The organism is Oceanisphaera ostreae (assembly GCF_042676125.1).
Classification (GTDB): Bacteria; Pseudomonadota; Gammaproteobacteria; order Enterobacterales; family Aeromonadaceae; genus Oceanimonas; species Oceanimonas ostreae.
Genome location: NZ_JBHTJS010000007.1, coordinates 1 through 57,671, shown reverse-complemented (window position 1 = coordinate 57,671; position 57,671 = coordinate 1). Strand labels below are relative to the sequence as shown.

The following is a 57,671-nucleotide window of genomic DNA, read 5'->3' as shown; positions in this document are numbered from 1 at the left end:
GTTGATGCCGCCGACTTACCAGTGCGCAGGCGGAATATACGATCTTCAATCCCCCCCCTGTCTGCATAATACATCAGGGACATTTCCCGCTTGGGATCGCTGGTATGCTTATGCTCCGTTTCCCATTGAGGGATATGAAACTCGGCATCGGGAGCAAACTGCTCTAGATAGTTGTCCCAGTCCTGGTCATCGCACAGCGCCGAAAGCTGATAAAAAAACTGTTCGAGTGAGTGTTGGTATTCCATGATTTACACCTCTTCAGACTGCTGTGATTTTTTTTCAAGTCCTTGCAGAATCATTTCCTGCCAGGCTCCGTGTTGATTCACGTAAAGCCCTTCCTGAGTAAACTCGACTCCGGTGATCACCGGTTTGATGCCCAGCACCTTGCTGTTGGGGGTTTCACCGTATTGCCATGTTTCATGCCCACGGGAGATATCGCTCCAGGGCGAAACTCGGGCTTCAAAACCACGCTGGGATTCTTTGAACTCAACCAGATCATCAGGGGTTCCCATGCCGGAGACGTTGAAAAAGTCCTCGAATTGACGGATTCGGTTTTCCCTATCCGCAGCCGACTCGCCTTTTACTCCAAGACACAGACTGATCACTTCTGTTTTATTCCAGGCTACCGGACGAATGATGCGCAGCTGGGAGCTGATCTGATCCATAAAAAACAAGCTAGGATAGATATTCAGATTACGCAGACGGTGCATAGTCCACTTTGCCCGCTCTTCTTCATGAGATTCCAGCAGGCGAGGCATGACGCTCTCATAACCCGGCCGGACCTTTGGGTTTGGCATGTCACTGAACAGCAAGCTGTGGCCATGATAGAAAGAAAACCAGCCATCATCCGTATTCTTGTCTCCGGCACCGAGCTTGCTGTAATCCAGAGTCTCTCCGCTGGCACCGTTTTTACTGGCCTCCAGCTCTCGACGGTGCTGTACCGTGCTCACATAGTTGTAGTGCACAGTACTAACATGATAACCATCCAGGCCATTTTCGTTCTGCAGCTTCCAGTTCCCGTTAAAGGTGTAGTTAGACTGCCCAGGCAACACTTCTAGTTCTCCATCGACCGATTGCTCAACCATCATGTCGAAAAACAACCGAGTATCCCCGAGGAAGTCTTCCAAACTCAGATCGGATTCGTGATCCAGGCTGATAAATACAAATCCTTTATAGCTGGCAATACGCGCCTTCCGCAGGCCGCGACTGGACTTGTCAAAGTCGGCTGGATATTCGCTCGGCGCCTTGACTTTTACCAACCGGCCGTCCGACTTGTAGCACCATGCGTGGAACGGGCAGGTAAAGGTAGACTGGTTGCCCTTGCATACTCGAGTCAGGGTAGCGCCTCTGTGCTGGCAAGTATTGGCCATGGCATGCAACTCACCCTTGCCGTCGCGGGTTATGATCATCGGCTGACGGCCGGCCTGCATGGTAATAAAATCGTTAGGATTAGCTATCTGGCTTTCATGACAGGCAAAAATCCACTGTTTCTCGAATATCATTTCCATTTCAAGATCAAACAGCGCTTGATCAGTAAACATCTCTCGTGCGATTCGATAAACGCCCTGCTCTGGCTTGAAGTCAAGACAGCCCTGAACGAAATCCTGCCATTGGGCAATGCTTCTGTGGGTAGTCATGGGGTTCTCTCCTTTATGAACCTGATTGGTATAACTTCAATACTAACGACCGGACAGAAGAGGCGATATGCAGTTCAGGTGTTAACAATGTACACTTTGTGGCAATAAACCATTTACCAATACTTACTTTAGGTTAACATCCAGGTTCGAATTGATCTGATCAAGCGCTGGCTCATCCATCATGGAGATTGACATACCACCTTGAACCACACATGATTTTACGTAATATAAATTTACATAAAATCCTGAAAACCTACTCAGTCACTGTCAATACCGGATACGACCTAGGTTATGGGTATTGTCAAGAGGAAGCATATGAACCAGCACCATAGCAAGGTACAGAGGCAGTTTTTGGCTGTTGAGCTAAGTAGTATTGACTCTGCCCGTGACTGGATGGGCAGGATCTGCGGCCCCCATAATCTCGAAATCATCAGGCCACAGGAGCTGCTTTTTCGCCATCAAGGGGCATCTCTGGGACAAATATCCTTCGGCGTAATAGAATACTCCACCTCAGCTCAAGTCCAAACTCAGGATTTATTACACAGCTACAGCATCAGCCTGCCTTTTACAGGTACCCAATATATTGAACATAAAAAAGATAGAATCGAATCTAACAGCCAGTCGGGCTTGATCGTCTCTCCTGGCAACCCGTTTAGCCTGACGCTGAGCGCTGACTGCCGGAAACAGCTGGTACGGATCTCCAGGACGGCGGTGGAACAAAAACTGGCCACTCTGTTGCATAGGGAGATCTCTTCCCCGATCATCTTTGAGCCTGGGATACGGTTGCATAACGGCATGGATGACTGGTGGAATACGGTGGCAACCTTGCAGGGAATGCTGAAGAATCAAAGCAGCTTGTTCGATTTTCCTGATGTTTGGTCCTCTTTTCAGGATACCTTAATCAGCGGCCTGCTTTACGCCCAACCTCACAACTACTCCCAGGAATTGCAGAATCGCCAGTTCAACCGCCCTGTTTATCTATCCGAACTAGAGTCGATGATGAAGGCTCATCTTGACCAGACCCTGTCGATCAGTGACTTCGAGAAAGCCGCTGGGATTAGCCGAGAGAAACTCTATCGGGATTTCCGTACCTTCTACAACTGCTCACCCATGGCCTATTTCCGCAACCTGCGTTATCAACGGGTAAGAGAGCGTTTGCAACAGCCTGCAGCCAATGAAAGCGTCTCCAGCATAGCCATGGACTGCGGATTCATTCAACTGGGACGCTTTGCCAAGGAATATCAGCAGCGCTTCGGAGAACTACCTTCCGAAAGTTTCAAGGGAAAACGTTGATGATAAACAATAGCTCGAACTCAACCCGAGGTTCGATAATTATTCTTTAGTGTAGTAGAAGGGTTACAACCAAATTGCTGTTTATAATATGCCGAAAACCGCCCCATATGCAGGAACCCATGCGCGAGCGCTATTTCGGTGACAGTTATAGCACTTCCACTTTTTCTATTTAATATCAAAGATTTATGTACAGCATCCAAACGTACTTGACGTGCATAAGCCAAGGGCGGTAGTTCACCATTACGCTTGAAGACCAGCTCTAACGTCCGCCTACACACGCAGACATGGCTGGCAATTTCAGTCGCAGTCAAGGGCCTGTCGATATTATCCTGAATATAGTCTTTGGCAACCTGCAAACAGCGTAGATTTCCGCTCCGACCTTTAACCTCTGACACCGGCTCGCACAACATAGTGGTAAATGCCGAAAGCAGAAACTCTTCCATCGCCCCCAAAGCCACTGGATATTGCAGCCATTGGTTACCGTATCGGTCAAGATTATGCGTCAAGTTGAGTATAGCCATCGACCAAGCCGCTATCTGCGGACTTTCACGAGAGCGTACCAAGGCAAAATCGGCTTTATCCCTCCCTCCCCACATTCTGCTATAACGCTTAACCAACGCGCTTGGCACCTGCAGCAAAATCATGCTGCAATCACGGCTCCACTGCATTTTGCTGGGAGTTAGGGGCTGCAGTATGCTCATCTCCCCCGGATGTACATCAACTTCTTCAGGTCCAATCACCAGACGGGCACTACCACTGATAGGTAATTGCACCATATAAAAATCTCCCCTCGTACTCGGCTCTATCAGAACTTCTGCTCCATACTGCAATACGTTTAAAGAGACATTTGGAAAACAAAATTGATTATGGCGCACATCCAAATCGGCTCCTTCATCTATAAGTGCCAGCTGGTGAGGAGAAAAGACCTTGCCGATACGCTCACGGGCATCCTCGAGACTTCGTGAGCGGAATAGGGGAAAGCTATCCAGCAATGTGGTTGAAGGATTCATCAAACCTCTTGGTCGCACATATCATGAGATTTACTTTAAGCATAAAGTAATAAAATCCATATCAATGTAACAAAAATATAAAAAAACTAACAACCAATTCACATCTATTCGGTAAACGGATACTGAGCTGCGCATTATGGATAGCTAACCTAAAGCCCCCGCCCTAGAATACAAATTAATATATGACCGTATTTGATGGTCAGTAAAAAGCAGTTCCTCATAAAATGGAGCCGCCCAAGACATCCTCAACGATGTTGACAACACCACTAACCCAATCCCACCATGACACCGTAAAGGAGATACACATGGCATCGACTCTCGAACAACTGGCAGCGGGTATCACGAGCAATGACATACAAATAATAGATTTAACACATACTCTTTCCTCCGAATTTCCCTCACTGATCTTGCCGCCAGAATTTGCTCAAGTTTGGTCTTTCAAGCAAGAACGCATCTCAAAGTACGATGATGCCGGTCCAGGTTGGTACTGGAACAATTTTTCATGCGGTGAACATACTGGGACACATTTCGACGCTCCTGCACATTGGCTAAGCGGCAGAGACTGCCCGGATAACACGGTTGATACTATTGATAGCAAGCAGTTTATTGGCCCAGCCTGTGTTGTTGATGCAAGCCAGGAAGTAGCCAATAATGATGACTGGCTGCTTACTGTGGACTTCCTACTGACTTGGGAAGACAAATACGGCCGAATCCCTGCAGGCTCCTGGTTATTGCTGCGTACCGATTGGAGCAAACGAATCAATAACCCGGCCGCCTTTGTAAATATGCGGGAAGACGGAGCCCATACGCCTGGTCCTAGCCAAGAAGCCGTTGAGTGGCTTATAAAAGAACGGGATATCCGTGGTTTTGGTGTAGAGAGCATTAACACCGATGCAGGGCAATCCTATTCCTGGCCGGTGGCATACCCCTGCCACACGCTTATGCATGGAGCAAACAAATACGGCTTGCAATGCCTGAAAAACCTGGACAAATTGCCTCCTCAGGGGGCCATTGTTGTAGCTACCCCCCTAAAAATAAAAGAAGGATCCGGCAGTCCTTTGAGAGTGTTGGCACTGGTGGAATAAAATCCTGATTTCCCCCTTAACGACTCGTGGCTAAGTGACAGGCAGGAAGCGAGAGTAAAATATCAAACTCCAGATAAGATCCTGATATATGTCAGGATGGCAGCTGAAAGCGCAAAGCCAAGCTCAGAAAGAAAAATACCGAGCCACAGGCTCGGTATTTATTATTTAGCTGTCAGTTTCCAGCTGACGATTTCTGGCTGTGTTTATTCCAGCATATGTCGGCTCACATAATGCAGGATACCGCCGTGCTGGTAATAGGTTAGCTCATTACCGGTATCGATACGACAGAGTACTTTCACTTCTTGCTTGCTAGCGCCTGCCTCTTCAATCACTACCAGCAACCTTACCAATCCTCTCATATGAGCTAGAGCTGGCGCGGCCTCGCGGGTAGACTACCCGCCTTTGAACCAAACTCGACAACACGGCAGCCCATGAGCATCCGCGATACTATATATGAACACCTCCATGACACCTTTGGCCAGGATATGCATGCCAAGCGGGTACTTTCATTGGCCAATGCCACTCAGGGCGTTATTAAATCCAGCTCGCTGGCTATTCATGCCATTGGTAATAGCCTCCCCTAGGCAAATGGCTTGGAGCGAAAGTACGCCATCAAACAAGTGGATCGTTTGCTGAGTAACATCAAGCTGAATGTCTGGTCATTGTTCGATTATTGGGTGCCTTACGTGGTGGCTGAACGCAAGGAAGCCGTGGTCTCCATGGACTGGACCGAGTTCGATGCCGATGACCATAGCAGCATCGTCCTGAGCATGCAGACCAGCCATGGACGCAACACTCCACTACTGTGGAAAACCCACAAGAAATCGCAGTTAAAGAACCTGCATAATGCTAATGAAGATGAGCTGTTATGGAAGTTGAAAACCAGCTTGCCAGACGATGTGACAGTGACGGTGGTAGCCGACCGTGGCTTCGGCGACACGGCCTTGTTCGCCTTGCTGGAGGATGCGCTGGAGTTTAACTATCTCATTCGTTTTAAAGACAACATTCTGCTCTGCCCGGTCGGCGGAGACCTCAAGAAAGCCAAACAATGGCTGACGCCCAGTGGTCGTATCCGAACTCTGAAAGACGTTGAGCTGACGGCGCAGCGACTGCCCGTCGTGCGGATTTTCTGCTGCAAAAAAGCCGATATGAAAGAAGCTTGGCTTCTGGCCAGCAACCGGCGGGATTTGGGTGCCGCCGATGTCCTCAAACTGTATGGTAAGCGCTGGGGAATCAAGAGCAGCTTTCGTGACATCAAGGACTACAAGTTCGGCATGGGCATGGCGGACACTCATATCAGTTCAACCGAGCGTCGCGACCGTTTGTTCCTGTTCAGCGCCCTGGCAATAGCCTGCTGTGACGGCCAGATGTCTTTCAGATACACCGGTTTTTCCTCTTTGTCGGTACCCAGCGCATAGGCGACCACCCGTGGAAGAGACGCCAACCAGTTGGATTTCACCAGGGGTGAATACGCCCTTCAAAGTTGCGGTTACCCGACAATACGGCTGCTACCGTCATGTCGTTCTTGTTAATGGCTTCTTCAATGGGCTCGGGCAAGGGCCCCGAGTTACCAATACAGGTCGTACTGCCATAACCCACCAGATAAGGCATTAATACGGCATTAATCCGACTTTAATCAGGTAATCGGTAACCACCTTGGAGCTTAGGGCCAGTGAGCTTTTAACCCAGGCCGCTCGGGTCAATCCTTTTTCGACGGCGGCCTTGGCCAGCAAGCCGGCCGCCATTAACACACTCCGGTTAGATGTGTTGGTACAGGAGGTAATGGCCACAATGACCACGCACCGTCTTCTAATGTACAGTTCTTGCCATCGAGTGAGAACTCGGTCCCTTCCAGCGACTAATTGAGTCCACCCCAGTTTGACCACCTTCGTTTTCCAGGGCCGCTGCTCTTGTTTTTTCGACCTCCAGCTCGCGGCATAAACTAAAGTCCTGCGGCATATTAGACAGCGTGACCCTGTTTTGCGGGTATTTGGGCCCTGCCAGACTAGCTTCTACTTTGCTCATTTCCAAGCCCAGTGTATCGGGAAACACCGGCTCGTCGCCCTCATTACGCCCCCCCTGCGCCTTGCTATAGGCTTCGACCAGTTCAACCTGCTCTGCACTGCTTCCTGTCAGGGTGAGGTAACGCAGGGTTTCTTCATCTACCGGAAAAAATCCACTGGTAGCATCATATTCTGGTGCCATGTTGGCAATGGTGGCTCTGTCTGCCAGCGGCAGCGTAGCCAGGCCATCACCGTAAATTTCAACAAACTTGCCGACTACGCCTTTGTTACGCAGCATTTGCACTGCGGTTGACACCAGATCCATTGCGGTAATGTCTTCACGCAGCTTGAAGCCAATGACTTCATGGATCAGCATGGAGACCGGCAGGCCCAGCATGGCCGCCTCTACTTCTATGCTCCACAGCCAAGAATACCCAGGGCATTAATCATGGTGGTATGAGAGTCGGTGCCGACCAAGGTATCCGGAGAAATTTCGGTGTCATTACCCTTCTCTTGCTGCCACACGGTTTGCCCCAGGTATTCCAGGTTTACCTAATGGCAGATACCGGTCCCTGGCGGGACGACACGAAAGTTGTCGAAGGTTTTCTGACCCCTGCACAAGAAGGCATAGCGTTCGCCGTTGCGGGCCACTTCCATATCGACGTTGGTGGCAAAAGCCTGCTCACTGGCAAAGGCATCCACCATGAACGAGTGGTCGATGACCAGATCGACCGCCGAGAAAGGGTTAACCTGTTCGGCTTTGCCGCCGAGACGCTGTACCGCATCGCGCATGGCCGCCAAATCGACCACTGCTGGCACTCCGGTAAAGTCCTGCATGAGCACACTTACCGGGCGAAAGGCAATTTACCGGCTAGACTCGCCCTGCTGTAACCAGGCTGCCATGACCGCAATATCCTCTTCGCTGACAGTATCGCCATCGAGGTTGCGCAGCAGGTTTTCGATAAGTACTTTCAAGGATTTAGGTAGACGAGAAAGCTCCTTGCTCTGAGACAGATTTTGCAGGCTATAATATAGATATGGATTCTGAGCCAGTGTGAGAGTCTCTGTATAAGACGCATTCGCGCGAGTAGACATCCCCCTTAACGATGGAAAACGGCTGGTGAAAAACATGACCAGCACAGCATGACCCTCTTATTCAGTCATAAACAGTCAGCAGGAGTATATAAAAGAGTATCAGGGCATCTTAGCCAGAGGCGATATTAGTTGTCCGCAACGGGATGAACACGCCCGGAAAAAAGACCAGCGAGGACGGCTAAAAGCACTATTATTAGAGCGATTGCGGGACTATCAAGGTGATGTCTTCCGTTTTATGGTGTCTGACATCGCGGTGCCGTTTACTAATAATCAGGGTGATAATTACATCCGGATGACCGAAGTACAGCAAAAAATATCAGGCTGTTTTAGAAGCATTCAAGGTGCTGAGATGTTCTGTTTAATCTGAAGCTATCTCTTGACGTGTCGAAAACAGTCAGTCAGAGAGCACTTCCTTGGCGTTATTATTCAACGTTCAGCTTACGAGCATTTTTTACGCCAAGTCGGAAGCTGAATAGTTACGAAATTTTTAGTCTCAGTCTGATTTCACAAGTTATACGACTTAGCAAATTCAGCCTGTGCACGACATTATTTCTCTTCGCTTTTCTGCCAGCGTTGCATCAGAGTATTCGATGGCTGTGTTTCGTCAAGAAGCTTATGTGCAGTTTCTATCCCAGCCACCGGTAGGCCAGTTGGGTCAAGCAAACCAATCTGTACCAAAACACTTGCTTGATCCCAGTAGATATGCTCGTGGTAGAGCTTATCCCCACGAAACTTAACAACCCCGAGCATCGGTATCTCAACATGCTTGCCTGTAGGTTCGACGTTGGGTAATAGCCAGTCAATTTCGGTTGTGTGGGTGAAAGACATGATGAACTCATCGACGATTTGTGATGAGCCTACGGTACGTGAGATGGGTACCAGCTTCATATCAGGTGGATTACCATGCACAAAATGATGCTGGTAGAAACGGCTTAATTCCTTATAGCCAACCCCGCCAGTCATGGTAGGAATGTGGTTGACGTAAGGCTCAGCAACCATGGTTGCCATGGTTGCTGGCACATCGCGAGTGTCGAACTCATGATAAACGTGCTGCTCCCATAAATCCGACAAATTGTAGTGTGGGCCGATCTCACTCTTTAGGGCAGCGATTGATCGCTCGTGGGCCATCAGTGCGGAAGGCTTATCGTAATGCGTGTCATCACCGAACCTGGCGAATGCATGACCGACGCCCCGATAGGTGTAGAGTTCAACTTTAGTTCGACCAGTGAGGGCCTGGGTAATTTGCTGGCGAGTTGCTGCCTCGCAGTAATCATCTTCTTCGGCGAAATGCAGCACCAATCTTCCTTTTATATTATCTGCCTCTTCCAGGTACTCTTCGATTCCCATACCGTAGTAACCCACCGAAACGGCCGCTTGGGTGCGTGTGGCGGTGAGGTAGGCGAGCTTGCCGCCCATGCAGAAGCCTACGTAGCCAAGGCCTGCGTCATCGACTTCTTCCAGGCCACGCAAGGCGCTGAAAGACGCTTCAATATCATCTACTGCTTTGTCTACATTTAAGCGCTTAAACAGTTCGATGGCTTTCGCGAAATCCTCTTCGCTATAGCTCAAATCCACACCTGGTTCCAAGCGCCAAAAAAGGTCTGGCACCAGCGCTACGTAGCCTTCCTCCGCATAAAGCTCGGCAACTTCACGCATGTTTGCGTTAATACCAAATATTTCTTGCCCAATCACAACACCAGGTCCATGGCCGCTGGCCGGCAGAGCCAGGTAACCGGAAAAGGTCCCACTAGAATCACCGGCACGAATTTTTATCATCTTACCCATTTATATCACCTCCATTCTGCTGACAATATTATTAACTTACTGGGCAGTACCCAAGCGTTCAAACCAAACTGGTGGAGCAATGCCTTGGTCTGGGCCGATTTTGGCGCTAACTACCTTTCAGGTTAATAAAACCTCGCTCACACTCCGTAACACGGAGTTTTCATTTGACTTACATACCATATAAAAAATGAGAGGTGAATAAATATCCATTACTGGCAAATCAATATCCTTTTTTTTTCATCGTGAGTTTTCAGAAGAAACGGGTTAGCGCCTAATTAAGCAGTAAGTAGATGCCTACTCGGTGTCTAGCTCGACGTTCCGGGGCAGAAAATCGGACAGGTCTAAGCCGGGGAACCCTGGGTGAGAGCGTGAGAACATTGTTAAATCACAACCAGTCTATTCTGGATAAAAATCACTCTCCAAGATGTCTTGAGAGTAATTTTATTAACTTTTCCCTAACGCGTTAAATCCAGAAATCAGTATTTTTTCAAGATAAGCGGTACTCATGCTCGCCATCTTCTGCTTACGGCGGATACTCGATTTCTTTGAGGTGTCTGTACTGGTCTAATACCAATGGAAACTTCAATTAGAGACTTATAGTGTTAGACTAGATTGAGGTGGATATGAATACAAAACGTATGAATAGAACTTACTCTCAAGAGTTTAAGCAAGAAGCTGTGGAGCAAGGTTACTCAGTAGCCGAAGCGGCCTGTTCTCTAGGTGTCAATGCTAGCTTGATTTACAAGTGGAGAGAAGTCATTGAAGCCCAAGCTAATGGCTACGCACTGAGCGTATCCGAACGCGAAGAGCTCAAATGTAGCTTAAGCCGTTCTGGTTATTATGCTTGGTTAAAGCGGCCAGCAAAGCTGATGACTGGGTATGAGCTGACGCTGTATCGGCGCGCTAAAGCGCTCTTTCATCAGAGCCGACAGAGCTAAGGTAGTCGAGAGTTAGCGAAGAAACTCCGCCAAGAAGACTTTGTAATTAGCCGTAAAAAAACACGCCAGCTACTGAAGAAGCTGAAGCTGGTCGTAAAGCAGCGAGTGGCTTATAAGCTCACTACGAGACGCGACCTGATGGACTCGGTGTGTCTCCTAATTTAGTGAGTATGCAGTTTAACCCCGCTGAGCCTAATCAAGTCTTGGTGGGGGATATCACGTATTTAAAAACGCCTGAAGGCTGGATGCTCTACGAAATAAAGCTACTCGCCATCTTCGTTTTCAGGTCGCCCTCATAAATAATCTGGGAATAGATCACCGACAAACCTCGCCCGTCCCACCTTGATTTGTTATAACAAAGTAACAGTCCTGTTTAAGAAAACTCGATAACGCCTTTTTAATCTAGGTTCTGTTTCCGTTTCGCTATAAAAATTTGATTTAAAAGGAAAATAATAAAAAGCTGTTTTTATTGAATTTATTTTATTTCAATGACTTAGCGTGAAACGTCAACATGCACTAGTAATCACAATAAGATTAAGAGATTTAGTGAGATCATCGATGGCAACCATGAAAAAACACGAAGTATTGGGATTGGACCTTTCCAGGCTCTATAGAGAGCCAGTGTTTACCAGTCAGAGTAAAGAGAAAAGTCATCAGCTGCTATCCAATAATCTAGTTGACCATGATTTGTATTGGCGCGAGGGCACCGTCGATACGGCATTCTTTCACGCTACAATTGGGTGCTGTGACATCTTTGCGTTACGCTATGGAGCCGAGGTTGAAGTTCACCCAAAGCCCTTTACGGACTTTGTGCTAATCCAAACCCCACTTCACGGCAGCGCTTCTATACAATGTGATGGAGCCGCATTAGAAGTCAAACCAGGCCAGCTCTTGATCTTGGCTCCTAGCTACAACGTACGTCTGACCTGGCATAGTGGCTGCGAGCAACTTATAGTTAAAGTACCACGGAGTCTTCTGCAAAGCACCTGGGAGACACTCATTAGCGAAGATAGTTGCACCGAAGAAGTCAGTATACCTTCCTTGTTTCACCTAGAGGGTCGTCAGGGAACACGTGGGTTGCGCTTAATCAGTGAGCTTCTAGACCAGCTAACTAACGAGAATGAAGCCCCCCCCCAGTGGCGCCACCACCTTGAAGTGAGCCTTGCAACATTCATCCTTACCCATAAGCCTAGTACTGATATAATACCCTCCCCATCGCTAGGTGACCGAAAATTGAAGCTTCTAGCAAAAAGAGTTGACACTGTTATGCGTAACCGACTGACCACCCACACAACTCTATCTAAACTTTCAAGCGAGTGCGGGGCCAGCGTGAGAAATCTAAACAATATTTGCAGGAAGCTTTACGATAAATCGCCAATGGAACATATGAGAAACCTAAGACTTGAGGCTGCTAGAAAGAGCTTGCTAAACTCGCAGAGCCTAAGCGTTACTGAAGTCGCACTAACTTATAGATTTACCCACCTAGGCCGTTTTTCTAATTACTACTATGAAAGATTTGGCGAGCTACCTCGCCAGACCTTAGCTCACCTTTTTACCCATAAGTCAGCTCAATAATCCCTTTGTTTCTTGTATTACACGGACATATCATGACAACGTTCTAGGTGGAGCTGGGTTCTCAGGCTAGTGGCCTCTTGGAGCCGTGTATTTCGTAACGTCGGAGGTAAGCGTCACTGGAACCACACCTAACAAGCCACATTAACCGATGTTAACGTGGCGTCTTAGGGATGAGTTATAAGCGGATAGCCCAGGGCAACAGGTGGTCGACGGACTCGCCATCGGTGAGATGAGGTAATTGTTCAAACAGTGCCGTGAGATAAACACCCGGCGGTACGTCATTGGCTTTGGCGGTTTCAATCAGGCTGTACAGCATGGCACTGGCTTGGGCACCGCTGCGACTATTCGAGAACAACCAGTTCTTTCTGCCAATCACGAAGGGCTTGATAGCCCGCTCAGCACGGTTGTTATCAATCGCTGCTGCGCCATGTTCAAGATAAATCTGTAGCTTATCCCATTGATTCAAGGTGTAGCCGATGGCTTTACCAATGGCATTTTTGGGCGGCACTTGGTGCAGCGCTTTATCTAGCCACGCTTTAAGTTGCTCCATGATAGGAGCCGAATGGGCTTGGCGAGCAGCGCGCTTGTCCTCTATCGACAGCTGACGAATGGACTTCTCGATACCATACAGCTTTTGTATCAGATTCAGCGCCTGGTCGGCCCGACCGGTTTTGCCCTTGGGTTGCACGGCTTTGGCTTCGATAAATTTGCGACGCGCATGCGCCCAGCAACCGGCTAACATCGCATCGGTACCGTGATAGCCTGCGTAGCCATCGACGTGCAATAAGCCGTGATAACCCGCTAAAAAGGTATTGGGATGTATGCCGCCACGGCCATCTTGATAGTCGTACAGCACGATATTGGGCGGTGACGCCGTATTATTCGGTAAGCTCTCGGGTTTATCGCCGCCACAGCCATACACCCACATGGTGCATTGCACTTTATCAACGTCGAGTACCTTGACCGGCGTATCGTCAGACCACAGCGCCGGCCGCTCCAGCATCAAGGCGTGCAGCCGCTGATACAGTGGCATTAACTGCCTGCTGACTCTGATGAGCCAGCGACTCATGGTTTGTCGGTGCAGCTCAATGCCGAAGCTTTTGAATAACGCTTCTTGCCGATACAGCGGTAGCCCAAACTGATATTTAGCGGTAATGATTTGCGACAGTAAGGTCGGGGTGGCGATGCTTTTCGGTAACAGACTGGCCGGTGCCGGCGCTATTTTAATCGTGGTACGCGTAGCCTGTTGTTCGCAGCAACGGCAGCTGTATTTCGGTCGGATATGGCGAATGACTTTAACGGTAGCGGGGATAAACTCCAGCTTCTCGCTGACTTCTTCACCCATCTGATGCAAGTCATGGCCGCAGTCGTCGCAGACCTTGTCTGCATCTGCAATATCGTGCACCACGTCTTCACGCGGCAGCTCAGCACTCAAGCTCGGACGACGGGATTTCTTGCGGGTGTAAGTAATGGTTTCATCGGCGGCAACTTCTTCGGCGCTGGGCGTCAGGCACTCCTCGACTTCGTTAAACAACTCGCCTTGGCCGGGGTGACCTTCACTGCTGGCCGCAAAACGCTTCCTCAACGCTAATTGCCACTGCTCAAGCGCGTGGTTATATAACTGCTGAAAACGCTTCGCTTCTCGCTGATGATGGGCACTTTCTTTCTGCACCCGTTCACTTTCCTGTTGATGACGCAAGCTCTCTCGCTGCGATTTTTGCAGCAAGGTTTGCATCTCAAGTAGCTGTTGTTTCAAGCTCTCGACATCATCAGGAATGGCGGTGGCACGGGTCTTTTTCATGGTGCTCATTTTACTATAAAGCCACCGTGAACGCCTTAATAAATCAGGTTTTTTTAGGAATAAATGGCCCTAATAAATCTCAATAAGTAGCCTCAAATTGCAGTGGTTGATGGCCAGTCATTTTCTGAATATCTAAGCCTTCTAGCAACCAATGCCACTGGCGTTCTGATAAGGTCAGTACCTCTCCTGACAGCTTCTTCGGCCACTTGAACTTATCTTTTTCCAGCCGTTTGTACCACAGGCAGAAACCGGTTTGGTCCCAATACAGCACCTTGATTTTATCGCGTTGTCTATTGCAGAACACAAACAAGGCGCCACTGAACGAAGATAGCTGCATGTGCTCTTCCACGATAACACTGAGCCCGTTAATGCTTTTCCTGAAATCCACCGGCTGTTTATGCAAATAAATGGCAGGCGGCTCAACAAACATCTTCATGCCGACAGCGCCTTTATCAAATCGGCCAACCAGCGCGGCTCTACCGAGAGCGGCAATGCCAGTTCAGTTTGCTGATAACGTAGCGTGAGTGCCGAGCTTACCGAGTTAGGAGATAGAAAGTATAGGCAGCTTGGGGCTTTACCTCAGCGAAAGCGGGCTCATCAAGATTGCGCAGTGCACGACGGCGCTGAGTAAAATAGGCAGAACTAACGTTCTGCTCAGCACAAAAATCGGCTTGGCTTTGTCCACTCTTCTCGAAGACGTTAATTAGCTCAAGCCACTGCGCCTCGCTACGATGTTTACGACTCATAGATCACCTCGTTCATTAAAACGGATAATCTACGGTATTAAAAGTGGCCTAAACAGGTGTGGATGCTGTGACGCTTACTGAACAAGGCTGAAAATTATCGCTGGTGGACGATACGGAGAAAAAGGAAGCGAAGTGAAGCCGCTTAATAAGGGGAGTTAGATGCAATAACCTGTCTTGACTGTTGGATTGATGCGGCCTCGGCCGATATTGAGTCACGGTCAGCTTTCGGGCCTCCTATAAGATCCGTGCTGGACTCCCGCCCTCGCCTTCGTAGGAATGGCGGCAGAAACACACTTGTTATGTTGCATTAGACCTATCATATTAAACAACTGATCAGTTATTGGGTCGGAGCGCCAAAGGTAACACAGTCACCTCCCACGATACGCTACGAGCACATCGATGCAAGCTCAGATATGCAGCCGTGCGAACTGTATCAGCCTAACGAACTCCAGTGAATGTTCGCCGTAGGCTAATGCGGTGAGTGGGTGATGAAGGCCCTTTCGGCCTTTACAGTCCAGCTAAATAGATCAGTTACTTAATCAGTTTGGTATTACTTATAAGTACTAAAAATGAGGGTATCTATGATGATAATAAAGCCGGACAACCATGCAGGCAGTCCGGCTTTTTGAATCTAGTTAGCAGAGTATTTTTCAACTTCTCTGCGCCAGCGATTTTCCAGGCTATCAGGCTGAGTTGCCCCATAGATGGCTCGCTCGGCACCGGAATACCAGGCCCACAGCTGATTACCGTAATCAAAGTGCCACCATTCGCTGGGTAGGTTGGTAAACCCGGCCGCTGTCATTATGCCATAGAGCAGTCGTCGATTTTTAATCACCTCTGTCTCTCTGGCATTCGGAGTGGCAATCTCTTCAAATGCATGAGTATGAGACCAGGCACTGGCTTCGTCGAACTGGGTTCCCATATCCAACATCAAGCCCTGCTGGTCCAGCAAGGTAACGTCGACAGAGCCCCCCGTAAGATGAGGGCTTGGCGCATCTGCCCGTGTACTTGGCAACGAGACAAACTCCCGCGTCAGCTGTTCCAGCTCTGCGGCTGATTTTTTCGGCAAGCGAGTTTCCAGTGCATTGTACAGGGTGTCATACAAATACTGTTGTACGCCGTAAGGCCGCCAGCTATCCAGCACCAGCAGTGACATACCGGCAGGTAATTGTTTGGCAGCCTTTAACAGCCGCCGATAAATACCGGTGCGTGTGTGGCACTCAGGCACCGCATAGGGTATCCCCATCTTGTAGTAGGCTGGATAAACTTGCAGCGGCGCTGGCGCTAGGCTGACAGGAACGAGCGGCTCCTGATTATCCTCAATGGCTATCTTCATCACTTCTGGCCAGACAGGATCAGCCATTAACGGTATCCGAGTTTTCATGCGTAACCTCCCAGGATGTTCGGTAGCCATAACGTCAATCCAGGAAACAGGATCAATAACAGCAACACGCTCAGCGCAAGCAGTACAAAAGGCCAGATGGTTTTAAACAGCTCGGTTATCTCAATTTTGCTGACGGCGGCGGCCACAAACACACAGGCACCCATAGGGGGAGTAATTAATGCAATGGTGATGTTCAGGGTAATGACCACGCCCAAATGCACGGGATCGATGCCGGCAGCCATGGCGACCGGCACAAAGATAGGTGTCAGCAGCATGAGCGCCGATACTTCTTCCATAAACATGCCGGTGACAAAGGTAATCCCGCTCAACATCAGCAGCACCAAAATAGGCTGATCAATAAACGGCTCCAGCATGGCCACAAATGACCTGGGCACTTGGGCATAAGACAGCAGCCAGCTGATGGCGGCCGATGCCGCCATGATCAGGAAGATGGCACTGGTCAAGCGAGCGGTTTCAACCAGAGCCGACCAGAAGCGACCGAGAGAAAGCTGGCCGGTCATCAGGCCCACTATTACCACGTACAGCACGGTGAGAGCCCCAGACTCTGTGGGTGTCACCACCCCCAGTACAATGCCTCCCACTATGATCACGGGCGCCAGCAAAGCAGGAAAGGCTCCCCAACTAGCCGACCACAGTCTGGCCAAAGTCGGTTTTTCTCCCGATGCTGCTAGCCCTGCTCGTCGGGCATAGATCCAGTTCATCATCATAAAGCCACACCCCAGAATCAAGCCGGGGATGATTCCCGCCAAAAACAGGGCGCCGACCGAGGTATTGGTTAAGGATGCATAGAGGATCATGAAAATACTGGGCGGAATAATGGGCCCTATCAGTGAACTGCCCGCCGTCAAACCTGCCGCATAGGGTACCGAATAACCTTCTTTCTTCATCGCCGGCACCAACAGGGAGCCGAGCGCGGAAGTATCCGCTACCGCCGAGCCGTTAATGCCTGCAAAGAAGACACTTGATACTACGTTGACATAACCCAGCCCACCACGCCAATGACCCACCAGTGTTCTCGCCAGCGTCATCAACCGCTGTGTCAGGCCAGCGCTATTCATCAGATTTCCCGCCAGTATGAACAACGGGATAGCCATCAAAGAAAAGACATTGATGCCACCAAAGAATTGCTGGGGCAGCATGCGTCCGACCATATTGATATCAATAAAGAAAAAACCAACGACGGCGGTGAGGATCAGTGTCAGGAACAAGGGTAAACCCAACAGGATATGCACAATAAAGGTGACAAACATCGCCAGGGTCATAACTGCAAATCCTTTCTTTCGAATGGGCCACGTAAAATTGCGAATAAAAACAGCATAAAAAAGCCAAGAGGCATACTCAACATCGGCCAGGTTCGGCTAATTCCCAGCCCCATGGTAGTAAAGCGACCAACAGAAAAAGCGTAGTGCCAGGAATACCAAGCGAAAGCTGCACTGATCACCACGGTAAGTAGCCATTGATACAGTTTAAGGGCCGATGCCCATTTTGGGGGTAGCTTCTGCTCTAGTAAATTGATGCGCATATGTTCATTACGAATCCATACCACACCGGCTGTCAGCAGCACGGTACCAATAATCAGGAAGCGGGACAGCTCGTCCATCCAGATGGGTGAGCGACCAGCCAGATATCTTGCGGCAACACCATAAATCAGAACTACAAGATTGCTGGCAATAAGCAGGCCTGCCAGAACTTCTGACACGCGACTTAATAAGCGGATTATTTTTGTGATCATAACAACAAGGCGGTGCATGGCACCGCCACCTTATCGGGAGCTAATTAATTGGACTCTACATCCTGCAGGGCCAGATCAATCCATTTCTGGTCGATGTTTTGCTCTTGCAACCAGGTCACGTAGGAAGGTTTGGCTTTTTCTTGAAACGCGGCCAACTGTTCTGCCGTAGGACGATAGACTTCCATCCCCTTATCAGCCAAAAACTGGACTCGCTCTTCTACTTTGGATTCGACCGACTGACGATTGAGTTGGTTAGCTTCCTCTACTGCGTCCTTCAAGGCCGCCTTTTGCTCGTCGGTCAGGGACGCCATCAACTGTTCATTGGCTACCAGAAACTGATCGGAATATTGAATATTAGCCAATGTCAGGTATTTTTGTACCTCCTGTAAACTACCCAAGATAATGTACATTGGCGGGTTCATCTGGCCATCGGCTACTCCCGTCTTCATCGCCATATAGACTTCTGTCCAGGGAATGGGAGTACCCGAAGCGCCAAAGGCTTCATATAATGCCACTTGGCTCTTATCCATCGCCCTGAAGCGCAACCCCTTGAAGTCATCAGGCTGCTTGATAGGTCGTTTGTTATTGGTAAAGGCCAGGAAGCCCCCCTCTTCTACTACCGCCAGCAAGCGAGTACCGGTACGCTGATAGAACTCTTCCTGCGCAGCTTTCCAGTATTCACCCTGGTCAAAGAAGCGGCGCGCGTCGTCAAAGCCCTTAAACAGGAAAGGAATTGAACTGACATAAATTTCGGGAAACAGTGGCGAAATACCGGCAAAAGAAGCGATATTCAGGCTAGGCATATTCATCACCTGCTCCATTCGCTGCTCTTCTTCACCCAACATACTGTTGGGATACAGCTTTAACTCCAGCTCTCCCTGCGTTTTTTCTTCTACCAACTTTTTCAGGTTAGAGGCAAACAGGTGTACCGCATTCTTATCTGCATCGGGTGCACCATTGTAAGATAGGTCAATGGTGGTTGCCGCTCCGGCCAGACCACTGATCAGTAAGGCTCCAGCCCCACATACCGTCGTCATCCATTTTGCTAGCGGCTTGATTTTACAAGTAAGCATAGTCGTGATCTCCATATCCAGTTTGTATGTTTTAAAAAGTCTTCACCAGATTAAGCGTTGTCGCGTTGACTTTTCAATATCTAATGCGTTGCAATAAAGTCAACACAATATTTAACATTGCATTTACAATCAATTAAAGAATAACATCCCATCGTGAAGATGGGCAATTAAAGCTTCAGATGACACTGTTAACTCGCGACCTTTATGACTAACGATATGTGCACTCGCACCAGTTAGTACGGGATGAGGTACAGGTATACAGATTATTTTCCCTTGCTCGACCTCACTTTGCACCGTCAACCGTGGCATGAAAGTAACCCCCATACCGGACAGCACAAAATTCTTTAAAACAGCGACAGAATTAGTTCTTAATTGTGGTTCAAAGCGGATATGTTCCAGCTCCTCAACCAAGCTGACCAGCTGCCCCATGCCAAACTGTTGATCGATAAGGGCCAAGGGATATTCTGATATCTGTCGAATAGTAAGTGGAAGCTGCCTGGTAAGAGCATGTTGCGGAGGAGCGATGAGCTCCAGCGGCTGACGGGTTATCACATGAGAATATAACTCGGCATCGGGGGAAGGAGCATAAACCACCGCTAAATCTACTCGATCTTCCTTAACCAGCCGGGTCGCCTCATTGACTCCTGCCATTTCAACACTGATCTGAATACCAGGGTAACGGGTCATAAAAGCTTGCAGTGGTGCAGAAATTAAATCGGCAATAAAACCTTCACCTACCGCAAGACTGACCCTCCCTGTTTTTAAACTCTGCAAGGCTTCTATACGGGACAGTGCTGCAGCCTCGCTTGCCTTTTGCTGTCGATAAAGCGCCACCAGCTCTTCACCAATCTGAGTGAGCACAACGCCCTGCCCGCTTCGTATTACCACCGTCGCTGCCAGCTCTTCTTCTAATTGTGCCAGCTGGCGGCTGATGGCCGAGACATCAACATTCAGGTGAGCGGCCACTTTGCGCAATGAGCCGAAGCGTGAGACTTCACTGAGATACTTCAGAGCCCTAGGGTTAAGCTTCCACATATTGGGATTCCGTGACATTGGGATATTTAAAACAAGCTGGCTCAGGTGTGGTTCTGCCGTCATTCCCGCGAAGGAGCGTCATTCCCGCGAAGGAGCGTCATCCTCGCGTAGGCGGGGACGGGAACCCAGAGCCCACATCAGTTTAAGGTATTGCTTATTACTTAAGGGGGTTAATCGCTCAAGTTCCACGCTTCGATAAAGCTATGGTAGCAAGTCACTAGCATGTCGGCACCAAGGGCATAATCAGGCACTGCGTCAGGAAAATAGAGCGCGCAGCGGCTACCGGCATTTTGGGCGGTTTGTAGATCAAACAGATAATCACCCACATATAAGATATCTGCAGGCGCTAACTGCCATTGTTGGCAAATAAGCTGAATACCTTCGGGGTGCGGTTTAGGTTCGGCATCATGGCGCGTCAACACCAGCGAGATATCTATGCCGAGCTTATTAATCGTCATCTGGGCCGCTTCGGGTATATTGCGGGTCAAAATGGCTAACGGCAGTGATTTAGATTGCAGATATTCAATCAGCTCACGCGCGCCCTCTACCCAAGTTGAGGTCTGCGAGCTGCGTATCTCATACTCATGAATAAGCTCAAGCGCCCTACTGCGCGCCGCCTCTTCACTTAGGCTCTCTGCATGCGCCAACACATCCATGCCAGGGCTAATACCCAGCTCACGACGCAGCCCAAGAAAGTCTGGATTTGAATGCGCTAAGGTGCCATCGAGATCGAAGATGACGCCACGAATATCGTTAAGTTTTAAATCACTGAGTCGAGTAATCACGAAGCTTTCCCATGAGTAAAATATTTCTCTAAAACTTAGATTGCACCGCTACAGGCTTTTTTTACGCTTGTTGACTGCGCGTTTGCGTAAAAACCAACCAACAACTAAAAGTACCAACAACAACACGCCACCGGCAATGAGATAGGTTAACGTCATGGGCTTAGCTTCGGGCGTAACGTCAGTAGTGACCTTTAACGGTGGGCTGACGCGAATAACCTGTTTGGCGAGATTAAGCTGCACTTCACGCCCAGCTTGATTGGTAGCAAAGGCACGTCCTTGCCAATAGTAGTTGCCGCTTTCTAAGGCTTCAGGCAGGGTAATGAGCCTGCCTGAACCTGAAATGGGAATGCGCTGTTGTGAGGGAGTAACTAACTCACCGGTGACCACCAAAGAGTCGGCAACTAGTTCTTTATCGGCGGTTAAGTTCACTTGCCACTTGCCTTGCTCGTCGGGGGTAGAAAACTGCAGTTTAAGTGGCATAGGGTAAATTAATACCGTTTGTTCTTGGGTGCGCGCCAGCACCTGATTACTCACTTGCGCCTGATACAGATATTCGCCGGGCAAGGTGTCGATAATGGTTTCTGCCGTCAGTTTGCCATCACCAGGATAGGCATCTAGCCCCAGCCCATCATCCAGAAAGTGGCCAATAACTAACGGCGCCGGCGCAAATTGTGCTTCATTATCGTTTTTTAAATCGATGAGTTGCGCCTGCAATGCTAGGTCGTTGAGGTAATAGTTAGCGTCTAACCGCGTGCTGTTATGGCGTAGTTCAGCGGTGAGCTTTAATACCTCTTGTTGATATAACCGCTCGGCAAGTGGCGTTATCACTAACTCAAACTCGCTTACCAGCGAAATTCCCCGCTCTTTATTCACTTTGCCGGTGGCTTGCCATGGGCCAGGCTCGGGTTGCCACAAGGTAATTACATCTCGGCTGTCGGTGCTAGCCCAACTGATATTGTCGGGGTGCTGTTGATAATAATATTTGCTGCCATCGGGGCGGATTAATACCACAGGACTACTGTTTAGCTCTCGCTCAATAAGCAGCGTAACAGAAGAAATAGAGGGGTCGATGCGAAAGGTGTTACTCAACCAGCGCGCGTTTTGTTCATTAGCAAAAACCGTGGTGGCTACCAACAACAACGAAAATATCAGCAAACAGCGAGTGGTTAGGTTCGCCATAAACAGCTGCCTCCTTTTTCCATGACTAAATCAAGCCGTGCTTCGTGGTTTTGCAGCTCTTGGTCGTCGGCACGAATAATTTTTAACGGTGCCCTGCTCGAGTCTAATCGATGAATCGCGCCGCCATCACCTTGCTGTTGGCCGTCACTTTGTAAGTTTAACTTGGTTTGACCACCAGTCATTAACAGGTATACGTCAGCCAATATTTCGGCATCTAGCAAAGCCCCGTGCAAGCTACGGTGGCTATTGTCTATGCCATAGCGCGTACATAACACATCCAAGTTATTACGCTTACCAGGATACATCTTACGCGCCATGGCCAGCGTATCGGTGACTTTACATAACGATGCTATGCGCTCTTTGCGACCGATTAACGTGAGCTCATAATCTAAAAAACCCACGTCAAAAGGCGCATTATGTGCGATAAGTTCGGCACCGCTGATAAATTGTAAAAACTCATCAACTTGTGACGAGAACACCGGCTTATCGGCCAAGTAGTCATCGGTAATACCGTGAACTTTAATGGCTTCTTCGTCTACTTTTCGGTTTGGCTTAAGGTAAACGTGATAATGGCGCCCAGTTAAACGACGGTTAACCACCTCAACGGCGCCAATTTCAATGACTTTGTGGCCCATATAGTGCGGACCGGCGTCCATGTTGATACCGGTGGTTTCGGTATCGAGCACGACAATCCGTGAATGGCTTTGCTGGTTCATCTGTCTGTTTCCTTTACCCAAGTCGCGCCAGTATAAATAACTGCCACTCGCTATGCTAGCCAGAAGCAAAACTGCTTTTTGGCTGTCTTTTAGCGGCTGCTGTGGCAGACTGCCGCCCTATAATTTTCGATTGTGAACGTTTAGATGAAAAAGATTGAACTGTATACCGATGGCTCTTGTTTAGGCAACCCAGGTCCTGGAGGCTATGGGTCCGTACTTATTTATAACGCACACCGTAAAGAGCTCAGCGGTGGCTATCGGCTAACCACCAATAACCGCATGGAGCTAATGGCAGCTATTGTAGGGTTGGCTGCGCTAAGTGATACCTGTGAAGTTGATTTAACCACAGACAGCCAATATGTTCGCCAAGGTATTACCCAATGGATTACCGGTTGGAAGCGTAAAGGCTGGATAACCTCCGCTAGAAAGCCGGTTAAAAACGTAGATTTGTGGAAACAACTCGATGAGCTTTGCCAACGCCACCAAGTCACTTGGCATTGGGTTAAGGGCCACTCTGGCCACCCCGAGAACGAACGCTGCGACGACTTAGCGCGAGAAGCGGCTGAAAACGATGCTAACCACGACGATACTGGCTACGAAGGGTAAACATAGCGCCGAGCGCCCAGCACCAAGCGCAGAGCTGAATCAAACACCTAAACCCTTCTGCCACGGAAAAATTAAGCTGAGATAAGAGCGAGAAGTGCTTAAGAGCTCTTATTGATATAAGAGCAAACAAGAAGTCAGATGGCGGCAGTTAGGTTGTCCTCTTCACTCTTTACGCTTCACCCTTAACAGGTTGTATTCAGATTTGATCTCTATTTTTCCGTGGGTTCTGTGGATTTCGTTGCGAAAACTTTTACTCTTTAGCACTAGTTTTTAGCTCGGCGCTGGTCTTCAGTTGTTGTTGCTGTTGGCGGGCCATGCCGGGCTGCAGCACCTGCTTTGTTGGTTGATATTGCCGAATGGGCGTCAGCGGATAACGACGTTTGCGCGCCATGATGATGTAAGCGGCCGACAGCGAGGGGCAATAATGCGGATAAACACGCCGACACCACTGCCCGCCTCTTGAGAAATCAAACATCTGAGTTAAGCCACAGTAATCACGTTTGATCACCTCAAATCCCAATAGCTTTAACCAATCTTCTAATCGGCCTGGTGCCACCATATTCTGCCAACGCGGTAATCGGCACTTTACTGTAGGCAATAAACTGGCAAGGCCCGCACTGCTGTATGGGTTAAAACCTGAAATAATCAGCCAACCGTCGTCTCGCAATCCTATTTCTACTTCGCGTAATATGGCATGAGGGTGTTCGCTAAAATCTAACACATGCGCCAATAAGCAGGCATCTAAGCTGCCCGGAGCAAACGGCATGGCAGTGGCATCACCGATTAAGTCGGCACTTAACGCCGTTTTATCCGAAGCCTCATTCTGGCTTAGATAGACTGAGTGCAGCAGCCGGCTACCTTGCAATGACAGCGCGGCACTTAAAGCATCTACTTTTAGTACATTAAAACCAAACAATGATGGCGCCCAGTCATCTAGGCGGTGCTGTAATTGTTCAGCAAGATGCGACCCGCGCAGTAATTGTTGCCAACTGGCTGGCGTGCTGGCAGATTTCATCAATATTTGCACCTCTGTTAAGCTAGCGCCCAACTTCTGATTATAAGGACAATAATATGGTTAACATTAGTCTTATTCCTGCGTTTCAAGACAACTATATCTGGCTGCTAACGAATAACAACCAAGCCGTGGTTGTCGACCCTGGGCAAGCCGCTCCGGTTGAACAAGTATTAGCCGAGCGAGAACTTACACTCACTAGCATTTTGATTACCCATCATCATCATGATCATACAGGTGGGGTTAAGGCGCTGCTGGCTAACTGGCCTCACGCCAAGGTATATGCTCCTGCCAACAAGCCCCTGCCCGCGCTAGGCGCCATTGCGGTGAATGATGGTGATAAAGTGACCTTGCCCGAGTTGGGGATGGAGTTTGAGGTGATGGCGGTGCCTGGCCATACCCTAGACCATATTGCCTATATTGAGCCTAACGGCGTGGCCGGCGAACCCTTGCTGTTTTGTGGCGACACCTTGTTTTCGGGCGGTTGTGGTCGCTTGTTTGAAGGTACACCAGAACAAATGCATCGTTCGTTAACGCGCTTTGCCGCACTGCCTGATAATACTCGTGTTTATTGCGCCCACGAATACACACAGTCTAATCTGGCGTTTTGTCATGCCGTTGAGCCAAACAATGCCGAATTACAAAAGTACTTACAAAAAGTAGCTAAATTACGTCAACAAGGCATACCTACTGTGCCCAGTTCTATTGGTCAAGAAAAAGCCATTAATGTCTTTCTGCGTACGCACTTAGACAGCGTTAGAGCCTCTACAGAGGCCCATGCCGGAGCAGAGTTAGACGAGTACATTAAGGTGTTCGCTGCACTTAGGCGCTGGAAAGACGATTTTTAACGAACTTGATTAAGCTGCTCACAAAGCATACACTGACCGCCGTTTTTTAGAGATGCGAACACCATGAGAAGACTCTGTATTTTATCCAGTGCCTTGCTTCTGGCTGGCTGCCAAGGATTACATTCCTCAGATAACCAGAACAGCGCAGGAAAAGAAGCGGCCGATAGCCAGCTTTACCACACTTCATCAGTTTACACGTCGTTGCAAATTCACGACCGCACTGCCGACCTAGGTCGAGCCTACAGCATGATCCCTCGTTCTGTGCCCGAGCAACCCGAGGCAGAGGTAAAGCAAGCGGACTTGTGGGCTGATCTCGCTGACAAAATGCAGCTGGATATGCCTTTGGATCATCCCAGAGTGGTCGCACAGCGCAAATGGTATCTTAAACACCCAGGTTATATGCGCTCTGTATCAGAACGCGCCAGACCGTTTCTCTATCTCATCAAGGAAGAGATAGAGAAACGGGACATGCCAATGGAGCTGGTATTATTGCCTGTTGTTGAGAGCACTTTTGACCCTAAGGCCTATTCCCATGGACATGCCGCTGGATTGTGGCAAATGCTGAAAGGCACCGGCAAGAACTTTGGTCTGCATTACGATAACTGGTATGACGGCCGATACGATGTCGTGGCTTCTACCCGTGCTGCACTTGATTATCTAGAATATTTGAACAATTTCTTTGACGGTGATTGGGTGTTGGCATTAGCGGCTTATAACTCTGGTGAAGGTCGAGTGCAGCGCGCCATGAAAGCGAATCGTCGCCAAGGCAAGCCTACTGATTATTGGTCACTGTCTTTACCAAAAGAAACCCAAGGTTACATCCCTAAGTTGCTAGCATTGGCCGATATTTTGAAGCACGACAACCATTATGGAATGGATATACCTGCTTTGCCGAATCGACCGCAGTTGGCCGTTATTGAGGTAGAGGGGCAGGTAGACTTGCACATGGCGGCAGACTTAGCCGGTATGGATCGCAGCAAACTTAAAGAGCTTAATCCGGCCTTTAAGCGCACGGCGACCTCTCCGGTGCGTAATGCTGAAATTTTAGTACCGGTTGCCCATGCACAAGGCTTTGAAATTGCCATGGCCGATTTGCCAGAGCAAGAGCGTAAATCTTACACGCATTATCAAGTGCAAGGCGGCGATAGCTTGGGCAGAATTGCACAGCGCCACAGCACCAGCATACAGGCTATTCGCCAAGCGAATAACTTACGTGGCAGCACCATTCGGGTGGGGCAGGCATTAATGCTACCTACGCCTTATGCCACTGCAGCGGCGGCAACTCCCGCTGGTGGCGTTTATAAGGTAAAGTCCGGTGATTCTTTATCTGCCATCGCTAACCGCTTTAGTGTCAGCATTAATGAACTGCTACGCTGGAACAGCCTCGCCAATAAGCACACGCTACGCACAGGCCAAAGCTTAGTGGTTGCCGCAAATGCGGGTTAAGTAAAAGCAGCGATACGTCTTACGCTGTACGCCTTACGTAGAAACACCGAGCCTAGGCTCGGTGTTTTTGTATCTTCCTGTCGCGATCCCCTTCACGGCTCTTTTGTAGGCCAACGCTTGCTCTCGCATTACAACCCAAGCGGAACCATTTAGGTCACAACACGACAGCCTAAAGACTCTCTCGCCACGGAATACACGGAAGAACACGGAAGAACACGGAAAAATAGGGATCAGATTTGAAAGGGATCTTTAATGGTAAAGAGCTCAGATAAGACCCAAGCAAAAGTGACAGGCGAAACAGAGACTGAATATACCGGTTGGTTTAGGTTTTTTTCTTTAACTTCCAGTTTATAGCTGACCGCTTCCAGCTGTATTTAAGCCGTCTTCCTGACGAAGGTCTGGATCTGCCCTTAGGTTTAAGCTCTAAGATCAGATACTGGAGCCGTTATGCCGGGCCACGACCCGGTACCGGCATAAAAACACAGAGCCAACATAAGGCGGTGTTGTCTTTAGCCGGGTGCTGGACGCTGTTCTTTCTACTTTGTTTTCCCCTTCACTCTTTACACTTCACGCTTCACCGTCCTTAAAGCACCTTAAACCTCATTTGTAGGGCGTGATGATCTGAGGCGGTGGATTCTAGACCCTGCGCTTGCTCGAGGGTGAGACCACGATAAAAAACTGCGTCTAGCGGATATCCCCAAAATCGAGTGCGAATATCAGGATTGGGGAGAGCTTCGGTTAATTGCTCTTTTGCCGCCCAGCTGGCCAGAAAGCCAGCCCGACGACCATTCCAACGGTTAAAGTCACCTGCCACTATCACCGGCCCCGTATAATCACCGATGACGTTGCTTATCATATTCAGCTGCTCGTTATAGGTGCGCCCGCGCAGTGAAAAGTTAATGGCATGCAAGTTAACCAGCAGCAATTGTTGCGATGAGCCTTGCAACGAGTAATAACTAAACAATAGCGACTTAGGAATACGCGTAGCGGGCTCTAATAGCCGTTTACCACAGACTTGTGACGGCTGTCCTTTGGCAGCCGTTAACACGCCATTACCAATACCATTCCAATTAAAAGCGGCTACCTGAAACCAATGATATTCTTGCTGGCGCAACCACTGGTGTAGCTCGTCGCTGGCGTTGGCTTCTTGTAACAATAATAAATCACTGTTATTCAGCCATTGATTAAGCTCCGCTTGCCAGTCACCCTGCTGTTTATAAATGTTCCAGCTAAGTAGCGAAAAACTCGGCGGTAAGGCATGGCTATTATTAACAGGGGGCCGAGCACATTCGTGGTCTAAAGGTATCCCACCATCGCTTAATAATTTTTTCTCGGGCACATCAATGCAGCCACTAAGCAATAAAGCCACAGCTAAAAATAAAATTAGCCGTTGCATCAAAGAGGCGCCTGCACCGCACGCGGACGACCATTATCATCAATAGCCACATACACAAACTGCGCCTGTGCTACTTTATAACGTGCACCAGCTTGAGGCGTTAATACCGGCTTAACCCACACCTCTACCTTTACCGTTATTGAGGTATGCCCCACTTTAATTAACTCGCCATGGGTGCACACTACATCTCCCACTTTAACGGGCCGTGAAAAGTTCATCTCGCTTACCGCAACGGTCCCTACGCGGCCAAAAGCAACTTCGTTGGCCAACAAGCTACCACCTAGGTCCATTTGCGACATGATCCAGCCGCCAAAAATATCACCATTAGCATTGGTGTCGGCGGGCATCGCCATGGTGCGCATTAATACGTCTCCCTTAGGCTCCGTTTGATCATTCATTACACTGCTCTCTTTTTCTGTTAAAAATGGCATCATTATACGTTGGCCTGTTGGCTACCAGTAGTGAGATATAAATATGATGAACGTTGTTGTGGCATCACTAAACCCCGCCAAAATTGATGCGGCTCGTTTGGCGTTAACACAGATTTTTCCTGATACTCCCTGTCGTATCAGCGGGGTAGCTGTGCCCTCGGGCGTTGCTGAACAACCCATGAGCGACGACGAAACCTACCAAGGCGCACGCCAGCGAGCGTTGGCGGCCCAGGCCATTCTGCCTAATGCCGATTTGTGGATTGGAATGGAAGGCGGCATAACCCACGGCGCTCAACACAGCATGACCTTTGCTTGGATCCAAGTATTGGGCCATGGCGGGTTAGATAATGCCAGCCGTAGCGCCAGCCTCACATTACCGCCCTTTGTGGCACAGGCGGTGACCGCAGGTGAAGAGCTGGGCCACGCCATGGATCGCCTCTTTAGCTTAAATAACTGCAAGCAGCAAGGCGGTGCCATAGGGGTATTAACCGCCAACTTGCTGGATCGGCGTCGCGTCTATTGCGATACGCTAATCTTGGCATTAGCACCATTAATTAACCCCGAACCTTATGCTCAGTGTTAAAGGCAATATTGAAAGACTAGATACTCTCGCAACGGAATCCACGAACCCCACGGAAAAATAGAGATCAAATCTGAAAATATATTTATAGGGTAAGGTCTTAACCAAAGCGAAATACGGCCGAATATTCGTAATAAAAATAAGCGACTCTACAAAGATCTGGCTCTTACTAATAAGATCTCTCGCACTTTTCGCTCTTATCCCATGTTAACTTTTCCGTGGATTCCGTTGCAAAAATAGGTTTGGGTTTAGCTCTGCGCTGTTTTCGCGTTGCGCTCGTCTAGCCACGCAAACCAATCCGTAACCTGATAGCTCAAGCCCAGCCAGCCACTGAGGGCACTGCCGTCTATGCTTTTGCCTTGCCCGCCGCCACTAAATTCTGGTGGCGGCAGATTGCGCAACAGTGCCGCTTGGCAATAAAAATCGCGGCGGCTAGGGTGATGTGGCGCACTCACATTCAATGTGCTCGGCCAGCAAGGTTTAGCTAATATTGCCGGTATAAACCGTAGCAAATCTTGTTGTGCCACGAGATTAATTGGCTCGTCGCCCCCCTCAAAGCTGCGCCCCGCCAAAAAACGGCCCGGCTCACGATTACCACCGACTAAGCCAGACAATCGTAAGCACAGCACCTCTGGCACGCCACAGCTCTGCACCGCCTGCTCTGCAGCCAGCATGCGCTCGCCTCGTTCGGAGTCCGGATTGGCGTCGTCTTCGGTTTTTAGGCCCAATCCACCGTATACCGAGGTGGCACTGGTAAACAATAACCGCTGTACGCCGCCCCTTGCCGCCAAGCGGGCAACTTCGCCTAAAGCCGTCGCATAATTTTCTACTTTGCCAGGCGGCACACACAGCACCACCGTATTGGCAGCCAGTGCCGCCGGCCATACCGCTGGCAGTGGCTCATTAATATTCCACACCATGGTATTGATGCCCGCGTTGGCTAATCGCTCGGCTTTGTCTGCGCTAGTGGTGCTGCCAGACACCATATAACCTTGGCTTAATAACGCCAACGCCAGCGGCTCGCCCAACCAGCCCAAGCCGACTATAGCGACACTTTTCGCCACATTGTTCTTCACACCTTTATCCATACCTTTCTCCATACAAGACTCAGTGTCTACATTAGTAGACATAGCTCAGCTCCGAAGGGGTAATAAAGGTTTGTTTTTGGCCCAGCACATCTTGATAAATCACCGAAAATGCCAGCACGTTCTGCACATAGCCACGGGTTTCTCGATAAGGAATATTTTCAACCCACACATCCAGTGGTCGGCTGCCGCTGTTACGTAACCAGCGATCAATACGATGTGGGCCGGCATTGTATGCGGCAATAGCGGCAATGCGGTTGTTGCTGTAGCGATCGAGCATTTCTTTAAAATAGCTTGATCCTAGCTGTACGTTAATAGCAGGAATATAGACATCCGAGTCCCGCTTGAAGTCACTAATGTTAAACTTTTTGGCCGTTTCCCTGGCGGTAGCAGGCATCAGCTGCATCAGGCCGCCCGCCCCTACCGGAGAGCGCGCTAACTCATAAAAAGCGCTCTCTTGGCGGGCAATGGCAAACAAAGTGGCCTCACTAACCCGTAAATGTTTGGCTTGGCGCTGAAAAATATCGCGATACACGACAGGAAAACGCAAATCTAGATGATCCCATGCCTTAATCTGAATGCTGGCCTGAATCGATTTATCGTACCACCCCTGTTTTAACGCCAAGCTACCTAATGCGAGGCCGTCGGCTGCGCTCACCTTGCCTAGCTGGTTATACCATTCGCTGCGCGCCGCGGTTTTATTACCGAGCGCCAGCCACTCCTCTACTCGAGAGAGCGCAGGCCATTGTTTGCGGGCCTGAGCTAAGCTTGGCGCCGATACTAACGGTTTCTTTTGCAAAGAGAATGACAGCTTGCTTTGCTGAGCCGCTAAAAAGCCATAATAGTTACGGTGCTGGGCAGCTTGCTGCCAAGCTTTATCACCGTCGGCATGACGATTTTGCGCTTTTAATGCCCGGCCACGCCAATACAACCAACGACTGTCTTGCTGAGCGTTGGCAGACAATCGGTCAATCCAGCTGGGCAGACTGCGCCAGTCTTGCTCCCAAATGGCTATGCGTGCTCGCAACTCAAACAAGTCTTCGTCGCCAATGGCAGGTAAACGGCTATCCAGCCAACTGCGATACTCTCGCGTGCGGTTGTACATAAGACGGCGGGCCAGCTGTTGCTCTATGCCGGTGACTTGCTGCTGACTTAACCCAGCTTGACGCTGATAAGTGGGATAGATCTGCATTACTTTCGCATGCTCAGTGTTAGCAAGTTTCGCTAGCGCCTGTGCTAATGCCTCTTTTTGCCGTTGACCTTGGGCCTTTACTAGATCGCCCTTTATCAACTGCTGAGGATCTTTACTTAATGATTGCAAAAAATCTGCCGCAGGCGTGGCTGATGCACTTAGCTGACGGCCTAAGTACTTAACTAGGCCTTCTTCTCCACTTTGATAAGCGAGCAACATACGCTGCCAAATATCTTGGTCGGTGCGGCCCCCGGCTTTTTGCCACACTGAAAATAAAGGATCGCAGCTATCAGGGCGAGAGTGGCCATATAGCCAAAGCGTTTTTGCGCCGGCCATCGCCATCGCTTTATCACCCGTGGCCCATTTGGCCCGATAATGAGCACACTGCAAGGCAATGCTATTGGGAAGTTCTGGGTAGAGAGTTAAGAACTCGATCCAACGTTGCTCACGCGCAAGACGGTATAAGTAGCGCCCTTCTAGTCGGTCAGCCAGCAGTGAGTCGGGATACTTCCGCATAAAATTTGTAACTTGAGAGGTGCTTAAGCTGGAAAGGCGATCGGCAAGATATTGATAATCTAAATAAACCGTCAGCGGATAGCTGTCTAACCCTTTGCGTAGCTGAGCAAATCGCAGTTCATCTTTGTTTTTCAGCGCGTGTTCGGCTTGGTTATATTGTTCACGCAGCGATGATGCCTGAACGCTAACACTCAGCCCTAACAGCAGCAGACCCACTCCTAGCAAGCTTCTCACAGCACACCCCTAAATAACGAATAGAGAGCTATCCTAAGGAATAGTGCTAACACTGCCAATGGGCAACGGAAAATAAAGTAGCGCCAGACGACAAGCATCGCCGTACGTCTTACGCTGTATGCCTTAGGTTTATAACAGGGAGACCATGTGTTTGAGCGTTACAGGTGCTTGTAACGTGTCAGTAGGGTAGAACCTTTGTTCGGCCTTACAGAGCAGCTAAATAGATCAGTTACGCTCTCAGATTGGTATTAGGCCTAAACCTTCTGCTTCGCAGAACCCACAGCTGAAGCGTGGACTACAAAAGAGCGGTATTTCTCTCTATGCGCTATGCGGGGTGTCCCTTTGCTCTTCACCCTTGACACTTCACAGGTTTAAAGCGATGGAAGTAACTTATTCGTTCGAGTCTGGCTGATTTTGGTCTATGCTGACAAGGAGTAAATAGTGGTAGCGGCGACTCGATCACAAATTTAACCTGCATGGACACGCCGGCCATGATAAGTTGATGTAGATCACATTATTAAACCGCGGTCAGGGTAATCTGAAACCGTACACAACCAAAAAAGCGCACCCAGGGGGTATTTTATGTCCATCACCATTACCAGCAACGTTATCGACATTTCTCCCGCCATTCGTGAACGGATTGAGAGTCGCTTCGAAAAATTGTCTCGGCGCCAAGTAGACCTAATTACGCCGCATGTGATTATTAACAAAGAAGGTCTTAAATATCAGGTTGAAGCGACTGCAGGTGTTCGTCATGACACCCTTTTTGCTAAAGCAGAAGACGATAACCTTTACGCTGCCATTAAAGACTTAGGCCAAAAGCTAGAGCGCCAACTGAACCGTTATGCTGATAAACCATTGGCACAACGCGCCCAAGCCGGCCAACCAGTAGTCCCAAATGACGTGGATGATTCTCACTTAGACGCTGAAATAGACGCTGAAATGGATGCAGAGTTAGAAGACGAGAAAGAGTAAACTCACCGAGTAGCGGTCAGTAAAAACAGGTGAGGAGTGAGATGTAAGGGGAGAGGTGTAACCCTCAAGCCGCAGATTCGGTGCTATACATCCCACTTCTCACCATTTATACCTTACTACTTTAAACGCTATTTACTCCTCACACCTTACTCCACACTGTATTTACCGCTTAGCGCTGTGTTTCACGCCTAATTGTGCTAGTTTTAGCTCAGTTCCTTAAAAATGCTTGCCAGCGCTGCTGCTTTTCAGTAATTGTAGGTGGGTGTTTCACAATGTTGAGATTTGCTGTGCCTGTTAATGTGTTTTTCTTTCCCTGCTTTTTTGCACTTTCTTGCTTTGCACTCCCCTTTTTTGCACACCAAGACATAAGTGCGTAATAGGAGGCATCTGGTCTGACAAGAAATTAGCGAAAGACAAACAGATAAGCCTCCCTCAGGGAGGCTTTTTTGTTAGGTAACTTTTTAGGTATAAGGGAAGCCCAATTGATGAATCTGGATGAGATCAGAACCCACATCAGCAGCCTAGATAAAGAGCTGTTGTCCTTGCTGGCCAAGCGCAAGGGCTTAAGTTTGGACGTGGCCCGCAGCAAGCTACAAAACCCGCGCCCTATTCGAGATCAGGAACGGGAGCAAGCGTTGTTGGTGGCGTTAATTAATCAGGGCCGAACTCTCGGCTTGGATGCCCATTACGTTACGCAAATTTATCACAGCATTATTGAAGACTCGGTGTTATCGCAACAAGCCTTGCTGCAAGACTTGCTTAACCCTCAAGATGAGGTGCCCGCCATTAGCGTGGCCTTTCTTGGGTTGCGCGGTTCGTACTCCAACATGGCTGCGCGCAAGTACCTCAGCCGGTTTGATGCGACTCTGGTTGAGCATAACTGCGACACCTTTCAGCAGATTTTTGACACGGTAGAATCAGGCCAAGCTCAGTACGGCATTTTGCCGATAGAAAATACCAGCTCAGGTGCCATTAACGACGTATTCGATTTAATGCAGCACACCAGCTTGTCGATTGTGGGCGAGTTAACCCAACCCATAGAGCATTGCCTGCTGGTTGCGGTAGATACCGATGTTAGCAAACTCACCACGTTGTATACCCACCCTCAGGTGTATCAACAGTGCTCGCAATATTTAAAAACTTTGCCTCAGGTTAAGGTCGAGTTCTGTGCCGCCTCCTCCAACGCAATGGAGCTAGTTGCCAAGCAACAGCGTGATGACATTGGCGCCATGGGCAGTGCTGACGGTGGTGCTTTACACGGGCTTAAGCCGCTGGTCACCGGGCTGGCCAACCAAAAGCAGAATATGACACGCTTTATAGTGGTGGCCCGCAAGCCCGTAGAAGTTGCCGCGCAAATTCCGGCCAAGACCAGCTTTATTATGTCGACCGGTCAGCAAAGTGGCGCTCTAGTAGAAACCTTATTAGTGTTGCGTAACCACGATATAACCATGACTAAGCTAGAGTCTCGCCCCATTATTGGTAATCCGTGGGAAGAAATGTTTTATGTCGATGTAGCCGCTAACGTTAATAGTGCACATATGCAATCGGCACTTCGCGAACTAAAAGACAGCGTCAGTTTTATTAAAATTTTGGGCTGTTACCCCAGTGCCGAAGTATCCCCTACTCGCATTCCGTCTAAAGCGCTTAGCCAGAAGCAAAAGCAAAATCAGGGGCCATTAACGTCCGCCGCTACCGCGGTGCCATTAAGCCCCCCTGCCATGCTGACATTGCAGCTGGGCCGCTTTCATATGAGCCCTCAAGAACCGCTCCTTATTGCTCAGCTCAACAGCTGGCCTGAATACAGTGCATTGCAAGAAACGGCCCGCCGTCTTAAAGAGCAAGGTGGTCAGATGTTGGCGGCCCCTTGTTTTGCCAACGGTGATCAGCAACAAGGTCAAGCGCGCTTGCAACAGTTACGCGAAGTGGCAGCCCAATTTGATTTAGCTGCCCTCACTCTGGTACATACTCCAGAGCAACTTAATCGCGCGGCAGAGTCGCTAGATGCCATCTTGCTACAGCCCATAGAAGGCCGACGCGATGAGTTGCTGACTGCCGCTGGCCGCTGCACTCGCCCGGTGTTATTGCCACTGGCCGATAGCGTAGAACAAACTCTGGCCGAGGCAGAGCAGGTATTAGCCGAAGGCAATCAGCAGTTAGCATTGCTGGACACACAAAACCGTTCACTGGCCACCTTGCTTCGCTTACAGCAACACAGCCGCCTGCCCCTGCTTAGCCAACAAGCCGGCCAAGACAGCCTGCTGCCTGAGCTGGGACAAGCCCTAAGAAGTGCCGGCGTGCAGGGCTTTTGCTTGAACATCACCACCGAAGACGACATGCAGCCACTACAGCAACTAGCACAGCGGCTATATCGGGATTAAAACCAGCAACCGGCGCCCAGCAAAAAATACAAAACCGAGCATATAAGCTCGGTTTTTTTACAAACTAAAGACTTTTCGCCACAGAATCCACGGAAAAATTAAGCTGAGCAACACAGTCATCCGCCATTGGCCCTGCTTTGGTTGAAATTTACCCATAAAATATTTATTTAGATTTTATCTCTATTTTTCCGTGTTCTTCCGTGGATTCCGTTGCAGAAATAAGTTTAGGTCTTTGGTCTTCTCGTCCCCTTCACCCTTTACAGCACAAAAAAACCGAGCTCATGGCTCGGTTTTTTTGTGCTTTTTCGTGGCGCTGGGCGCTGTCAATTTCTGCTATCTGTTACTCGTCTGCGTAGTGGCGACTGTCGTTGGCTTGAGCTAACAGGCTGCGGCTTTCTTTAAGGAAAGTGTCGGCATAATCACCAAAAAACTCACTTACGGTAGAAAACTGCTCGACAAAGGCCTCGCGTTTACCCTGTTCTAGCTGCGTTAACAGCTCACCAAAGCGGCTGTGATAACGGCGTATCATGTCGAGATTACGCGGAGACGACAAAATAATGTCGGCATACAACACCGGATCTTGTGCAAATAAGCGCCCGACCATGGCCAGCTCTAACCGATAAATTGGTGAGCTTAAGCGCAGCAATTGCGATAGATCAGCTTGCTCGGCACACAAATGGGCACCATAAGCAAAACTAGTAAAGTGGCGCAGTGCTTGCACTAAACTCATGGCTTGGTCGTGCTCTTCGGCGTTAACCGCCTGCAAGCGAGCTCCCCAAATACGCATTTGAGCTAGCAGCCATTCATACTGTTGTGCACCACGGCCTTCACTGTAAATAATGACCTGCTTGGCAAGACTGGATATGTCTGGCCCAAACATTGGATGTAAGCCTAGTACAGGCCCTTGGTGGACCTTTAGCATGGCAGCCAAGGGCTCAGCTTTAATGCTGGTTAAGTCGACTAATAAGCAGTCTGCGGGTAATGCAGGTAATTGTTCGATCACGGCCACGGTTTGATCGATTGGCACCGCGACCACGACCAAGCCGGCACCGGCAACAATATTTGGCGCATCAGCCCAGTCATCTTTCTCTAAGATGCACACCTGATAACCAGACAGCGTTAACAAGTGAGCAAATAAGCTGCCTAATTGACCAGCGCCACCCACCACCACTACTTTGCCTAGCTGTGGATTAATGCATTTAAAGCCGGTGTCTTTTTCACTTGCATAAGACTCACGCATAAAACGGCGCAGTACATCTTCAATTAAATCAGGGGGCACGCCTTGCGCTACGGCCTCAGCACGGCGCTTTACCAGCATGGCAGCTTCACGGTCTGGCGCATAAATGGGCACTCCCTGGCGGCTTTTTACTTCGCCCACACCCGCCACCAGTTTTAGACGGCGAGCAAACAACGCAACCAGCTCTTGGTCCACTGCATCTATTTGGTCCCTAAGGACGGCTAATTCATCTACCATTGGTCCATCCAAATTACAAAAGCACCGGCCCTATTCGGACGCGGTGCTTTATTATGCCGGTAACACGCAACGGCAACAGTTGCCCCGGGTCGTTAGGCACAAAATATATTACATAGCCGCTATCTTAAATAACTCGCTTAACGAATACGAGCCTTTAACGGCGCAGCAAGCTGCTGGTGGCAACGCTGCAATAAATCGGCTGTAGTATCCCAGTCGATGCAGGCATCAGTAATCGACACGCCATAGCGCATCTCGCTGCGATCTTGCTCGCTCGACTGATTACCCTCAAACAAGTGAGACTCTAACATGATGCCAAGAATAGATTTATTACCTTCTTGAATTTGGTGCACCACGTTTGCGGTCACTAACGGCTGCAAGCTGTAATCTTTGTTCGAGTTCCCGTGGCTACAATCCACCACCAAATTAGGCGTAAGGCCGGCACTGGTCATGGCTTTTTCTGCCAGCGAAACATTCACAGAGTCGTAATTGGGTTGCTTGCCACCACGCAAAATAACATGGCCATCAGGATTCCCTTGGGTCACCAACAACGCCACTTGTCCTTGCTGATTAATTCCCATAAAAGAATGAGATTCAGATGCAGCCTTCAGTGCGTTGATGGCCGTTGCTAGATTACCGTCAGTGCCATTTTTAAAACCAACCGGCATCGACAAACCAGAGGCCATTTCTCGGTGAGTTTGTGATTCTGTGGTACGCGCCCCAATCGCCGACCATGAAAACAGCTCCGCTAAATATTGCGGACTAATGGGATCCAAGGCTTCGGTTGCCAACGGGAGTTCTAGCTCGGCTAACCAACACAATAGCTCACGCGCCTTATGCAAACCTTGCTCAATGTCGAAGGTGCCGTCTATGTGAGGATCGTTAATAAAGCCTTTCCAACCCACAGTGGTGCGCGGCTTTTCAAAATACACGCGCATTACTATATAAAGGCTATCACTATATTCATCATGCAGCTTTTTGAGGCGGGTTGCGTACTCTTTGGCTGAATCTATGTCGTGAATGGAGCAAGGTCCACAAATCACCAACAGGCGATGATCTTTACGTTGAATAATATTCGTCATGGTCTGGCGAGCCTGGCCGATAAAATCGAGTGCGGGTTGAGAAATCGGCAATTTGGCTTTCAGCTCAGCGGGGGTAATCATAATTCTCTCGGAACGTATATGAATATTATTCAGTGTGTCTTTCTGCATGACGACATCCTCAGGTGTAAACAAAACATTACAGCAAATAAAAACAAATATAGTGTCTTGTTTGACATCTAGTTATTTATTTTTTACGCAACCGCATTTACCTTATCAAGGCTAGGCCAGCTTGCAAAGCCTGTTAGTCAGTAAAACTCGCTTATTTTATGCTGTAAAGGCGAAAATGTCATAACTGACACCAAGCGCCCCACCGTCAGCTGAAAAAAACACCATCTTTTACTTCCATATGGCGGGCGAGCACAGGATCTGCCATGATGCCGCTCTTCTCAATGGGAGCTTATTAATGCAACGTCTTTTACGATTTTTCTTTCAGGGTTTGTTGATCCTGCTACCTTTCGTACTCACGGCATATCTAGTTTATTTAATTTTTACCGTGCTCAACGAAACGCTCTTTTCTGCCATTGGCTCACTATTGCGCATGGTCGTGCCCGCCCTAGAAGCCGGCTGGATTGCCGACCTTGCTGGAGGCTTGCTTACCCTAGCAGCTATCATTGTCACGGGTATGTTTGCCTCACTTTACTTGGGCCAGTTCTTTCTATCGCTGCTCGATAAAATATTAGCTCGCATACCATTAGTAAAATTGGTGTATCACTCGCTGCAAGATTTATTTAATGCCTTGCTAGGGGAAAATAAACGATTTAATCAACCGGTTGCGGTTAGCCTGATGGGCGGTGAGGTACAACTACTGGGCTTTATTACCCGAGAAGATATGACTGAGTTTGGTCTACCCGGCAAGGTGGCCGTATATTTACCCCAGTCTTATAATTTTGCCGGCAACTTGTTAGTGGTCGACAAAGACAAAATTCAACAGCTCGACGTACCCGCCAGTAAAATGACCACCTTTATCGTGAGCGGTGGTATTACCGGCAAGCCTTAACAAAAAGCACTACGCTGTACGCCGTAAGCCGTAAGCCGTAAGCCGTAAGCCGTAAGCCGTAAGCCGTAAGCCAGCATCAAAGACCAGAATAAGCCCAGTATCTACAGAGAACGATGCTTTGACTTATAGCTTACAGCTGATCGCTTAAAGCTTTTTTTATCCGTCTATTTCATCCATGAAGTCAGACAGTCCTTCGTTAGACTCAGTGACGGACTCTTTGCCAATTTTGGCGTCTTGATACTGTAAATACAGATCTTTAGTTAGGCCGTAAGGATCTAGGGCATTATCAATAATGGGTTCACGATCAATCAGCTCAGTACGCTGATAAAGGCCGTTAAGAGCCGATTTACCCGCACGCATCGCAAAACTCATCACGTCGTAGGGGAAATATAGGCTGTCGACCATATCGCCGGAGAACTCACGCAGTGTGGTCGGCCCATATAATGGCAGCATTAAAAATGGACCATCACCTACGCCTATTTGTCCTAATACCTGACTAAAGTCTTTAGAGCGGCGCGCTAAGGTCATTTTTTCTGCTACATCAAAAAAACCTAATACACCCACAGTACTGTTGACGCCAAATCGCACCAGATTAGTGCCCGCCCCTGTAATATCGCCGGTAATAATATGGTTAACAAAACTGGCTGGCTCTTCCAGATTAAGCACTACGTTCTGAAAGCCGTCTCTTACGGGTTCGCTAACATAGCCTGCATAGGCATGAGCAGCCGGACGCACCAGGTAAGGATCTAATACCTTATAGTTAATCACCCAAGCGCCACGGTTAACCGGTTCAAAAGGGTCTCGCACATCGTTTGCCGTCGACTTAGCGAAGTCGGCAGGTGTCTGTGTTGTAAAAGGGTCGTTGCTACGCGGAACATCAACCCCTTGATGAGCCGAGCAGCCGACTAGACTTACACCCGCTGCTAACATTAAGATTCGCCACATAATATAAGCCTTATCGCTTTTGTTATTATTTTATTATTGTATAAAACCGATCTATTTGATCGGTTTTATACGTGCTACTGCTTGCTTATTACTTATCTCTTATTATGTACTACAAGGGAGTATCAATAAAGATAACCAACTGGCGATCTTCCTCAGTACTCAGCACTGCGCTGCGGCCTTCCCAAGCATTGGTGGTGTCAGTTACATTACCACTGGGTGCAATACGCGCTTTAATAATGACAGCCTCACGACCGTTCATATTATTATCTGGGCGCATGGCATCCGCATTAGACAAGGTAATCGTTAGCGGAAATGAAGGGTTTTCGATACGTTGTGCCACTAATGGGGCTTCGGAAGCGCCACCTTTAGCATCCACCGCATACACAAATAATACCGCCCCTGGATGATACGGCGTATTGCTACTGGTATTTACTTCCACTTCATAACGCGGGCCGGTTATTGGCGTATGATCTTCCTCGGTCAAACGTTGCTCAGCAAACGCTACCGAGCGCTCAATCATCGAATACCGTGGGTTATCTGGCGACATACGCTGCAAAATTTGCTGCCAGCGAGCAATGGCCGCCGTTAAATTTTCTTGCTGCATCGCCATAAATGCAAACACCGACCAGGCTTCCAGATTATCCGGATCTTTAGCCAACACCTGTTTGATCATGTTTTCGGCTCGCAGCGCTTCACCGGTAATGGACAAGGCTTCTGCATAAGGCACCATCACCTGCTCGGGCTTATCGGTAAGCTTCATGGCTTTTTCTAGTGCATCGCGCGCAGTTTCACCGTCACGCATCTCTAGTGTTAACCGGCCCAATAATAACCAACCACGAAAGTCATCGCCATCAGTATAAAGCTTAGTGCGCAACGCTTGAATCAAATCAATCATGTCTTGTTCGGTGACATCACCGTCAGGCTCCAGCAATACCTGACGGGTTAGCTCACTTAAGCGCCCCGCATTATCTTGCCACTGCGCCACTTTGTTATACGCACCCATCTGCCAATAGCCAGCATACGCTACCGCGACCACAATCAGCACCGCAGGCAACCACAACCAAACGCCGGTTCGGTATTGCTGTGAGCGTTCCGTTACTACGTCGTCGAGCAGGCTTTTTTGCAGTTCTTGGGTCGCTAACTCGTTATCTTCAAGTAAGCCTTGATCGCGGTCTTGCTCTAACTCTTGTAAGCGCTGCTTATAGAGATCGGTATTAAGCTGATTACGGCTCTGGCTAGACTCGGCTCGCCCTCGGGTGAGCGGCAAGATAATAACCAGGGCTAATATCAACGTCAGCAAGGCGCTGCCAATCCAAAATAATATCATATTAATTCTCTTTGTCTTTGTTCAGCAATTCACTTAGGCGCGCTTCTTGCTCCGCGCTCAATGCATTGTCGGCGGCAGTGTTACGCGGCTTCTTGCGCGTGCGCACAACGACAATTAACAACCCCACGAGCATCACTATCACCGGACCAAACCATAAGATCATGGTTGAGGCCATAAAAGGCGGCTTATAGAGAATAAAGTTACCGTAACGGGCCACCATATAATCGATAACGTCTTGCTTGCTGTTGCCCTTTTGTAAGAGCTCATAAGACTTATCTCGCAAGTCTTTGGCCAGCTCTGCATCCGAGTCACCTATGTCTTGATTCTGGCACTTAGGGCAGCGCAGCTCGCGAGTCAACTCTCGAAATGTCTGCTCTTGCTCAGGCGAACTAAAGTCATAAACACTGGTGGCAGCCATGGCAGTTGTTAGCCCAAATAGAGGTAAACATAAGCCGGCTAGCAGTACTAATACCAAGCGAAAACCCATGGTTTACTCCATCTGCTCAAAAATAGGCTTTACCGTCTGTTGCCAAACGCGATCGTTTAAATCACCCACATGGCGATAACGAATAATGCCTTTGCTGTCGATAAGATACGTTTCTGGTGCACCGTAAACGCCTAGGTCCAGCCCAAGCATGCCGTCGGGATCATACAAATCGATGGCATAAGGATTGCCGAGATTTTTTAACCAGCGCAACGCCTTAGTTCGTTCGTCTTTGTAGTTCATGCCGACAATATAAATATCTTCTTGCGCTTGTAATTCATTTAAAAATTCATGTTCAGCACGACAGGTGGGGCACCAAGTGGCCCACACATTGAGTAGCATCGGCTGGCCGGTAAAAATGGCGCGACTGTATTCTTCTTCCGGGTTTTGCAGCGAGGTAAGTGCAAACTCTGGTACCGGCTGGTCCAGTAATACCGACTCTAGTTTTGTCGGATCAGAGAACAAACCTTTGTACAAGAACACACACCCCAGCAAAAATACGACCAGTGGGATAGATAAAATCAAGACTCGACGATTCATGCCGCCCCCTGCTTTTGTTTACCGGCAACCGCTTTACCCGCAAAACGGTAGCGCTTGTCGACCATGGCAATGATGCCACCGATGGCCATCAACAGCGTACCAAACCAAATCCAACGAATAAAAGGTTTGTAATACAAGCGTATCGCCCAAGCGCCGTCGTTCAGTTGTTCGCCCAGGGCTGCATACAAGTCGCGGGTCACGCCGGCACTGATGGCCGCTTCGGTCATCGGCATACGTTGCACCAGGTACAATCGTTTTTCTGCTTTGAGCTTGGGCAGCGCCTTGCCATCTTTGCTAACGGCAATCACGCCTTTAAACCCTTCGTAGTTAGGACCATTCGCTTCGCGGGTACCTTCAAAGGTAAAGGTGTAGTCCGAGAAGGTCACGCTGTCGCCGGCAGCCATGCGTACATCTTTTTCGATGCTGTATAACTGGGTGCAGCTAATGCCGATGATAGTCACCGCCATGCCTAAGTGGCCAAAAAACATAGCCCAATGGCTATTGCCCAACTTAGTAATACCAGTACCAAAACTGTGCCGATGGGTAGCGCGCACCCACGTTTCTTGCAAGCTGGTAATAATAATAAAGGCACCCAAGCTTAAGCCAATGGCCGCCCACACTTCAAAGTGCTCGGCAAAGTACCATGGCAATGCCACACCAATGGCGGCAGCAGTCACTAGTGCCGACAATAATTTGCCATTAATCTCTTTCATGCTCTGGCGGCGCCAGCGAAACAGCGGTGCGGCGCCCATTAACAATGCAAAAGGAATAATCAACCAGGCATAAATACCGTTAAAGAAAGGTGCACCAATGGAGATACTGCCTAATCCTATCTCTTTGTGGATCAGTGGCAAGATAGTACCGACGAGCACCACCACTAAACCGGCCATTAACATGATGTTATTGCCGAGCAGCATACTTTCTCGACTGGATAACTCATGTTTACCGTGGCTTTTTACCTCAGCGCCTTTAATGGCGTACAGCAATAAGGAGCTACCCACCACCAACATAAAGAAAATCAAGATAAACAAGCCGCGGGTCGGATCCGAAGCAAAGGCGTGCACCGATACCAAGACGCCGGAGCGCACCAAGAAGGTACCCAGCAAACTCAATGAGAAGGCCATAATAGCCAGTAATACGGTCCAGGCTTTAAAGGTGGAGCGTTTCTCGGTAACTACCAGTGAGTGGATCAATGCGGTGGCCGCCAACCAAGGCATAAAGGAAGCGTTTTCTACCGGATCCCAGAACCACCAACCGCCCCAGCCCAATTCGTAATAGGCCCACCACGAGCCCAGTGCAATACCTACCGTCAGAAATATCCACGCCGCCATGGTCCAAGGGCGCGACCAACGAGCCCATGCAGCATCCAACTTACCGGTCATTAATGAGGCAATAGCAAAGGCAAAAGCAACCGACAATCCCACATAGCCCATGTACAACATAGGAGGATGAAAGATCAGCCCAGGGTCTTGCAGCATGGGGTTTAGGTCGCGACCATCGACTGGGAAAAACGGCAAAGTGCGTTCAAAGGGGTTAGAGGTAACGATCACGAACAGCAAGAAGCCCACGCCAATCATGCCCATCACACTCAGCACCCGCGCCACCGCATCCAGCGGCAACGAGCGACTAAAGCGCGCTACGGCTGCCGCCCAACCGGCTAAAATCAGCACCCACAGCAATAAGGAACCTTCATGAGCGCCCCACACCGCAGAAATACGATATTCTAGGGGTAATAAGCTATTGGAGTTAGAAGCCACGTAAATGACACTAAAGTCGTGGTCGATAAAGGCCCACGTTAAACAGCCAAACGAGAATAGCAAAAAGCCAAACATAGCATACGCCAAGGGGCGCGCCAGCAACATCATGCTGGCATTACCACGAGACGCGCCTATCAGCGGATAAGTACTTAAGATTAAACTCGCGGCCAGCGCGAGAATAAGACTAAACTGACCTAACTCGGGAATAATACCTAACGTCAAACTCATGACCGGCTTCCTTTAAGCTGCTCTGGGGAATATTCGGGTTTTACATGCTCGATTCCCTTGAGCGCTTCTGCCACTTCCGGTGGCATGTATTCTTCATCGTGCTTAGCTAATACTTCAAAGGCGGTAATAGTACGGGCATCGGCTAAATGCCCTTGCGCCACTATACCCTGCCCTTCACGAAACAAGTCGGGCAAAATGCCCTCGAATACCACGGTAATTTCTTCACCGCCCGCATCCACCAAGCCAAAGCTAACGAGCAGGCTTTCTTGATCACGGCTCACCGAGCCAGGCACCACCATGCCACCAATGCGTAAGCGCTCGCCGACTTCAGGCTTAACATGAGTATTACCCTTGCCTCGTACCAGTTCGGTAGGAGTATAAAATAAGTCGATATTTTGCTTGAGCCCATACAGTACTAAAGCGGTCATCACCGATAAGCCTAACACCACTGCCAACAGCAGCGCCATGCGCTTTTTTCGTCTGGGATTCATAGGGTATTCTCCAACTTCTGAGCCGCCTTACGGCGTTGTGTTCGAGCCTGCTTCTGTTTTACTGCGCGCAGTAGCGTTTTTTTAGTCGCCATCGTCGATATAACAATGCCGACCATGGCCACCAAGGTAAAACCAAAAGACAGCCATACATAAAAACCGTAACCACCCATGGCCCAAAAGGCAGACCAGCTATCAAACTTCATGTTGTTCCTCCGCCAGCTGCAATACCCACGGTCGATGGGATTCGCGCCGAATTAATTCATTACGCAGTCGCATTAAGGTAACGGCACCTAAAAAGCAGCTGAACGCCACTATCATCAGTAGCAGCGGCCATAACATGTCGTTAGAAACAGAAGGTCGCTCAAACTTGGTAATGCTCGCCCCCTGATGCAAGGTGTTCCACCACTCCACCGAGTAATGAATAATGGGCAAATTAATGACCCCAACCAACGCTAAAATACCCGCGGCTCGCCCTGCTAACACCTTGTCGGAAATGGCGTTATATAAGGCAATCACGCCTAAATAAAGAAATAACAAGATAAGTTCCGAGGTCAGTCGAGCGTCCCATACCCACCACGCCCCCCACATGGGCTTGCCCCAAGCGGCACCAGTGAACAAGGCAATGGCGGTAAATACTGCGCCTACGGGGGCAATGGCGGCCACGGCCATGTCGGAGGTCTTTATTTGCCACACCAAGCCAATAAAAGCGGCGATGGCCATAGAGGAATATGCCCCCATCGACAAAATAGCCGCCGGCACATGAATATAAATAATGCGAAACGCATCGCCTTGCTGGTAATCAGCAGGAGCAAACGCTAACCCCCACACCAAGCCAATGGCAAACGACACCACGCTAAACGCGGCAAACCAGGGTAGCCATAAGCCTGCCAATCGATAGGCTTGCTCAGGCTTAGCGTAAGGATGTAACCATTTCCACATATTGCTCACAGACCTTTTTTATATTTAATATTGTGTACACGACCTAAGCTAAACGGCTTAAGATAACTTAAAATCACGGTTTATAACAATGAGTTATAACCTAGTTAACACTTACTCGCAGCGCAGAGGCGATGGCAAATGGCGCCAAGGTAATGCTACCCACCAACATGGCGGCCAAAATCGCTAGCTGGCCGTCATAGGCGACCCCAAGGGTGGCGGCATCGATGGCCGAGGTAGCAAAAATAAGCACCGGAATATACAGCGGTAAGGTCAGCAAACTGAGTAATACCCCCCCTTTACCAATGCCAACCGTCAGCGCCACGCCAATAGCACCCAGCAGGCTTAAAATGGGCGTACCCAGTAATAATGTCCAGAATACCGCTTTAAAGCCCACCATATCCAGACTGAGCAGCACCGCAACCAATGGCGACAGCAACAATAAGGGCAAACCGGTGAGCAGCCAATGGGCAAATACTTTAGCGAGCACCAATACCCCTAAAGGACAGGGCATAAGCATTAATTGTTCCAAGGTACCGTCAATAAAGTCGTCTCTGAATAATCGCTCTAGTGCTAATAACGACGATAACAAGGCGGCTACCCACACAATTCCTGGGGCAATGCGCGCTAGTTGCCCCGGATCGGGGCCAATACCTAAGGGAAACAGGGTGATCACAATAATAAAAAACCACAACGGATTTAAAATATCACCGCGACGGCGTAGTGCCGATACTAACTCGCGGCGCAGCACCCCGTTAAACATGGCCTTCATGCCAGCTCCTCTTGATAGGGGGTTAATTGCAAGGTGCGTACGCGGTTGGCACTTAAAGAGAGGTCTTGATGGGTGGTGATCAACACCATACCGCCGGCATCGGTGTGATCCAGCAGCAATTGCTCTAACACTTTAACGCCGTGTTTATCGATGGCGGTAAAGGGCTCATCCAAAATCCACAACTTAGGGCCACCCAGCCACAATCGAGCCAATGCCACGCGGCGCTTTTGCCCCGCAGATAGCTGACCGACTGTTTGGTCTTCTAACCCAGCCAGCCCGACCATAGCGAGTACATCCCACAAATTAGCGTTGCTTTGGGCATGATGCATGCGGCGAAAGAAAGCGAGGTTTTCTAGGGCGGTGAGTTCGTGCTTAATGCCGGCCTGATGGCCTAGATAGAGTAAGTCTTGATGGTATTCGTCACGGTTACTTTCTATGCTATTACCCTGCCAGTAAACGTCACCGCCATAAGGGCGGGATAATCCGGCTAATAATCGTAATAAGCTAGTTTTGCCCACGCCGTTAGGACCGGCAACCTGCACCAGATCACCTGGCGCCACCGTTAGCGACAATTCGCTAAATAAGGTGTGCTCTTCACGGACACAAGTTAAGGATCTGGCTTCTAACATAATTGGGCACGTAGACCATTAAAAATGGCCGCCAGTTTAGCACACACCACCCTATTGTGCAGAAAGAAACAAAGAAAGCGCTAAGGGTAGGTAAAAACAGCCGACCGCTTTACGCTGTAGGCCAAGGGCAGGTACTGCGTTCGTCCTTAACTTACGGCGCATGGCGTATGGCGTATGGCGTATGGCGTAAGGCGTACAGAGGACGCCTTCATTTAAGCCAGTTTATGTGGCGGGCTAACAAACCCTTGATAGGCATTAACGTACAACGTTTTAAGCACTTCAAGCTGTTGATCGGTTTCTACCCGAGTAGCGATAGTTAACGCTCCCATGCTGCGTGCCGAGCGACAGACTGCGGCCAAAAACGCGTCATCATAGTCCGCATCCATCACTTGGCTCGTAAAACCATGATCAAGCTTAACGTAACTTGGCCTTAAATCGTTGAGCTGAGTTAATAAGTCAAAGTGTCGTCCAAAATGGTCAATCCCCCACGACACTTTAAGCGACGCAAGCGGTACCATCAGCGCATTTTTACTCCAGAAAAAGGCACTTTCTGGCAACTCTAACAGCAGCCTTGAACACTCTTGAGGATACTCGGCAAGCAACTGGTCAAGTTGGTGCCAAAACCCTGCTTGGCGACAGCTATATTGAGTTAGGTTAACGGCCAATCGTAACTCGGGTCGGGTAGCCAAGTACTTTAATGCACGCCCAACTATATGTAGATCCAGTCGTTCGCCCAGCTTAAATTGTTCAACCATGGGCAGAAAACTACCGGCGCGATAAGTCACTTTATCGGTACGAATGGCAATGTATAATTCTTCGTGCTGTAGCTCACCGTTAAAATCAAAAACAGCCTGACTACTCAGTGCAAACAGATCGTCAGCCAGCGCAGCTTCTATCAGCTTTTTCCAAGCCAATCGACCTAGTTGATGCTCTAGTTTACTGTGCTCAATAATGACCGCACCCGCATTATCCATACGCGCTTTATTTAGCGCATTATCGGCACGAGTCAGCAGTTGGCTGGTATTGTCTTCATTTTGTATTACCGCCATACCCACCACGGATATATTACGGCTGTTAACCGGGTCTATCACCTGCTCAGCCACTTGACGGTTAATTTCTTCACCTAATAGTGACAGGCGATCAACATCTGATTCGGGTACCAATAGCGCAAACTCACGAGCAGAGATGCGTGATAAAGCATATTCACTAAAACGCTGGCAAAGCTGGCGCAAATCAGTGGCAATGGCTTTAATCATTTGGTCACGTACTGCAAATCCTTCGTCCTGGTCTAACTGCTCTAGCATATCAACCGCAATCAATATTACGGCACCACCGGTACCATCACTGATCCAAGACTGACTTTGTGACACAAAATAAGCGCGGTTTCCCAACCCAGAAGTGGGATCCCAAAATGCCCGATGGCGTAGTCGTTCGGCTTCATCCGCTTGCTCTTTAAATTGCACCTCAAGCTGCCCCGCCATATTATTAATGGCCATGACCACTTCTTTTAGCTCTCGGGTTTTGGGCAATGCAATGGCTTTACCAAAATGATGCCGCTCTATGTCACGAGCTTGAGCTTCAATATCGTGTAACGGTTTTAATAAATAACGTAGCGCAATAACCAGTAAGCCCCACACCAATAAAAAACACGCCACAAACCAAGTCGCTAATTGGCTCATACCTTGCCAAAGCTGGTGATAAGCTTGCCCTGGGTGGCCTTCTACTGATAATTGGCCTAGTTGCAACCAGCCAGAGGTCAATACGGCGTTATGCTGTGCCCCCTCAAACAAGCCAAGATTAATAAACCAGTTAGGCACATTCTGAGGCTGTGCTAAATGCTCACGAATAATCACTTTATTAGCCGCTAATAAATCAAGCTGTATTTTACGATAGAGACCACCATCAAATACGGCATTAATAACCGACTCAGCTCCTACGGTATCACTGGTTTCTAAGTAAGGAGTCAGCGCAAGCCCTAGCGAGGTGGCAGTATTAATGACCGTGATCTCTTGTTGCTCGGCTAAGTAACTTCTTGTTGAACTAAATTGCACTGCATAAGCGGTTACAAAAAGCATAATAAAGAGCAACAGTATGGTCACTAGGAGTTGCCGGTATAATGTCATAATTAATAATCCAAGTTAATACGGGGCTTTTGTAGCCGCTTAACATCTAATCGACCACGCAACTCATTCCAAAGAGAGAGCCGAGATGCTTGACCTGCCAGTTCACCTTGCCCGCGTTCACGCATCAGCCATAGATGTTGACCGTTAAAGCTATAAATTGGCGCTAAATCACTGCGTTCTGTTGCTAAACGAATAGTACCTTCCAAATTATCTAAAATAAAAGGCACGGCTGCGGGGGTCGGATAGTAAGCCACCACCATGTGAAATTGATTCAGATCTAATGCCTTTACATACACCATACGTAACTTATCGTCCGCAACGCCTAACTCGCGCAATGTAAAATATTTAGCCAGACTAAAATCTTCACAATCTCCGCCACCAGCACCTAAAAATTCGAGAGGGGTAGCCCAATAATCATCTTTACCCCACAGTTTTATATCATCGATAAAACGTAAACGATTAAAAAAAATATTCACTCGTGATAATACTTCACGTTCACTTATCTGCTGAGACTGGACTTGGTTAACCATCTCTCGCCAACCATGTGTGCGCTGAGCAGCGGCCGAGCCATAAAATTGACGGACCGCTGTGATCATTTTTTTATCTTCATCTAACTGTGACTGTGCTGTTGCAGCCAACACTAAACTCAGCAGCACTAATCCAACCAGAGTAGATAAATAATGCCGCATTACTGGCTGTTGTTCTCAACACTGTACACATTCCAGCGCATACGATCATTTTCTTCTATGGTGGTCAATGCACCCACTACACGACGGTTTTTTGCTGCTGACTGTTCGTCATCACCCATTAATAAGGGCTTGGTCTCACCGTAACCAATAATCTCTAGTCGGCTATTATTAATGCCAGCCTTAATTAAAGCACCTCGTGCCGCTTCTGCTCGGCGCTTAGATAACGCTAAGTTATATTGCTCGGTGCCTACTTGGCTAGTATGACCCTCTATTAATAATTTTAGCTCCACGTTTTGTGCCATAAAACTGGCCATCTTATTAATTTCACCTTGAAACTGACGTTTAATAACAGAACGGTCATGGTCGAACAAAATAATGATGTCCTGCTGTAGTGCTTTATACTTTTTATCACCACAGCCATCATTATCCACTTCTGAGTTACCTACCGAGTCTAGGCAGTTATCTCGAGCTGTAATCACACCATCTCGATCAATATCGCTAAGATCATAGGCGGCACGAGTTTCTTGCTCTGGCTCAGCGGTTAAGCTACACGCCGACAAAGGTAAAATAAGAGCTAACATCATCCATTTTTTCATTATATATCTCCATTTTAAGCTCTGGGTTTTAAGCTCTAAACTTACCACTGTTCGGGGCGAGTAAAGCGCAAGGCATCAAGCAGCTGGCCAGACGCATTCATAATTCGGTATTCTGCAGCCAACTGATCATACTCAGCATTAATGTAAGAACGACGTGCTTCAAACAGCTCGTTTTCGGTGTTCAACACATCTAAAAGAGTACGACTGCCTAAAGAGAACTGCTTTTTATAAGCATCAACCGTATTAAAACTGGCTTCTACATGCTGACGTAAAAAGTCTTTTTGTCGGCCTAATGACTCGTACGCAGCCCACGCTAAACGCATGCCTTCATCAACCTGACGATGGGCATTCATCTGAATATCTTTTGCTTGCATTTCAAGAGCAGAAGTCGAGCGACTACGTGCTACATCTGCGCCGCCGTTAAACAGGTTATAACGCATACGCACCATGGCCGTATAATCGTTGCTGTGCCCCTCTACACCATCAATATCATCATTCCAATTACTGCCTAACTCCAAGTGAACTTTAGGATAAAAGTTAGATTTAGCATCTCTATGCTGATGACGAGCAGCATCAACATCAAATGAAGCAGACGTTAACGTAGGGTGTTTTTCTTGTGCAATAGACAAAGCATCATCGAGTGTAGCCGGCACAAAATTAGCATCGGCTTTGGGCTGGCGTAGGTCGTTGGGCGCCTTATTCACCAGTGCAATAAACTGACTTTGCGCATCACGCAGGTTATTTTCAGCGGCGGTCATATTGGAATAAGAGCGTGCAACTCGTCCTTGGATCTGAGTAAAGTCGGCACTAGATCCCACCCCCGAGTCGGTACGGCGTTTAATATCAGAAGAAATCTGCTCATGAGTCTCTAGGTTACGACGCGATAACTCAACCACTTCATCTTGGCGCAGCACATCCAAATACACTTCTGCAACGCGTAACGCAATATTTTCAGCGCTAGACAACAGCTCATAGCGCTGCGCATCGGCCTCGGCTTGAGTTCGGTCTACATTACTGGATGTTTTAAAGCCATCAAACAATAGCTGGCGCAGTGATAAGCCTAACTCTTTACGCGTTAGCTCTTCAGTATCATGCGAGGCAGCTCCACGAGTACCAGGGCTGTCGGTATACTCATAACCAATACCCGCATTAGCATCCAAGGTTGGCAAGTAGCCAGCAGTGGCTTCATCTTGCTCATATTGACGAGCTTGATACAGGTGAAAAGCCTCTTTAACCTTAGGATGGGTCATTAAGCTTTGTGTCACCGCCTCTTCAAGAGTCTGAGCCTGTGCTGGCAGTACTAATACCGCCCCCACAAACATAGAAATTACGCTTTTTTTCATTGTGATTCTCCCTGTGAACATTAACGTTCTCGTAAGGCGCCTTGCTTGGCTCTTAATAAAGGTTTAAGTAGGTAGTCCAGCACCGTCTTTTTACCTGTAATGACATCCACTCCCGCTTGCATGCCGGGAATAATCATTAGAGGAGCCGTTTCTGAACCTAAAAAGCTATCTTGTGTACGAATTGTAGCTAGAAAAAACGTATTTCCTTCGTCATCTTGGATGGAGTCAGCACTAATTTTTTCGACTTCACCCACCAGTCCACCATAAATAGTGAAATCATAGGCGGTAAACTTAACCATCGCCTCTAAACCTGGTCTTAAAAAGCCAATGTCTTTCGGCTCAATACGCGCCTCTACTAACAGGGTGTCTTCAAGTGGCACTATTTCCACTAAATTCACACCTGGCTGCACTATGCCGCCCACGGTATTCACATTGAGTGTTTTAATGGTGCCTTTAACTGGAGAGACAACCGAGGTGCGTCGTACTCGATCCTGCAATCCGACCTCACCTTGCTGTAATAGCATTAAACGATTACGCCGTTCATTAAGCTCCTGCTGCGATTCTGAGCGAAACGTTAACGCCACTTCTTTACGCTTAAAAATATTTTCTCGTAATGAAGCATCCAGCTTGGGTAACATCAGCTGTGTGGATTCCAGCTCACCTTGCATCTGGTTAAGCTGTCGCTCAAGCCGCAAAATTTCAACCTGAGGCACTATGCCTTCTCTGGCCAACGGCCGACTCATATTCACTTCTCGCGCCGCTAAGTTAACGCCTCGGCGCAGGGTACGAATTTTAGAGTTCGTCTCTATCACTTCTTGCTCACGCTGCTCTATTTGATTACCAAAAATAGACAGCTGGTTTTTTACAAAGCCAAGCCGTTCATTAAATAAAGAGCGCTGAAACTCGGGTTGCCCTGGATATTGCTCACGAAAGTCATCTTCAAAGGCTAGCGCAACGCGTTGCACACTCACCTGTTTGCGCCACGCTAATGAGGGATCTTCTTGAATATCAATCGAGTCAACTTCGGCTTTTAGTCGCCGAACATCGCCTTGCAATGCCGCTATTTCTTGTTCTCGCTCACGCAAGTCAGACAAAAAACGCGTGTCATCTATAAGTAATAACGCTTGCCCTTTTTCAACTTGTTGCCCTTCTCTTATATATAAGTCACGAACAATGCCGCCTTCTAAGTTAGACACCATTTGGATTTGGCTAGACGGTATTACCTTTCCCATGCCAGACGTCACTTCTTCTAGCTCAGCAAAACGCGCCCACACCAAGGCAACAATAACAAATACCAGCATTGCCCAAAGCAAGGCCTTGCCTGCTTTGGGCGTATTAAGCAATACTGCCGCTGCCGTATCATTGGTGTAATCCAGTAATTCCGGTGGCAGTGATGGTTTTCTAGCCATTACTGGCCTCCTTGCTACGCACCTGACCAGATTGTAATTGCTTTAGCACCTCGGCTTTTGGGCCATCTGCCATTATTCGCCCCTGCTCTAGCACAATGACTCTGTCCACTACTTCTAGCATAGAAGTTCGGTGTGTCACTAATAGTAAGGTTTGATCTGCCTTAAGCTTAAGTAGCTCTTGGCGAATATACAGCTCAGAGCGGTTATCCATATTAGATGTAGGCTCGTCTAGCATAAGCATAATAGGGTCATTTAACAGGGCTCGAGCTATGGCAATAGCTTGACGCTGACCACCCGACAGCTGACGGCCTCCTTCACCCACTTGCTTATCTAAGCCGTCAGGATCTTGGTTAGTAAATAACGTCACACCAGCCCGTTGCGCAGCCCGTAATACCTGGTTTTCATCGGCTAATGGATTCGCGATTACGATGTTGTCGCGAATGGTACCAAAAAATAACGTTACATCCTGTGGTACACACCCCACATTACGCCTAAGCGCGGCAGGCTGAAGCTGACCAATATCAATGCCATCAATACGTAACGCACCTGCAGTGGGTTTATACAGCCCAACAATCAAACGCTCTAACGTGGTTTTCCCTGAGCCAATACGGCCAATAATCGAGACTTTCTCACCCGCTTTTATATGTAAATTAATATGATTTAATACGTCATGTTCGGTTCCCGGGTAACGAAAGCTCACATCTTTAAATATGATATCGCCTTTAAAGTCGGGATGATGCACAAAACGGCGCCCTACCGCATGCTCTTCTGGGGAGGCCATAATTTGCTCAAGTATCGTCATTGCCGAGCGCGCTTGATTGTAACGGGTAGACAGCATCGCTATTTGTATCATGGGCCCAACGGCTCTTCCACTTAGCATAACGGCGGCAATAAGCCCCCCCATCGACAATTCACCGGCTGCAATTAAATACACCCCTAAAACAATGAGACTGACCGTCGTAAACTGCTGTACCACGCTGGCCAAGGTAGATACGGAATTAGTTATGCGGCGAGTTTTCATGGCCCAAGTAGCGATATGACTCACTGCTTGTTCCCAACGGTGTTGAAAGGTACCTTGTGCGCCAAATAATTTAATGGTTTCTAAACCGGAAATACCTTCAACTAAGTTAGCATTTTTTTGTGAAGCAAGGCGTGAACCTTCTTCTATGCTGCGTTTAAGCGAGCCTTGTACTAATAAGCTGGTACCTATAAGGATTAGAATAGCAATAATAGGCACCCACACCATATAACCGGCAAACACCCAAATAATAAATAAAAACAGTATAGAAAATGGAATATCAACCAACGCGGTAACGGTGGCTGAGGTTAAGAAGTCTCTAACTGATTCAAATTCTTGTAAATGCTTAGCAAAGGCACCAGTAGAAGCAGGCCTTGCTTCCATACGCATGCCCATTACTTTAGAAAATATTTGCGCAGACAATAATACGTCTGACTTTTTCCCCGCCACGTCAATAAAATGACTTCGTAACATTCGCAGCACAAAATCAAATAAAAATACAATAGCCGCACCAACGGCCAGTACCCATAGCGAGTCAAATGACAGGTTAGGGACTATCTTGTCGTACACATTCATGGTGAACAACGGCGTGACCAAGGCAAATAAATTGATCAATAACGAACCAATTAAGACGTCTCGATAAATAAAGGTAGAACGACGTAACGTCCCCCAAAACCAGTGCCCGTCTTGGGTGTCTAATGTTTTAGGTGATCGTGCATCATAACGAAACTTAGGTTTAGTAAATATTACATGCCCAGTGTAGCTCTTTGAGAGAGCATCTACTGCTAACCACTGCTCGCCGTCACCAGACTCGGGCAACATCATCCGATAACGATTTTGTTCGCTGTCAATTTCCAACAGCACGCCGGCATCACCATTATTAAGCAGCAAAACACACGGTAGTAGCAGCTCAGATATGTCTTCTAGCGCATAAGCACTATGGTGAGCAGATAGCTCTGCCCGCTCAGCTGCACGTGAAAACAGCAAAGGGGTTAACTTACCATCCGCTAAAGGTAAGCCATTTATCAGTGCCTCTCCTTGGTAAGGATGGCCATATACCTTGGTCAAAAACACCAAACTTTGCAGCAAGGGATCCTGAGCCGATTGTGAATCCTGCATGAATGCTAATGCCCTCAAATGTTTTACTTAGACCCTAATATAATGGAAATAAGACGATAAAGATAAACAATATAAAAAGCGCCCTTTTAGTAATATGGGCGCCGTTTCATTTATAGTGATTAACCGTTATCGAGTAATTTACCCACTAAGTCATCTACCAGAACTTGATTTAGAATATCCTGGTCATAGGCAACGCCATCCAACGTGATACTGAGTTCAGCCCCAGTACTGCTAGTCACCTTGATAACGGTGTCGTCACCATCCGCCTCAGCCGTTAAGTAGCCGATAGAATCTGAGTTATCAGCTGTAAGAAAGTCGGTTAAATCCAACTTATCAATACCTAATTCAAATGACTTCACGACATCATGCTGGTTTTGCCCAGATTCAGCCTCTTCAGCACTCCAGTAGAGCGTATCAGCAGCACCATCACCGATTAACCCTGCGGCATTCAAATCGACAATCCCGCCAAGCTCACTGGTACCTAGGTCGATGATGTCATCACCTAAACCACCGGTTATATAGTCAGCACCGGTTCCACCATAAATGATGTCATTACCTGCACCGCCATCAATGATGTCATTACCACCTTGCCCATAGATAATGTCATTACCAGCACCGCCAGTAATACTATCGTCATTATCTAAGTCAGTAGAGCGATTAAACTCAGCGTGATTTTCCGTAATGTACTGATAGATATCTTGATTGGTTGTTTCACTTACAGATTTCCCAAGCTGGCCTGCTACATAGTTTTGCAAAACACCTTGAGTAGAAATTCCCGTATCAGTGCCGCCTAAAATAAGAGAGTCGCCAAACAGAATGTCGTTACCATCTCCACCTGTAATTGAATCCTCTCCCATTGGTACATCAACCGTAGTACCTAAGATGGTATCAGCAAGATCACTCGGGTCAATGCCGGTTTGTACTTGACCATCTGAATCGTAATACTCTAAATCGCTGTTAGATACGTTAGAACCTAAGCCAATAGCCTCAACCGTAGATTGTTCTTTCAATAGCTCGAATGCAGCTTTGGACTGATTTTTTACAGTGTTAGTTGTATCCTGACCATTACCGCCAGTAACTGACCACTCATTACCACCGTTACCATCAGCTCTCACTGTGTAGGTAACCCGAGCTCCATCCCACCAACCTCCTTCCCAGACTGTTCTAGTATCTCCTATATCCTGAGTGTCGGCATTGATACCCCCTAACACTTTTACTTCTTTACTCTCATAATAAGTTGGTTTGCCGTCAGTAATGAAATAAGTAACATCTTTTGCATCGACATTATTGGTAGCAATATCGGACTGGAACCAATTGGCAGCATCTTTAAATGCCGTCTCATAGTTCGTCCCTCCCCCATTGGTCATAGAGGCTAAAAAGCTTTCTAATTGAGCGTCTAAATTAGGGGCCGTTAAATTAAAAGTGACTGTACTCTGAACTTGTGAATCAAAATCAGAAATATAAATATTAACCGAACCACTATCACTTTCTTGTGCTCCGTCTTTTAAGTTATTAATAACAGTACGAATGGAGTTTTTAGCATCAGCTACACCTTGGCCACCCATACTGCCAGAGCTATCAACTATAAACGCGATGTTGTAATTTTGCCCGGCCTCCACGATAGGTGAAGTTGGGACATCGCCAATGATAATAGAGTTTGAGTTGTCCGCCGCATTTAGCTCATCATCTTCCTTAGTTCCTAATCTCACCTCATAACTTAGCACAGTAATGGTGAGCTCTTCTTCACCCAGCACCAAGTTTTCAAAATGAGCATCGCCATCAGCGTTCACGTTACCATTAACCGATTCTAAGCTGTTCTCGATCGTCGTTTGGCCCACACCGTCGGCCACCGTCACCGTGACACTGCCCGTGGTGTCATTCGCCGGCACCGTGACTTCAGTGCCGTCAGTCAGGGTAAACGTCAGCGCGCCATGGTCATTAATCGGCAAGCCATCTTGGTTGGTTAAGGTCACCGTGTACGTCACCTCTCCGCCCTCAGCCACGCTGCTGGTATCGGTGCTCAAGGTGGCGGTCACGGTGTCGAGGGTGTCGGCGATCTCCGCGGTGACGGTGGCCCCCGTCACATCGGTGGCTTCAAAATT

The 57,671-nt window shown here is 48.5% G+C and carries 55 protein-coding genes, 3 pseudogenes and 1 other annotated feature (1 of these 59 running past the window's edge); of the genes and pseudogenes, 13 read left to right on the top strand and 45 right to left on the bottom strand.

Annotation, left to right across the window (positions count from 1 at the left end):
* Together antB and antA are read right to left on the bottom strand one after the other, a co-directional pair.
* On the bottom strand, nt 1-245 hold the 5' portion of the coding sequence (gene antB, locus ACFQ1C_RS03335) for an anthranilate 1,2-dioxygenase small subunit (RefSeq protein WP_379557113.1). 241 nt of this gene lie to the left of the window's left edge; only the first 245 of its 486 coding nucleotides appear in the window; its start codon is at nt 243-245; the stop codon falls past the left edge of the window.
* Nucleotides 246-248: 3 nt separating this feature from the next.
* Nucleotides 249-1,637: an anthranilate 1,2-dioxygenase large subunit gene (gene antA, locus ACFQ1C_RS03330; protein ID WP_379557112.1), complete on the bottom strand. Its 1,389-nt coding sequence runs from the start codon at nt 1,635-1,637 to the stop codon at nt 249-251.
* Nucleotides 1,638-1,952: 315 nt separating this feature from the next.
* Here antA and ACFQ1C_RS03325 point away from each other — a divergent pair, with 315 nt between their 5' ends.
* A complete protein-coding gene (locus ACFQ1C_RS03325) occupies nt 1,953-2,930 on the top strand; it encodes an AraC family transcriptional regulator (protein WP_379557111.1) in 978 nt (325 codons plus the stop codon).
* 20 nt (nt 2,931-2,950) lie between these two features.
* On the opposite strand, the gene ACFQ1C_RS03320 is transcribed toward ACFQ1C_RS03325, so the two are convergent.
* On the bottom strand, nt 2,951-3,940 hold the full coding sequence (locus ACFQ1C_RS03320) for an AraC family transcriptional regulator (protein WP_379557110.1): 990 nt from the start codon (nt 3,938-3,940) through the stop codon (nt 2,951-2,953).
* Nucleotides 3,941-4,245: 305 nt separating this feature from the next.
* On the opposite strand from ACFQ1C_RS03320, the gene ACFQ1C_RS03315 reads away from it, so the two are divergent.
* A complete protein-coding gene (locus tag ACFQ1C_RS03315; RefSeq protein WP_379557109.1) occupies nt 4,246-5,025 on the top strand; it encodes a cyclase family protein in 780 nt (259 codons plus the stop codon).
* A gap of 203 nt (nt 5,026-5,228) precedes the next feature.
* On the opposite strand, the gene ACFQ1C_RS03310 is transcribed toward ACFQ1C_RS03315, so the two are convergent.
* The gene (locus ACFQ1C_RS03310; protein WP_379557108.1) at nt 5,229-5,357 is read right to left on the bottom strand and encodes a hypothetical protein; all 129 of its coding nucleotides are present in this window, start codon (nt 5,355-5,357) and stop codon (nt 5,229-5,231) included.
* A 99-nt stretch (nt 5,358-5,456) separates the two neighbouring features.
* Between ACFQ1C_RS03310 and ACFQ1C_RS03305 the strand changes: the two are divergent.
* Nucleotides 5,457-6,374: pseudogene (locus ACFQ1C_RS03305) on the top strand (IS4 family transposase); the annotation flags it as partial.
* Nucleotides 6,375-6,480: 106 nt separating this feature from the next.
* Here the strand turns inward: ACFQ1C_RS03305 and ACFQ1C_RS03300 are convergent.
* From ACFQ1C_RS03300 to ACFQ1C_RS03280, 5 genes and pseudogenes are all read right to left on the bottom strand, one after another.
* Nucleotides 6,481-6,636, bottom strand: a complete 156-nt coding sequence (locus ACFQ1C_RS03300; RefSeq protein ID WP_379557107.1) for an aconitase family protein — start codon at nt 6,634-6,636, stop codon at nt 6,481-6,483.
* Nucleotides 6,636-6,815, bottom strand: a complete 180-nt coding sequence (locus tag ACFQ1C_RS03295; protein WP_379557106.1) for an aconitase family protein — start codon at nt 6,813-6,815, stop codon at nt 6,636-6,638. Before ACFQ1C_RS03295 ends, ACFQ1C_RS03300 begins: the two co-directional genes overlap by 1 nt.
* Nucleotides 6,816-6,834: 19 nt before the next feature.
* The gene (locus ACFQ1C_RS03290) at nt 6,835-7,425 is read right to left on the bottom strand and encodes an aconitase family protein (protein WP_379557105.1); all 591 of its coding nucleotides are present in this window, start codon (nt 7,423-7,425) and stop codon (nt 6,835-6,837) included.
* A gap of 14 nt (nt 7,426-7,439) precedes the next feature.
* Nucleotides 7,440-7,865 (bottom strand): annotated as a pseudogene (locus ACFQ1C_RS03285) (aconitase family protein).
* 27 nt (nt 7,866-7,892) lie between these two features.
* On the bottom strand, nt 7,893-8,123 hold the full coding sequence (locus ACFQ1C_RS03280; RefSeq protein ID WP_379557104.1) for a hypothetical protein: 231 nt from the start codon (nt 8,121-8,123) through the stop codon (nt 7,893-7,895).
* A gap of 67 nt (nt 8,124-8,190) precedes the next feature.
* Here ACFQ1C_RS03280 and ACFQ1C_RS03275 point away from each other — a divergent pair, with 67 nt between their 5' ends.
* The gene (locus ACFQ1C_RS03275; protein ID WP_379557151.1) at nt 8,191-8,490 is read left to right on the top strand and encodes an IS66 family transposase; all 300 of its coding nucleotides are present in this window, start codon (nt 8,191-8,193) and stop codon (nt 8,488-8,490) included.
* 179 nt (nt 8,491-8,669) lie between these two features.
* On the opposite strand, the gene ACFQ1C_RS03270 is transcribed toward ACFQ1C_RS03275, so the two are convergent.
* Complete coding sequence (locus tag ACFQ1C_RS03270) at nt 8,670-9,908, bottom strand: dienelactone hydrolase family protein (protein ID WP_379557103.1); 1,239 nt, start codon at nt 9,906-9,908, stop codon at nt 8,670-8,672.
* 623 nt (nt 9,909-10,531) lie between these two features.
* Between ACFQ1C_RS03270 and ACFQ1C_RS03265 the strand changes: the two genes are divergently transcribed.
* Both ACFQ1C_RS03265 and ACFQ1C_RS03260 read left to right on the top strand, forming a co-directional pair.
* A complete protein-coding gene (locus ACFQ1C_RS03265; RefSeq protein ID WP_379557102.1) occupies nt 10,532-10,846 on the top strand; it encodes a transposase in 315 nt (104 codons plus the stop codon).
* Nucleotides 10,847-11,404: 558 nt separating this feature from the next.
* The gene (locus ACFQ1C_RS03260; protein WP_379557101.1) at nt 11,405-12,421 is read left to right on the top strand and encodes an AraC family transcriptional regulator; all 1,017 of its coding nucleotides are present in this window, start codon (nt 11,405-11,407) and stop codon (nt 12,419-12,421) included.
* 175 nt (nt 12,422-12,596) lie between these two features.
* Here ACFQ1C_RS03260 and tnpC read toward each other — a convergent pair whose 3' ends face one another.
* The 11 genes from tnpC to dnaQ all read right to left on the bottom strand — a co-directional run bounded on the left by tnpC (nt 12,597) and on the right by dnaQ (nt 22,893).
* Nucleotides 12,597-14,222 (bottom strand): IS66 family transposase, encoded by a 1,626-nt coding sequence (tnpC, locus tag ACFQ1C_RS03255; RefSeq protein WP_379557100.1) that lies wholly within the window; start codon nt 14,220-14,222, stop codon nt 12,597-12,599.
* A gap of 79 nt (nt 14,223-14,301) precedes the next feature.
* Complete coding sequence (gene tnpB / locus ACFQ1C_RS03250) at nt 14,302-14,658, bottom strand: IS66 family insertion sequence element accessory protein TnpB (protein WP_379557099.1); 357 nt, start codon at nt 14,656-14,658, stop codon at nt 14,302-14,304.
* 97 nt (nt 14,659-14,755) lie between these two features.
* The gene (tnpA, locus tag ACFQ1C_RS03245) at nt 14,756-14,968 is read right to left on the bottom strand and encodes an IS66 family insertion sequence element accessory protein TnpA (RefSeq protein ID WP_379557098.1); all 213 of its coding nucleotides are present in this window, start codon (nt 14,966-14,968) and stop codon (nt 14,756-14,758) included.
* A 631-nt stretch (nt 14,969-15,599) separates the two neighbouring features.
* Nucleotides 15,600-16,352, bottom strand: a complete 753-nt coding sequence (locus tag ACFQ1C_RS03240; RefSeq protein WP_379557097.1) for a M15 family metallopeptidase — start codon at nt 16,350-16,352, stop codon at nt 15,600-15,602.
* Nucleotides 16,349-17,635 (bottom strand): TRAP transporter large permease, encoded by a 1,287-nt coding sequence (locus ACFQ1C_RS03235; protein ID WP_379557096.1) that lies wholly within the window; start codon nt 17,633-17,635, stop codon nt 16,349-16,351. Before ACFQ1C_RS03235 ends, ACFQ1C_RS03240 begins: the two co-directional genes overlap by 4 nt.
* Nucleotides 17,632-18,123, bottom strand: coding sequence for a TRAP transporter small permease (locus ACFQ1C_RS03230; protein ID WP_379557095.1), 492 nt, complete (start codon nt 18,121-18,123; stop codon nt 17,632-17,634). The genes ACFQ1C_RS03235 and ACFQ1C_RS03230 overlap by 4 nt, the downstream gene beginning before the upstream one ends.
* A 26-nt stretch (nt 18,124-18,149) precedes the next feature.
* A complete protein-coding gene (locus tag ACFQ1C_RS03225; protein ID WP_379557094.1) occupies nt 18,150-19,178 on the bottom strand; it encodes a TRAP transporter substrate-binding protein in 1,029 nt (342 codons plus the stop codon).
* A 129-nt stretch (nt 19,179-19,307) separates the two neighbouring features.
* Nucleotides 19,308-20,213, bottom strand: a complete 906-nt coding sequence (locus tag ACFQ1C_RS03220) for a LysR family transcriptional regulator (RefSeq protein WP_379557093.1) — start codon at nt 20,211-20,213, stop codon at nt 19,308-19,310.
* 170 nt (nt 20,214-20,383) lie between these two features.
* The gene (locus tag ACFQ1C_RS03215) at nt 20,384-20,998 is read right to left on the bottom strand and encodes an HAD family hydrolase (protein ID WP_379557092.1); all 615 of its coding nucleotides are present in this window, start codon (nt 20,996-20,998) and stop codon (nt 20,384-20,386) included.
* Between the two features lie 48 nt (nt 20,999-21,046).
* Nucleotides 21,047-22,177 carry a hypothetical protein gene (locus ACFQ1C_RS03210; RefSeq protein ID WP_379557091.1) on the bottom strand — a complete coding sequence of 377 codons (1,131 nt, stop codon included), beginning with the start codon at nt 22,175-22,177 and terminating at the stop codon, nt 21,047-21,049.
* Nucleotides 22,165-22,893, bottom strand: a complete 729-nt coding sequence (gene dnaQ / locus ACFQ1C_RS03205; protein WP_379557090.1) for a DNA polymerase III subunit epsilon — start codon at nt 22,891-22,893, stop codon at nt 22,165-22,167. Before dnaQ ends, ACFQ1C_RS03210 begins: the two co-directional genes overlap by 13 nt.
* A 144-nt stretch (nt 22,894-23,037) precedes the next feature.
* Between dnaQ and rnhA the strand changes: the two genes are divergently transcribed.
* Nucleotides 23,038-23,499: a ribonuclease HI gene (rnhA, locus tag ACFQ1C_RS03200; protein WP_379557089.1), complete on the top strand. Its 462-nt coding sequence runs from the start codon at nt 23,038-23,040 to the stop codon at nt 23,497-23,499.
* Nucleotides 23,500-23,749: 250 nt separating this feature from the next.
* On the opposite strand, the gene ACFQ1C_RS03195 is transcribed toward rnhA, so the two are convergent.
* Nucleotides 23,750-24,514, bottom strand: a complete 765-nt coding sequence (locus tag ACFQ1C_RS03195) for a class I SAM-dependent methyltransferase (protein WP_379557088.1) — start codon at nt 24,512-24,514, stop codon at nt 23,750-23,752.
* Nucleotides 24,515-24,570: 56 nt separating this feature from the next.
* Here ACFQ1C_RS03195 and gloB point away from each other — a divergent pair, with 56 nt between their 5' ends.
* Nucleotides 24,571-25,359 (top strand): hydroxyacylglutathione hydrolase, encoded by a 789-nt coding sequence (gloB, locus tag ACFQ1C_RS03190; RefSeq protein ID WP_379557087.1) that lies wholly within the window; start codon nt 24,571-24,573, stop codon nt 25,357-25,359.
* Nucleotides 25,360-25,422: 63 nt separating this feature from the next.
* Nucleotides 25,423-26,805, top strand: a complete 1,383-nt coding sequence (locus tag ACFQ1C_RS03185) for a LysM peptidoglycan-binding domain-containing protein (RefSeq protein WP_379557086.1) — start codon at nt 25,423-25,425, stop codon at nt 26,803-26,805.
* 583 nt (nt 26,806-27,388) lie between these two features.
* On the opposite strand, the gene ACFQ1C_RS03180 is transcribed toward ACFQ1C_RS03185, so the two are convergent.
* Both ACFQ1C_RS03180 and yciA read right to left on the bottom strand, forming a co-directional pair.
* Nucleotides 27,389-28,201, bottom strand: a complete 813-nt coding sequence (locus tag ACFQ1C_RS03180; protein WP_379557085.1) for an endonuclease/exonuclease/phosphatase family protein — start codon at nt 28,199-28,201, stop codon at nt 27,389-27,391.
* On the bottom strand, nt 28,201-28,599 hold the full coding sequence (gene yciA / locus ACFQ1C_RS03175) for an acyl-CoA thioester hydrolase YciA (protein ID WP_379557084.1): 399 nt from the start codon (nt 28,597-28,599) through the stop codon (nt 28,201-28,203). Before yciA ends, ACFQ1C_RS03180 begins: the two co-directional genes overlap by 1 nt.
* A 76-nt stretch (nt 28,600-28,675) precedes the next feature.
* Here yciA and yjjX point away from each other — a divergent pair, with 76 nt between their 5' ends.
* Complete coding sequence (gene yjjX / locus ACFQ1C_RS03170; RefSeq protein ID WP_379557083.1) at nt 28,676-29,215, top strand: inosine/xanthosine triphosphatase; 540 nt, start codon at nt 28,676-28,678, stop codon at nt 29,213-29,215.
* 245 nt (nt 29,216-29,460) lie between these two features.
* Here the strand turns inward: yjjX and ACFQ1C_RS03165 are convergent, their stop codons facing one another.
* Nucleotides 29,461-30,342 (bottom strand): NAD(P)-binding domain-containing protein, encoded by an 882-nt coding sequence (locus ACFQ1C_RS03165; protein ID WP_379557082.1) that lies wholly within the window; start codon nt 30,340-30,342, stop codon nt 29,461-29,463.
* Nucleotides 30,332-32,239 (bottom strand): transglycosylase SLT domain-containing protein, encoded by a 1,908-nt coding sequence (locus ACFQ1C_RS03160; RefSeq protein ID WP_379557081.1) that lies wholly within the window; start codon nt 32,237-32,239, stop codon nt 30,332-30,334. The genes ACFQ1C_RS03165 and ACFQ1C_RS03160 overlap by 11 nt, the downstream gene beginning before the upstream one ends.
* 582 nt (nt 32,240-32,821) lie before the next feature.
* Here ACFQ1C_RS03160 and hpf point away from each other — a divergent pair.
* Together hpf and ACFQ1C_RS03150 are read left to right on the top strand one after the other, a co-directional pair.
* Complete coding sequence (gene hpf / locus ACFQ1C_RS03155; protein WP_379557080.1) at nt 32,822-33,214, top strand: ribosome hibernation-promoting factor, HPF/YfiA family; 393 nt, start codon at nt 32,822-32,824, stop codon at nt 33,212-33,214.
* Between the two features lie 286 nt (nt 33,215-33,500).
* Nucleotides 33,501-33,665, top strand: a sequence feature (Phe leader region).
* A gap of 31 nt (nt 33,666-33,696) precedes the next feature.
* Nucleotides 33,697-34,848, top strand: a pseudogene (locus tag ACFQ1C_RS03150) (chorismate mutase); the annotation flags it as partial.
* 1,084 nt (nt 34,849-35,932) lie between these two features.
* Here ACFQ1C_RS03150 and tyrA read toward each other — a convergent pair.
* Together tyrA and ACFQ1C_RS03140 are read right to left on the bottom strand one after the other, a co-directional pair.
* On the bottom strand, nt 35,933-37,066 hold the full coding sequence (gene tyrA / locus ACFQ1C_RS03145; protein WP_379557079.1) for a bifunctional chorismate mutase/prephenate dehydrogenase: 1,134 nt from the start codon (nt 37,064-37,066) through the stop codon (nt 35,933-35,935).
* Nucleotides 37,067-37,203: 137 nt separating this feature from the next.
* Nucleotides 37,204-38,274, bottom strand: coding sequence for a 3-deoxy-7-phosphoheptulonate synthase (locus tag ACFQ1C_RS03140; protein ID WP_379557078.1), 1,071 nt, complete (start codon nt 38,272-38,274; stop codon nt 37,204-37,206).
* 295 nt (nt 38,275-38,569) lie between these two features.
* Between ACFQ1C_RS03140 and ACFQ1C_RS03135 the strand changes: the two genes are divergently transcribed.
* Nucleotides 38,570-39,163 carry a DUF502 domain-containing protein gene (locus ACFQ1C_RS03135; protein ID WP_379557077.1) on the top strand — a complete coding sequence of 198 codons (594 nt, stop codon included), beginning with the start codon at nt 38,570-38,572 and terminating at the stop codon, nt 39,161-39,163.
* A gap of 156 nt (nt 39,164-39,319) precedes the next feature.
* On the opposite strand, the gene ACFQ1C_RS03130 is transcribed toward ACFQ1C_RS03135, so the two are convergent.
* From ACFQ1C_RS03130 to ACFQ1C_RS03050, 17 genes are all read right to left on the bottom strand, one after another.
* A complete protein-coding gene (locus tag ACFQ1C_RS03130) occupies nt 39,320-40,108 on the bottom strand; it encodes an MlaA family lipoprotein (protein WP_379557076.1) in 789 nt (262 codons plus the stop codon).
* A 109-nt stretch (nt 40,109-40,217) separates the two neighbouring features.
* Nucleotides 40,218-41,435 carry a c-type cytochrome biogenesis protein CcmI gene (gene ccmI / locus ACFQ1C_RS03125; protein WP_379557075.1) on the bottom strand — a complete coding sequence of 406 codons (1,218 nt, stop codon included), beginning with the start codon at nt 41,433-41,435 and terminating at the stop codon, nt 40,218-40,220.
* A gap of 1 nt (nt 41,436) precedes the next feature.
* Nucleotides 41,437-41,922, bottom strand: a complete 486-nt coding sequence (locus tag ACFQ1C_RS03120) for a cytochrome c-type biogenesis protein (RefSeq protein ID WP_379557074.1) — start codon at nt 41,920-41,922, stop codon at nt 41,437-41,439.
* Nucleotides 41,923-41,925: 3 nt separating this feature from the next.
* Nucleotides 41,926-42,459, bottom strand: a complete 534-nt coding sequence (locus ACFQ1C_RS03115; protein ID WP_379557073.1) for a DsbE family thiol:disulfide interchange protein — start codon at nt 42,457-42,459, stop codon at nt 41,926-41,928.
* The gene (locus ACFQ1C_RS03110; RefSeq protein ID WP_379557150.1) at nt 42,456-44,426 is read right to left on the bottom strand and encodes a heme lyase CcmF/NrfE family subunit; all 1,971 of its coding nucleotides are present in this window, start codon (nt 44,424-44,426) and stop codon (nt 42,456-42,458) included. Before ACFQ1C_RS03110 ends, ACFQ1C_RS03115 begins: the two co-directional genes overlap by 4 nt.
* Nucleotides 44,427-44,440: 14 nt before the next feature.
* A complete protein-coding gene (ccmE, locus tag ACFQ1C_RS03105; RefSeq protein WP_379557072.1) occupies nt 44,441-44,935 on the bottom strand; it encodes a cytochrome c maturation protein CcmE in 495 nt (164 codons plus the stop codon).
* Nucleotides 44,932-45,138, bottom strand: a complete 207-nt coding sequence (ccmD, locus tag ACFQ1C_RS03100; protein WP_379557071.1) for a heme exporter protein CcmD — start codon at nt 45,136-45,138, stop codon at nt 44,932-44,934. Before ccmD ends, ccmE begins: the two co-directional genes overlap by 4 nt.
* Nucleotides 45,128-45,874: a heme ABC transporter permease gene (locus ACFQ1C_RS03095; RefSeq protein ID WP_379557070.1), complete on the bottom strand. Its 747-nt coding sequence runs from the start codon at nt 45,872-45,874 to the stop codon at nt 45,128-45,130. The genes ccmD and ACFQ1C_RS03095 overlap by 11 nt, the downstream gene beginning before the upstream one ends.
* A gap of 100 nt (nt 45,875-45,974) precedes the next feature.
* The gene (gene ccmB, locus ACFQ1C_RS03090; protein WP_379557069.1) at nt 45,975-46,643 is read right to left on the bottom strand and encodes a heme exporter protein CcmB; all 669 of its coding nucleotides are present in this window, start codon (nt 46,641-46,643) and stop codon (nt 45,975-45,977) included.
* On the bottom strand, nt 46,640-47,275 hold the full coding sequence (gene ccmA, locus ACFQ1C_RS03085; RefSeq protein WP_379557149.1) for a cytochrome c biogenesis heme-transporting ATPase CcmA: 636 nt from the start codon (nt 47,273-47,275) through the stop codon (nt 46,640-46,642). The genes ccmB and ccmA overlap by 4 nt, the downstream gene beginning before the upstream one ends.
* 209 nt (nt 47,276-47,484) lie before the next feature.
* On the bottom strand, nt 47,485-49,395 hold the full coding sequence (locus ACFQ1C_RS03080) for a bifunctional diguanylate cyclase/phosphodiesterase (protein WP_379557068.1): 1,911 nt from the start codon (nt 49,393-49,395) through the stop codon (nt 47,485-47,487).
* Between the two features lie 2 nt (nt 49,396-49,397).
* Nucleotides 49,398-50,084: a transglutaminase-like cysteine peptidase gene (locus ACFQ1C_RS03075; RefSeq protein ID WP_379557067.1), complete on the bottom strand. Its 687-nt coding sequence runs from the start codon at nt 50,082-50,084 to the stop codon at nt 49,398-49,400.
* Nucleotides 50,084-50,680: an OmpA family protein gene (locus ACFQ1C_RS03070; protein ID WP_379557066.1), complete on the bottom strand. Its 597-nt coding sequence runs from the start codon at nt 50,678-50,680 to the stop codon at nt 50,084-50,086. Before ACFQ1C_RS03070 ends, ACFQ1C_RS03075 begins: the two co-directional genes overlap by 1 nt.
* A 41-nt stretch (nt 50,681-50,721) precedes the next feature.
* On the bottom strand, nt 50,722-52,023 hold the full coding sequence (locus ACFQ1C_RS03065) for a TolC family outer membrane protein (RefSeq protein ID WP_379557065.1): 1,302 nt from the start codon (nt 52,021-52,023) through the stop codon (nt 50,722-50,724).
* Between the two features lie 20 nt (nt 52,024-52,043).
* The gene (locus ACFQ1C_RS03060) at nt 52,044-53,432 is read right to left on the bottom strand and encodes an HlyD family type I secretion periplasmic adaptor subunit (RefSeq protein ID WP_379557064.1); all 1,389 of its coding nucleotides are present in this window, start codon (nt 53,430-53,432) and stop codon (nt 52,044-52,046) included.
* Entirely contained in the window at nt 53,425-55,569 is a 2,145-nt protein-coding gene (locus ACFQ1C_RS03055) for a type I secretion system permease/ATPase (protein WP_379557063.1), read from the bottom strand. The genes ACFQ1C_RS03060 and ACFQ1C_RS03055 overlap by 8 nt, the downstream gene beginning before the upstream one ends.
* A gap of 119 nt (nt 55,570-55,688) precedes the next feature.
* On the bottom strand, nt 55,689-57,671 hold a 1,983-nt coding region (locus ACFQ1C_RS03050; protein WP_379557062.1), incomplete at its 5' end, for a VWA domain-containing protein.

Bases quoted from the DNA above. Each gene is read 5' to 3' on its own strand.
- hpf (WP_379557080.1), top strand. From the start codon at position 32,822: ATGTCCATCACCATTACCAGCAACGTTATCGACATTTCTCCCGCCATT.
- ACFQ1C_RS03060 (WP_379557064.1), bottom strand. From the start codon at position 53,432: ATGGCTAGAAAACCATCACTGCCACCGGAATTACTGGATTACACCAAT.
- ACFQ1C_RS03210 (WP_379557091.1), bottom strand. From the start codon at position 22,177: ATGGCGAACCTAACCACTCGCTGTTTGCTGATATTTTCGTTGTTGTTG.
- ACFQ1C_RS03095 (WP_379557070.1), bottom strand. From the start codon at position 45,874: ATGTGGAAATGGTTACATCCTTACGCTAAGCCTGAGCAAGCCTATCGA.
- ACFQ1C_RS03230 (WP_379557095.1), bottom strand. From the start codon at position 18,123: ATGCACCGCCTTGTTGTTATGATCACAAAAATAATCCGCTTATTAAGT.
- ACFQ1C_RS03220 (WP_379557093.1), bottom strand. From the start codon at position 20,213: ATGTGGAAGCTTAACCCTAGGGCTCTGAAGTATCTCAGTGAAGTCTCA.
- ACFQ1C_RS03135 (WP_379557077.1), top strand. From the start codon at position 38,570: ATGCAACGTCTTTTACGATTTTTCTTTCAGGGTTTGTTGATCCTGCTA.
- ACFQ1C_RS03180 (WP_379557085.1), bottom strand. From the start codon at position 28,201: ATGCAACGGCTAATTTTATTTTTAGCTGTGGCTTTATTGCTTAGTGGC.
- ACFQ1C_RS03315 (WP_379557109.1), top strand. From the start codon at position 4,246: ATGGCATCGACTCTCGAACAACTGGCAGCGGGTATCACGAGCAATGAC.
- ACFQ1C_RS03140 (WP_379557078.1), bottom strand. From the start codon at position 38,274: ATGCAGAAAGACACACTGAATAATATTCATATACGTTCCGAGAGAATT.
- yciA (WP_379557084.1), bottom strand. From the start codon at position 28,599: ATGAATGATCAAACGGAGCCTAAGGGAGACGTATTAATGCGCACCATG.
- tyrA (WP_379557079.1), bottom strand. From the start codon at position 37,066: ATGGTAGATGAATTAGCCGTCCTTAGGGACCAAATAGATGCAGTGGAC.
- ACFQ1C_RS03185 (WP_379557086.1), top strand. From the start codon at position 25,423: ATGAGAAGACTCTGTATTTTATCCAGTGCCTTGCTTCTGGCTGGCTGC.
- ACFQ1C_RS03075 (WP_379557067.1), bottom strand. From the start codon at position 50,084: ATGCGGCATTATTTATCTACTCTGGTTGGATTAGTGCTGCTGAGTTTA.
- ACFQ1C_RS03290 (WP_379557105.1), bottom strand. From the start codon at position 7,425: ATGCTGGGCCTGCCGGTCTCCATGCTGATCCATGAAGTCATTGGCTTC.
- ccmI (WP_379557075.1), bottom strand. From the start codon at position 41,435: ATGATATTATTTTGGATTGGCAGCGCCTTGCTGACGTTGATATTAGCC.
- tnpA (WP_379557098.1), bottom strand. From the start codon at position 14,968: ATGAGTCGTAAACATCGTAGCGAGGCGCAGTGGCTTGAGCTAATTAAC.
- ACFQ1C_RS03320 (WP_379557110.1), bottom strand. From the start codon at position 3,940: ATGAATCCTTCAACCACATTGCTGGATAGCTTTCCCCTATTCCGCTCA.
- ccmD (WP_379557071.1), bottom strand. From the start codon at position 45,138: ATGAAGTTTGATAGCTGGTCTGCCTTTTGGGCCATGGGTGGTTACGGT.
- ACFQ1C_RS03070 (WP_379557066.1), bottom strand. From the start codon at position 50,680: ATGAAAAAATGGATGATGTTAGCTCTTATTTTACCTTTGTCGGCGTGT.
- tnpB (WP_379557099.1), bottom strand. From the start codon at position 14,658: ATGAAGATGTTTGTTGAGCCGCCTGCCATTTATTTGCATAAACAGCCG.
- ACFQ1C_RS03235 (WP_379557096.1), bottom strand. From the start codon at position 17,635: ATGACCCTGGCGATGTTTGTCACCTTTATTGTGCATATCCTGTTGGGT.
- rnhA (WP_379557089.1), top strand. From the start codon at position 23,038: ATGAAAAAGATTGAACTGTATACCGATGGCTCTTGTTTAGGCAACCCA.
- ACFQ1C_RS03080 (WP_379557068.1), bottom strand. From the start codon at position 49,395: ATGACATTATACCGGCAACTCCTAGTGACCATACTGTTGCTCTTTATT.
- ACFQ1C_RS03265 (WP_379557102.1), top strand. From the start codon at position 10,532: ATGAATACAAAACGTATGAATAGAACTTACTCTCAAGAGTTTAAGCAA.
- ACFQ1C_RS03195 (WP_379557088.1), bottom strand. From the start codon at position 24,514: ATGAAATCTGCCAGCACGCCAGCCAGTTGGCAACAATTACTGCGCGGG.
- ACFQ1C_RS03300 (WP_379557107.1), bottom strand. From the start codon at position 6,636: ATGCCTTATCTGGTGGGTTATGGCAGTACGACCTGTATTGGTAACTCG.
- ACFQ1C_RS03130 (WP_379557076.1), bottom strand. From the start codon at position 40,108: ATGTGGCGAATCTTAATGTTAGCAGCGGGTGTAAGTCTAGTCGGCTGC.
- ACFQ1C_RS03120 (WP_379557074.1), bottom strand. From the start codon at position 41,922: ATGGGTTTTCGCTTGGTATTAGTACTGCTAGCCGGCTTATGTTTACCT.
- antA (WP_379557112.1), bottom strand. From the start codon at position 1,637: ATGACTACCCACAGAAGCATTGCCCAATGGCAGGATTTCGTTCAGGGC.
- gloB (WP_379557087.1), top strand. From the start codon at position 24,571: ATGGTTAACATTAGTCTTATTCCTGCGTTTCAAGACAACTATATCTGG.
- yjjX (WP_379557083.1), top strand. From the start codon at position 28,676: ATGATGAACGTTGTTGTGGCATCACTAAACCCCGCCAAAATTGATGCG.
- ACFQ1C_RS03165 (WP_379557082.1), bottom strand. From the start codon at position 30,342: ATGTCTACTAATGTAGACACTGAGTCTTGTATGGAGAAAGGTATGGAT.
- ACFQ1C_RS03055 (WP_379557063.1), bottom strand. From the start codon at position 55,569: ATGCAGGATTCACAATCGGCTCAGGATCCCTTGCTGCAAAGTTTGGTG.
- ACFQ1C_RS03065 (WP_379557065.1), bottom strand. From the start codon at position 52,023: ATGAAAAAAAGCGTAATTTCTATGTTTGTGGGGGCGGTATTAGTACTG.
- ACFQ1C_RS03240 (WP_379557097.1), bottom strand. From the start codon at position 16,352: ATGAAAACTCGGATACCGTTAATGGCTGATCCTGTCTGGCCAGAAGTG.
- ACFQ1C_RS03260 (WP_379557101.1), top strand. From the start codon at position 11,405: ATGGCAACCATGAAAAAACACGAAGTATTGGGATTGGACCTTTCCAGG.
- dnaQ (WP_379557090.1), bottom strand. From the start codon at position 22,893: ATGAACCAGCAAAGCCATTCACGGATTGTCGTGCTCGATACCGAAACC.
- ACFQ1C_RS03280 (WP_379557104.1), bottom strand. From the start codon at position 8,123: ATGTCTACTCGCGCGAATGCGTCTTATACAGAGACTCTCACACTGGCT.
- ACFQ1C_RS03115 (WP_379557073.1), bottom strand. From the start codon at position 42,459: ATGAATCGTCGAGTCTTGATTTTATCTATCCCACTGGTCGTATTTTTG.
- ACFQ1C_RS03270 (WP_379557103.1), bottom strand. From the start codon at position 9,908: ATGGGTAAGATGATAAAAATTCGTGCCGGTGATTCTAGTGGGACCTTT.
- ccmE (WP_379557072.1), bottom strand. From the start codon at position 44,935: ATGAATCCCAGACGAAAAAAGCGCATGGCGCTGCTGTTGGCAGTGGTG.
- tnpC (WP_379557100.1), bottom strand. From the start codon at position 14,222: ATGAAAAAGACCCGTGCCACCGCCATTCCTGATGATGTCGAGAGCTTG.
- ACFQ1C_RS03225 (WP_379557094.1), bottom strand. From the start codon at position 19,178: ATGCTTACTTGTAAAATCAAGCCGCTAGCAAAATGGATGACGACGGTA.
- ccmB (WP_379557069.1), bottom strand. From the start codon at position 46,643: ATGAAGGCCATGTTTAACGGGGTGCTGCGCCGCGAGTTAGTATCGGCA.
- ACFQ1C_RS03325 (WP_379557111.1), top strand. From the start codon at position 1,953: ATGAACCAGCACCATAGCAAGGTACAGAGGCAGTTTTTGGCTGTTGAG.